Genomic DNA, 57,671 nt, shown 5'->3' on the forward strand with positions numbered 1-57,671 from the left:
GCCGCGGACAAGGCGTACTCCTCCAAGGCCAACCGGGCCTACCTGCGTCGTCGCCGGATCACCGCGGTGATCCCGGAGAAGACCGACCAGCAGGCCAACCGCAGGAACAAGGGCTCCGCCGGAGGGCGGCCCGTGTCCTTCGATCCCGTGCGCTACCGGCGGCGCAACACCGTCGAACGCTGCTTCCAGAAGATCAAGACATGGCGTGGCCTGGCCACCCGCTACGACAAGACACCACAAAGCTACAAAGCCGGACTGCACCTACGAGGGGCGGTCATGTGGCTGAAGACCCTGACCCCAACCACATGATCCGAACCCCCAACAGCTCCTAGTGCGATGGGCCAACAAGGCGTTCGGTCGGGTTGGCAGCAGTGGCTCTCGAAGGTGGAGTGCGAACAGGAGGAGCTTGCCCAAGGGCTGGGGCTTTAGACAGTTTCAGCCAGTTCTGCGGCGATCGCCTCCGTCACGTCCTCCGCCTCGCGGAACGCCGTTGCCGCCGCGTCGGCCGCCTTCGCCGCCACCTTCCCCGCCTCCCGCGCCTTCGCCGCCAGAGCGCGCAGGTGGACCGCCCGCTCCGGCACACCCGCCAGGTCTGCGGTTGTGGCTCGGGTCAGGGCCTCGGCTGCCGCGCGCGTCGCCGCCGAACCCGCGCAGTAGGCCTTGCCCGCCGTCTCGTCCGCCTCGTCCAGCGCCCTCATCTCCCCCAGCGCGTCCGCCAGGTCACCGCGCAGCGCCACCGCGTGCGCCTCGGTCAAAGCGATCTCGACCGACGGCCCGATCATCAGCCACAACCGCCCGTCCATCCCACCCCGCAGACGCACCTCCGCGTGCCCCTCCGGGTTCAGCACCATGCTCGTGACAACCCGCTCAACCGTCGCAGCCATGTCTTCTCCTCCTCGCGCTGGTGCGCGGCGGCCCGACCGGAGCGCGCCTCGGCCGGGTCGCCGCTGGTCTGTGGCATCCTGTGGCCTGCGCTACAGGTACCCGACGATTGAAACACGTACGTACGCGGCTCAGCGGTAGCCAAACGGGTGATTAAGCCCCTGTAGTGACGTACGTACGCCGTTCGGGTACGTACGCGCGCGTCGTGATCACTAGGAGTTCGGGTGCCCAAGCAGACCCAGGAGAACGCCAACAGCCAGCGCCGCCAGGTCGGGGCCGCCATGCGCAGTTACCGCAAGGAAGCGGGCATGGACCGGGAGAGCGCGGCGGCGCTGCTCGGCATCGCCGGGCCCTCGTTGACCCGCAAGGAGTCCGGGGAGCTGCACTTCAGCCGTCCGCAGATCGAGAAGTTGGCCGAGGCCTACGGAGTCACGGAGAAGGAGGTCGACATGCTCGTCGACCTCGCCAAGGAAGGGCGGGCGCGCACCCGAGGGCGCACCGGCGAGTTCCCGATGTTCGTCCCGCTCAAGGCCCGCATCTTCATGGAGATGGAGCGCAACGACGCCGACGAGATCCTGGCGGTGTCGGGGGACCTCATCCCCGCGTACTTCCAGACCGAGGCGTACATGCGGGAGGTCTGGCGGCGGAACGGGCAGCTGCTGACGCCGGAGCACGTGGAGGAGCTCGTCCGGGTGCGCAAGTCGCGGCAGCGGGTCGTCACCAGGAACAACCCGCCGACCATCCGGGCGATCCTGCACGAGTTCGCGCTGCTCCTGCCGGTGGGCGGGCCGGAGGTGATGCGCGAGCAGCTGCTGCACCTGGCCGAGATGTGCAAGCTCCCGAACGTGGAGATCCAGGTGCAACCGATCGCGTCCGGCGCGTACCCGGAGATGGAGGCGCACTTCTACGTGCTGCGACTCCCGGACAACGCAGCCGCCGAACTGGTCCAGGTGGTCAACGCGGAGACCTTCTACCGCGATGGAGCAGCGGTCAAGGCGTACCACGCGGCCTGGGACCGCCGGAGGATCGCCGCGTTGGACCTCCAGGGCTCGTTGGAGGCGATACTGAGGGCGGCGGACAGCTTCACGACCGCTACCGACCGGTAGGCACTCTGACAAGGCGAGAAACGATGAAAAGCACCCTGAACTGGCGCAAGTCTTCGTTCAGCACAGGCGAAGGGAGTGGTGGCTCCTGCGTCGAGGTCGCTCCACTGCCCGACGGGGGCGTCGCCATGCGCAACTCGACGCTGGGCGACGCAAGCCCCGTCGTGCACTACACCCAGGCCGAGCTCAAGGCGTTCATCCTCGGTGTGAAGGCAGGCGAGTTCGACGATCTGGTCTGATCCGGGCGTGGCTGGTCGCGCGCCGCGCGGCCAGCACCCCTAACCGACCCGGACGACGACCTTCCCCACCCGACCGTCCTCGATCTGGCGTTCGTACGCGCTCTCGGCGTCCTCCAGGTCGAACACGCCGTCCACGACGGGTTCCAGGCCGAGACGAGCCACTTCCGCCGCCACCGCTTCGAGTTCCAGGCGGTTCCCGACGGCGAGGGAGCGGACGGTCGCGCGGGTGCGGAAGAGGGTGGACGTGCGCACCTCCTCGCGTGACGGCGCCACCAGGGCCACCTCGCCGAACGGGCGCAGCGCGCCGAGCGACTTCGCCAGGCCCGCGCCGACCTCGATCACGCGGTGCGCGCCGCCGAAGCGCGTCCACACCTCGGATGGCCAGTCCGGAATCGCCACCCGGTCGATCGGTTCTGCGCCAAGGGTTCGCACCAGTTCAGCTTTGGCGTCGGTGGACGTGGTGGCCACGACCCGCGCGCCGCGCGCGACCGCCAGCTGCACGACGAACAGCGACACGCCGCCGGTGCCCTGGGTGAGCACGACGTCGCCCTCGCCGACGCCGCGCAGCGCGACCCAGGCGGTGGTCGCGGCGCACGGGAGGGTCGCGGCGGTCTCGTGGTCGACGCCGTCCGGGATCGCGGCCAGCGCTTCCTCGGGGATCGCGCGGTGCTCGGCGAGCCAGCCGTCGACGTCGATCGAGTACTGCTCGCCGCTGGTGGGGACGGGGTGGGTGGTCCAGCCGGGCAGGAACGCGCCCACCACCCGGTCCCCCACGGCGAACCGGGTGACGCCGTCACCGAGCGCGACCACCTCGCCTGCGCCATCCGACAGGGGGATCACGCCGTGGTTCGGCTGCACGCCGTAGCTGCCCGCCCGGATCAGGACGTCGCGGTGGTTCAGGGACGCGGCCTTGACCTTGACCAGCACCTGGCCCGGTCCCGGGGTGGGGGTCGGTTCGTCCACCGGGGTCCAGCGGTGGTCGGTCAGGCGGAACGCGCGCATTGAGGTCTCCACTCGTTCGGGTGGTTCAACGCTAGGAATGCGGCGCGGGACTGGTGATACCTTTTCGTCGCTTTTTCCTACCCGATCGTCCAGGGAGCTGGGTGTGGACCCCGTTGACGACGTCCTGACCACGATGGGGTTGGCCCACCGGTCCCACCACCGGGTGAGCGCGTCCGCGCCGTGGGGGGTGGCGTTCTCCGGGGTCGCGTCGATGCGGCTGGTCGTGGTGGCGCGGGGGCGGTGCGTGCTGCGCGAGGGCGGGAACGTCGTGGAGCTGGGCGTCGGGGACTGCCTGGTGGTGCGCGGGGGCGCGGAGTTCGTGCTGGCGGACGCGGCGGAGCGGGTTCCGGCGCCCGCGCGGGAGGTGCTGGTGGCGCGGGAGGTCGCGGTCGGGGGTGGGGGCGCGGGGTGCGAGGTGCTGGTGGCGGCGTTCTCGCTCGACGCGGTGGCCGCCGAGCCGCTGCTGCCGCGGTGGCCGGACGTGCTGCGGGTGTCGTTGCGGGGCGGGGACCTGCGGCGGGTGCTGGGGACGGTGGGGTTGATGGTGCTGGAGTCGGGGGGTGGGTTCAGCTCGGACCTGGTGCTGGGCAAGTTGGGGGACGTGCTGCTGGTGCAGGTGGTGCGTGCGTGGTGCTCGGGGTCGGGGGACGATCGGCCAGGGTGGTTGGCGGCGCTGCACGATCCCCGGCTCTCCCTCGCGGCGCGGGCGATGCACGCGGATCTGGGGCACCCGTGGACGGTGGCCTCGCTGGCGGGGCGGGCGGGGATGTCGCGGTCGGCGTTCGCTGCGGCGTTCCGGGAGCGGACCGGGGAGTCGCCGTTGGCGCACTTGACCTACTGGCGGATGCACCGGGCCAAGGCGTTGTTGCGGGAGGGGCGGACGTTGCAGGAGATCGCGGTTCGGGTGGGGTATGAGACTGATACGGCGTTGAGCAGGGCTTTTCGGCGGGCGGTGGGGGTGTCGCCTGGGCGGTGGCGGGGGATGGTGGGTGGGGGTTTGGGGGCGGGGGTGGAGGTGGATGCGGAGGTGGATGCGGGGTCGCGCTCGGTGGTGTAGCGGGCACCGGTGGGTGATGGGGGTTGCTGACCGGGTGATGGGTGGGAGAACCGGGCGGCTGGGTGGGGCGGGCTGCGAGCCTGGGTAGCGGGCGCGGACTCGCTCGGGGGTGAGCGGTGGGGTCGATCGGGGACGTCGCCGCTCGGGTGGAGGTGGTGATCGCCGAGGTCGAGCGGTGCGCGGCGGTGCTGGCGGGTGCGCGGGAGTTGGCGGAGGAAGCGTTCTCGCTGCTGGCGGTGGCCCTTGAGGGGGCGGTGGGGCTGGAGTGGGAGTCGGCGCTGGCGTTGTCGGCGATCTCGGACGTGGTGGACGGGATCGAGGGCGAGCTGTTGCCGGGGCTCGCCGGGGTCGTGGCTCGGTTGGAGGCGGTTCGGGAGCGGTTGGTCGGGGAGGGGGGAGCTGCTGGAGCGGACTTGCCGCTCTTGCCGTTCGGGGGCGAGCCGCTCGCGGTTCCGGCGGAGGAAGTTGAGCGGCTTCGGGGTGAGCTGCCGCCGCCTGTGGTGCGGGGTACGGGGCAGAAGACCCACGGTCGGTGGATCGGGCCGGATGGGCGGGTTCGGGCGATCGTGAGCGGGCGGGATGCGGACGCTGCGCTGGTTCACGCGCAGTTGGCGGCAAAGGGTATGCCCGACGAGTCGAGCCGGAACACCGACGTGGAGCAGAAGTTGGCCGCGCACATGGTGGCCAGTGGAATTCGGCACGTCACCGTGGTGATCAACCACCGGCCCTGTCGGGGTTTCGACGACTCGTGCGACACCCTCGTGCCGATCATCCTTCCCGAGGGCTGCACACTCACCGTGCACGGGCAGACCGACAAAGGAACGCGCACCCGCGTGCGCTACACGGGAGGGGCGCGGCCGTGGTGGAGCTAGAGGCCTGGTACGGCGAGGAGCAAGACGAACCGGTGCCCGTTCGGACGGCTGCCGAGCTGGACGCCGTGCTGGACGAGGTCGCCGGGATGCACGGACGGGTCATCGTGCACCTGAAGGTGGCCCGGCCGCCTAGCTTGGACGTTCGCCGGATGATCCTCAACGTCGGACTGAACGGTGATGCGGGGCTGGGGTCCTTGTTCTACCGGTCGCCGAGTGGCGCGTGGTTCAGCCGGGGTGCGACTCCTGAGCCGTCGGTGACGGAGCTGTTGTACTACTACATGAACTCGGACACCGAATACCCGCTCGACTGCGAGATCCCCATCGACGCGGTGCGACGGGCGGCTCACGAGTACTTGGGCGCGGTGGACAAACGGCCATCGGCTCCGGGGTGGCAGGTCTTCTAGGCGTTCACCGTGATGGCACGCGAACCCGCGTGCGCTACACAGGAGGAGCGCGGCCGTGGTGGAGCTAGAGGCCTGGTACGGCGAGGACCAGGACGAACCGGTGGCCGTTCGGACGGCTGCGGAGCTGGACGCCGTGCTGGACGAGGTCGCCGGGATGCGCGGGCGGATCATCGTGCACCTGAAGGTCGCCGACCCGCCGAGCCTGGACGTGCGGCTGATGGTCTTGGACGTCGGTCTGCACGGTGACGCGGGAACGGGAGCGCTGTTCTACCGGTCGCCGAGCGGCGCATGGTTCAGCCGGGGCGCGACTCCTGAGCCGTCGGTGACGGAGCTGTTGTACTACTACATGAACTCGGACACCGAATACCCGCTCGACTGCGAGATCCCCATCGACGCGGCGCGGCGCGCGGCTCACGAGTACCTGGATGCGGCGGACAAGCGGCCATCGGCTCCGGGATGGCAGGTCTTCTAGGCGTCACCGGAAACCGCGCCGTCCTCCGGCAGGACCCGAGGTCCTGCCGGAGGACTAAACCCGGCCTAGTCGGCGTGCCGCAGCACGCTCTCCACCTCGGCGCGGAACGCCGTCACGCCGTGGTCGCCCGCCGGGGCGCCGTGGGCCTGGAGGAGGTGGAGCAGGGCTGCGCCGCTCGCCGAGCGGCGGGCCTTGGCGCGGAAGCCGAACGCGGACTCGTAGACCGTCACGGACGTGGCGAGGGCCGCCGCGACCGTGGCCAGGAACGCCAGCAGGGGGCGGTGTTCCGGGGCCGCCACCGCCAGGGCGCCCAGGGCCGCCGCGCCGGTGAACAGGAGGACGGACGCCGTGGTCGTCCAGCGCCTCGCCCTGGTGTACGCGACTTTCGCCGCCTCCAGGCGGGCCAGGCGCTCGCCCACCCGGTGGCGGAGGTAGGCGCGCAGGAACTGCTCCCGGTGGTCCGCCGCCGAGACCGGGCCGGTGATCAGCGGGGTTCGCCTCGGGAGTGGGGTGAGCAGCGGGGGGTTCGTGGTCTTCGCGGCTCGGGGTTTCGCCGGTTTGCGCGGGGAGCGGGTGGGCTTCTGGGGTTCTGGGGGCGGTGCGGTCGGAGGTGCGGTCGGGGAAGTGGCAGGAGGAGCGGTCGGAGGAGTGGCCGAGGCGCCGGGGGCTGCCGTGCGGGCCGCGTGCCTGCCCCGTGCGGAGTCCAGCGGGACGGCCCTGGTCGCGTCGTCGGCCGGGGTGTCCGGGGCCAGCGGCACGCGGCTCGTCGGGTCCGGCACGTCCTCGTCGCGCAGCCTCCCGGTCGGGGCGCTGCGGAGCACCCTGCCCTTCTTCTTCGCCTGGTCGCCGCCGCCGAGGCGGCCGGTGATGTCGTCGCTCATGCCGCACCCACCGGCTCGTGGCGGTGCCGCGCGACGGCCGTCGCCAGCGCGCGCACCCGCTCCTCGCGCTCGGCCTCGTTCTTCGGCGGCGGGGTGGACAGGTGGTCGAAGTACAGCGCCCGCAGCAGTTCGGCGCGCGAGCGGAACTCGACGTCGTCCGCGCCGCGCGAGATCACGGCCAGCACGGCCGCCGCCGCGCCCGCCACGGCGACCAGCACGCCCGGCCACGGCACGTCCCGCAGCCACACCTGGAGCGCGGCGAACGAGGTGGTCGCGAAACCGGCGAGGATCGCCGCGGTGGCCAGGAGCCTGCCGCGCTCGCGCGCCCGCAGGGACTCCACCTCGCACTCGTGCAGCGCGGGCGCGATGATCTCGTTCGCCTCGTGGATCGCGTCGGCCAGCAGGGGGTAGTCGAGCACGAATCCGGGGTCGACGACGGGACGCGCGTCGGGCTCGCGGAAGCGCAGCCGGGGCCACAGGGCGAGCGTGGGCGCGTCCGCGCGCAGCGGGGTGCCCGCCTTGGAGCCGAGCACGCCGCGCAGCACCGCGAGCACCCGCTCAGGGCCCTCGTCCACGTGCACGACGGCGACCTGGCCCGCTCGGGCGAGCACGCCGATGTCCTCGTCGGCGAGCGCGCCGGAGACCAGCTCGTCGGCCAGACCGCCGGTGCCCGCGAGGAGCAGCAGGGGGCGGTCGTGGCCGAGGTGCTCGACCAGCGCCGCTCGGGCGCCGTCGTCGCCGCCCAGCAGGACCACCAGAGCGGGCCGCTTGCGGGCGACCGCGTCGACCACGCGCAGCAGCGCCGGGACCTCGTCGCCCCAGCGGGAGCCGGGGACCAGGACGGCCGTGTCGTGGCGCTGGTTGAGGGGCAGCTCGCCGGGGCGCGGTTCGGCGTCGTCGGCCGCGACCAGGCGGCCGGGGGCGATGCCCACGAGCCTCGGCGCGGCGTCGAGCGCCTCGGACGCGAGGCCGGTGAGGTGCGCCACGCCCAGGTCGGCGCCGGTGGTGAGGACCACCGCGTTCGCCCGGCGGGCTTCGGACAGGACGGTCCGCAGCACCGGCAGGACGGTGGCGGACAGATCGGGATCTAGGGGTTCGGGGCTGCCGAGCAGTGCGACGACCGGACGTCCCCGTGGGAGTCCGAGCGCTCGGGCCCTGATGTCGGCGTCCGGGTGGGCCAACCGCCGCACCCTGGGACCGCCAGCCGCAGGAGACATGCCGGGGACCCTAGCGGGGGAGACTCTGAAATTCACCCGTCAGTGGGCAATTTCTACCCAGGTAGAGTTCCACGGCGATGAGCACGTCCGAACAGGCGCAGGCCGGGGGCTCCCCTGCCGAAGTACCGCCGGTGGAACCAGCAGCAGTGCCCGGCATCGACCCGGCCGAGATGGAGATCGCGCTGCGGGTGTTGGCGCAGGTCGACGACCTGCCGCCCGAGCACCCGGACACGATCGCGCTCCGGCGCGCCACCTCCCGGATCTACAAGCAGGTGCGGAAGAACCGGAAGACGGCCCGGCGGCAGGAGGTGCTGGACGCCGACAACTCGGTGATCGCGGCCACCGCGACCGGGTCGCCGACGCGGATCGACGACGAGACCGCGGGCATCCTGCTGCGGGAGCCCGAGCCGGGTGAGTCGGCCGGGACCTTCCGGAAGGCGCGGCCCTGCTACATCTGCAAGCAGCGGTATACGCAGGTGGACGCGTTCTACCACCAGCTGTGCCCGAAGTGCGCGGCGCTGAACCGGTCGAAGCGGGACGCCAGGACGGACCTGACGGGGCGGCGGGCGCTGCTCACGGGCGGTCGGGCGAAGATCGGGATGTACATCGCGCTGCGGCTGCTGCGGGACGGTGCGCACACGACGATCACCACGCGGTTCCCGCACGACGCGGTCCGGCGGTTCGCGTCGATGCCGGACAGCGGGGACTGGTTGCACCGGCTGCGGGTGGTGGGGATCGATTTGCGGGACCCGGCGCAGGTGGTGGCGCTGGCGGATTCGGTGGCGGCTGCCGGGCCGTTGGACATTTTGATCAACAACGCGGCGCAGACGGTTCGGCGGTCGCCTGGGGCTTATGCGCCGCTGGTGGCGGCGGAGTCGGATCCGTTGCCTGCCGGGCCGTTGCCGGAACTGGTGAGCTTCGGGCACAGTTCCGCGGCGCACCCGCCCGCGTTGACGGGTGGGTTGCCGGGTGGGGCGGCTGGGGTTGATGTGACGGCGTTGGCGTTGGTGGCCGGGTCGGCGTTGATCGACGCTGGCGGGTTGGTGCCGGATGTTGCGGAGAGCAACAGCTGGGTGCAGACGGTGGGTGAGGTCGACCCGGTCGAGCTGCTTGAGGTGCAGCTGTGCAACAGCACGGCGCCGTTCATTTTGGTTTCGCGGTTGCGGGCGGCGATGGCGGCTTCGCCTGCGCGGCGCAAGTACGTGGTGAACGTGTCGGCCATGGAGGGGGTGTTCGGGCGCGGGTACAAGGGGGCCGGGCATCCGCACACGAACATGGCGAAGGCTGCGTTGAACATGTTGACGCGGACGAGCGCGGCGGACGTGTTCGAGGACGGGATCCTGATGACCTCGGTGGACACCGGGTGGATCACGGATGAACGGCCGCACTTCACGAAGCTGCGGATGGCGGAGGAGGGGTTCCACGCGCCGCTGGACCTGGTCGACGGGGCCGCTCGGGTGTACGACCCGGTGGTGCGCGGGGAGGCTGGGGAGGATCTTTACGGGTGCTTCTTGAAGGATTACGGGCCTTATTCGTGGTGACGCCGGTTTGGGTTGGCGGGCTTCGGTGGGGTGGGGGTAGGGCTGGGGGAAGGGCGAAGGGCAAGAGCTGAAGGGCTCGCCTCGCCGGCGGGGCAGGCCTCCAAAAAAGAGGGGGACGAGCTCTGCCGGCCGGTGACGGTTGGGTTGGTGGTGCGGTTTACCCCTGCGGTGGTCCGGGTCCCTCTTCTCCGTGTGGCCTCCTTTCAGGCAAGCACAGGCGTCAAGACGCCGTTTGACCAGGCAGTCTGCCGCGCGGTGCGGCGGCGTCTTGACACCTGCGCTCGGGCTTCGCCAGGCCACACGGAGAAGAGGGACGCGGGAGTGGGGCTGCTTGGGCTCGCTGCGCTCGCCCCGCAGCCCGCGAGTGCGGGGACGTAGGTGGGTGCGGGGATGTGGGCGTGTGCGGGGACTTGGGTGGGTGCGGTGAGGCCGCTGTGCGCTTGGTCTGCGGGTGCGGGTGGGGCGCGGGTGGTGGCTTGTGGTTGGGGGCTGCTGGGCAAAACGCCGTGCCCCCTCCACCGATCGGGTCAGCTGGGTGGAGATACTGCGGTGCATGTTCAGCGCCAACGGCAGGTACGTCCACTCACCGGGTGACTTGGTCGACCTGTTGGAGTGCGAGCACCGCTCCCGGCTGACGACCGCGTTGACCAAGGGGGTGCCCGGTGCGCCCCCTCCCGCCCCTCCGCAGGACCTGCTCGCCGCGCGGCACGGGCTCGCGCACGAGAAGGCCGTCCTGGAGCGGTTCCTCGCTGCGGGTGAGGTGTTCGAGGTGCCGCAGCCCGCGCCGGTGCACGAGGCGCTGGTCGAGGCCGCCGCGGTGACCTGGGACGCCATCGCGCGGCGGGTTCCCGTCATCTACCAAGGGGTCTTCTACGACGAGGACTTCCACGGGCGGGCCGACTTCCTGGTGTTGACCGAGCACGGGTACGAGCCGCACGACGCCAAGCTCGCCCGGCACCCCACGCCGGCCGCGGTCGTGCAGTTGACGGCTTACGCGGCTGCGCTGGGGGATGCGGCCGGGCCCAGGGCGCACCTGCTGCTCGGGGACGGGACCACCAAGTCGTTCCGGGTCTCCGACTTCCTGCCGATCGTGGCGGACCTGCGGGCGCGGTTGCGCGCCACCGTCGCCGCGCCGCCCGCGCTCCCGGCCCGGCTCTGGGACGACGAGCGGCCCGCGTGCGGGACCTGTCGGTTCTCCGCGCACTGCGCCGACGGGCGCGAGCGGTCGCGCGACCTGTCGCTGGTGGCGGGCATCCGCACCGACCAGCGGCGGAAGTTGGCGTCCGCCGGGTTGGACACCATCGACGCGCTCGCGGGGGCCACCAACACCGAGCGGCCTGCCAGCATGTCGCAGGGGACGTTCGCCGGGTTGCGGGCGCAGGCCGCGCTGCAGGTCATCCAGGACACCTCGCGCACGCGCGACAACCCCGTCGGCAAGGTCGCGTACGAGGTCGTGGTGCCGGACGCGCTGGCCTCGTTGCCGCAGCCCAGTCCCGGCGACCTGTTCTTCGACATGGAGGGCGACCCGTACGCGCTCGCGGGCGAGGGGCTGGAGTACCTGTTCGGGGTCGTCACGCACGACGAGGTGTTCACGCCGTTCTGGGCGCACACCCGGCCGCAGGAGAAGGCCGCGTTCGAGCGGCTCGTCGACCTCGCCACCTCGCGGCTCGCCGAGCACCCCGACGCGCACGTCTACCACTACGCGCCGTACGAGGTGAGCGCGCTCAAGCGGCTCGCGGCGCTGCACGGGACGCGCGAGGAGGAGGTCGACCACCTGCTGCGGTCGAACGCGCTGGTGGACCTGTACGCGGTGGTGCGCAAGGCGTTGCGGGTGTCGCAGCGGTCGTACTCGATCAAGTACCTGGAACCGCTCTACATGCCCGAGGCGCGTTCCGGGGACGTCAAGAACGCGGTGTCGAGCATCGAGGCGTACGAGGAGTACCTGATGCTCACCTCGATGGGCGACACCGGGCGCGCGGAGGAGGTGCTGGACGGGATCGCCGAGTACAACACCTACGACTGCGTGTCCACGCTGCGGCTCTACCGGTTCCTGCTCCAGGTGCGGGAGGAGGCGGGGATCGAGCCGCGCACGGCCGAGCAGTCGCTGTACGAGGAGATCGAGGACGAGATCGCCCAGCAGCGGCGGGCCGAGCGGGCGGAGCGGATCGCCGCCGTGGTGGACCCGCTGATCGAGGGGCTGCCGGACAACCCGGCCGACTTCACCGACGACGAGCGGGCGCGGGCGCTGCTGGCGGCGGCGGTCGGGTACCACCGGCGGGAGACGAACCCGGCGTGGTGGGACTTCTTCCGGCAGCTCGCGGCCCCGCTGTCGGAGCTGGAGTCGGACAGCTCGTGCGCGGTCGCGGTGTCGGTGCGGGCGGACGACTGGGTGCAGCCCGCCGGACGGGTGAAGAAGGCCAAGCGGGAGGTGCGGGTGCGCTGCGACCCGGACCGGCCGCACCCGTTCAGCAAGGGCGAGAAGGTGCGGCTGCTCTACCCCGGCACGCCGGACAGCGAGACCCGCGACGCCGAGGTGCTGTTCGAGTCGGCCGAGGAGGTGGTGCTGCTGGAGAGCGCCTCCCCGGACGAGGCGGGGGGCGGGAACCCGGTCGCGGTGCTGCCGGGGTCGCCGGTGCGGCCGGCGCCCAAGGACGAGGCGGTGTACGAGCTGGCCCGGCTGGTGGTGGACCACCTGCCCGAGCTGCCCGCGCATCCGGGGGTGGACCTGGCGCGGCGGCTCGCGCCCCGGTTGCGGGCGGGCTCGCTGCCGCGGTCGGGGGACGTGATCGCGGACGTGATCGGGGCGGTGGACGCGCTGGCCGGGTCGGTGCTGGCGGTGCAGGGGCCGCCGGGGGCCGGGAAGACGTACCTGGCGGGGCGGTTGATCGCGCACCTGATCGCGGGCGGGCGCAGCGTCGGGGTGACGTCCAACAGCCACAAGGCGGTGGAGAACGTGCTCACCGCCGCCATCAAGGCCGGGCGGGAGCTGGGGGTGCCGATCCCGGCCGCGAAGAACCCCAAGGGGCAGCCGGTGAAGGACTGCCTGTGGGAGCAGACCAAGAACAACCCGGCGCTGCTGCGCTGGCGCGAGGACCAGGGCGGCGGGCACCTGGTCGGCGGGACGGCGTGGACGTTCTCCAACGCGGCCATGCGGGAGCAGCCGTTCGACGTGCTGATCGTGGACGAGGCCGGGCAGTTCGCGCTCGCCGACGCGCTCGCGGTGTCCACGGCCGCGCGGAACCTGGTGCTGCTGGGCGACCCGCAGCAGCTGCCGCAGGTCGTGCAGGGCACGCACCCGGCGGGCGCGGACGCGTCGGCGCTCGGGCACGTCATCGGGGACGCGGACGTGATGCCGCCGGAGCTGGGGTACTTCCTGGCGCAGACGCGGCGGATGCACCCCTCGGTGTGCCTGCCGGTGTCGAACCTGTCGTACGCGGGGCTGCTGCACGCGCACGAGAGCGCGGGCGGGCGGCGGGTGGTCGGGATCGAGCCGGGGCTGTACGTGCGGGAGGTCGACCACCGGCACAACACGACCAAGTCGGACGAGGAGGCGGCGGTCGTCGGGGAGCTGGTGGCCGGGCTGGTCGGGCGGGAGTGGGTGGACGGGGGTGACAGGCGACCCCTGGAGTGCTCGGACGTGCTCGTGGTCGCCCCCTACAACCTGCAGGTGCGGTTGGTGAAGCGGGAGCTGGAGCGGCGCGGGCTCGGCGAGGTGCGGGTGGGGACGGTGGACCGGTTCCAGGGGCAGGAGGCGCCTGTGGTGATCAGCACCATGACGTCCTCGTCGGCGGTGGACCTGCCGCGCGGGCTGGACTTCCTGCTCTCGCGCAACCGGGTCAACGTGGCGCTGTCGCGGGCGCAGGCGCTCGCGGTGGTGGTGTGCTCGCCCCGGTTGGTGGAGGCGGACATCCGGGGCGTCGAACAGCTGCGGCTCGTTTCCGGGATGATCGGGCTGCTCGGCGAGGCGCGGAATTGGAACAATTCTCCGGTTGACGCGGGCGTGGCGGCGGGGTGAACCGCGAGGTGGCGCCGGTGGGTGTTCCCGGCGGTCGGTGAGGCTGTTTCCGCAGGTTCCCGAGGCCCTTGACCTGGAACGTCGGCACGGGCACCGGTACGGCCGCGTCCCGCTTTCGCGGGGCGCGGCCTTCTTCGCGGTTCCGGAAAGACACCCCCTATTTACGGAGGGTGATCAACAATGCGGTGGGGTCGTTCCTGATTTGCCCGGCGGCATCCGGATATCGGAAAGGCCGGAACGCGCTCGGCCGTCGGTTGCAACTTGGTTGCACACCGTTCCCGGTGGTCACGCACCGTGTCTGCCGGTTTTTTGGGGCATGGCAACGTACCAGAGTCGTTTTTCGGCCTGCTCCCACGGGGTCCCCGACGCGTTCGCGGAGGCCTGCTAATGCCATTTACGCACCGCCGCGTTACAGGTTCAGGTAACGAATTCCACACGACCGGACAACGGCTGACCCGCGCGTTCGGCCGAGCGGAGCAATCTGGGCCGGTTCTTTCCGGTAACCCGAACCCGAGGTTCCACACGAATGGATCAGCGCCTAATATGAACCGCGCTCCACCCCTACGCGTATAGGGTGATGCGTCTCCGCAAATCCCCATCAGGAGTCTTCATGCAGTTCGCACGAACCGCCGGCAAGTCCATCGGCGTTGCCGCGACCGTCGTTGCCGCCGGTTTGCTCATGGCGCTCCCCGCGTCCGCGCACAACCGCTCCCTGGACGTGAAGTGCGCTCCCACGGGTGAGGCGGTCTTCAACCTCAAGCTGACCCAGTACAGCACCCGGTACGACAACACCCTGAAGGTCACCGAGGGTGACACCGTCCTGGAGGACACCACCTTCCGGGGTGACTTCCGCAAGGAGTACAAGGTCCCCGGCGACGTGACGCGGACCTTCAAGGTCGAGCTGGTCGCGGGCGACGACAACAGCAAGAGCACCTACTCGTTCAAGGCCGAGAAGTCGCTCAAGGAGCTGTGCAAGCAGCCCGAGAAGCCCAGCACCACGCCGGAGACCCCCAAGTCCGAGGTGCCCCCGACCGAGGACAGCGTCCCGCCGTCGCCGACCTCCAGCAGCAGCCCGGCGCCGTCGGTCACCGAGTCGGCCCCGGTCCCCTCCTCGCAGGAGGTGCCGTTCCCGAGCGTGACCGAGTCCACCTCGCCCGCGCCGACCACGACCACCTCGGCTGAGGTCGTCCCGGTCACCGAGGACACCGAGGGCCTGGCCAACACCGGCGCCAGCGTCGCCGTGCCGCTGGGCATCGGCGCCGCGCTGCTCGCCGCCGGTGGTGGCGTGCTGTTCTTCATGCGCAAGCGCGGTGCGGCCAACAACGGCTGAGCACGGCTCTGAGCTCCACCCCGACGCCTGAGACGGCGCCGGAACGGCTGAAGGGCGGCCACCCCTCGGGGTGTCCGCCCTTCGTCGTCCCCGCCCCTGGGGGAGGCCCCGGTGCGGGCCTCCCCCTGGCGGGGTCATCGGCTCCGCGCCACCAGGGGGCGCGGGAGCCGGTGGGTCCTACGGCAGGACCTGGATCTTGCGGCCCTGGCCGTTCTTGAACATCTCCAGCGCCGACGCGTAGCTCGACAGCGGCTCGCGGTGGCTGATGAAGACCTCGGGGTCGAGCACACCGGTCGAGAACAGGTCGGCCGCGCGCTCGAACGAGTGCAGCACCGCCATCGAGCCGGTGATGGTGATCTCCTGGTTGTAGATGCGGTACGGGTCGATGGTCACCCGCGTCGCGTAGTCGGAGACGCCGAACTGGAGGAACGTGCCGCCCTTGGCGACCCGGCCGAGGCCGTCCTGGATGGCCTTGGCGTTGCCGGTGGCGTCGATGACGACGTCCCAGCCCTGCGGGCGGTCCAGCTCGTCGGCGGAGGCCGCGGTGGCGGTGACGCCGAGCTTGTGGGCGGTGGCGAGGCGCTCAGGGTTGAGGTCGACGACCTCGATGCTGGAGGCGCCGGTGAGCTTGCCCAGCTGGAGCATCATCAGGCCCATGGTGCCGGAGCCGTAGATGAGGACCCGGCTGGCCATCTGGGAGCGCAGCACGTCGTAGCCGCGCACCGCGCAGGACAGCGGCTCGATGAGCGCGGCGTCCTCGGTGCGGACGGAGTCGGGCAGCTTCACGCAGTTCGAGACCGGGGCGACCGCGAACTCGGCGGCGCCGCCGGGGCGGGTGACGCCGATGGCGTTCCAGCGCTCGCACAGGTTGTTCTTGCCCAGGCGGCACATGCGGCACTCGAAGCAGTACAGCGACGGGTCGACCGCGACCCGGTCGCCGATCTGGAGCTCGGTGACGTCGGAGCCGACCTCGACGATGACGCCGGAGAACTCGTGACCGGGCACGACCGGCAGGGTCGGCGCGAACTCGCCCTGCAGGATGTGCAGGTCGGTGCCGCACAGCCCGCACGCGGCGACGTCCACCACGACCTCGCGGGGTCCCGGTGTGGGGTCGGGGACCTCGGTGACCTCCACCGAGCCGACCCCGGTGATCACGGCTGCTTTCACTTGACCGCTCCCAACGAAAGGCCCTGGACGAGCTTGTCCTGGGCGGCGAACCCGGCGACGAGCACCGGCAGCGACACCACGACGGCGGCGGCGCAGACCTTGGCCAGGAAGTAGCCCTGGCTGGTGACGAACCCGGTCAGGTACACCGGCGCGGTGCCGGCGACGACGCCGGTCAGCACTCGCGCGAACAGCAGCTCGTTCCAGCTGAAGATGAAGCAGATCAGCGAGGTGGCGGCGATGCCGGGCATGGCGACCGGGGCGACGACGCGGCGGATGGTGACCGCGAGCCCGGCGCCGTCCAGCGCGGCGGCTTCCATGATCTCCTTGGGCACCTCGGCCAGGAAGGAGCGCATCAGCCAGACCGCGATCGGCAGGTTCATCGAGGTGTAGAGGACGACCAGGAACGAGATGTTGTCGAGCATCCCGGTGTACTGCGCGACCAGGTAGATCGGCAGCAGACCGGCGACGACCGGCAGCATCTTGGTGGTGAGGAAGAAGAACAGCACGTCCGACCACTTCTCGACCTTCTTGATCGAGAGGGCGTACGCGGCCGGGACGGCCAGCAGCAGCACCAGGAGCGTCGACCCCACCGAGGCGCTGAGCGAGTTCATCAGCGGCGGCCACGGGTTGGTGTCGAAGAAGGTGTTGTAGCCGTCCAGCGTCAGCGGGGCGAAGAACGACGGGGTGCTGGTCGCCGCGTCCGTCTCGCTGTGGAACGAGGTGAGCACCATCCAGGCGACGGGCGCCACGAAGATCAGGCCGCAGACCCAGGCGAGCAGGCCCAACATCATCTTCTTCACGAGCGAGCCTCCTCACGCAGCAGCGACGAGACGACGCGCAGCGCGAACGTCGCGATGATGATCGACCCGACCACGACGACCACGCCTGCGGCGGACGCCCGGCCGTAGTCGTGCGCCTGGAAGAAGGTCTGGTACACCGAGTACGGCAGGTTCGCCGTGCCCAGGCCGCCCGAGGTGATCGTGAACACCGCGTCGAAGTTCTGCACGATGTAGATCGACCCGAGCAGGCCGCCCAGCTCCAGGTACTGCCGCAGGTGCGGCAGGGTCAGGTAGCGGAAGACCTGGAACGAGCTGGCGCCGTCGATGTGCGCGGCCTCGACCGCGTCCTGCGGGCGGGACTGGAGGCCCGCGAGCAGGATCAGCATCATGAACGGGGTCCACTGCCAGATCAGCGCGGCCTCGACCGCGACCAGCGGCATGTCGCTGATCCACTCGACGTGCGGGCCGTCCTCGCCGAACACCATCTTCAGCAGGCCGTTGAACAGGCCGTAGTCCGGGTTGTAGAGCGCGTGCTTCCACAGCAGGGCCGCGGCGACGGGGACGACCAGGAACGGCGCGATGAGCATGGTGCGCACGGCGCCGCGGCCGAAGAACTTGCGGTCCAGCAGGAGCGCGAGTCCCAGTCCGAGGATCAGGCTGACGAGCACGACGGTGACCGTCAGGACGATCGTCGTCCACACCGAGGAGCGCAGGCCCGAGTCGGTGAACACGGCGACGTAGTTGTCCAGGCCCGCGAAGCCCCGGTTCTCGGGGTCGAGTGAGTTCCACTCCATCAGCGAGATGCCCAGCGTGGCGACGAACGGCAGCTGGGTCACCACGATGGTGAAGATGAGGGCGGGGAGGAGCGGCGCGCGTCGTGCCCAGCGCGCCGCCCCCTTCACGACACCCTCCCGGTGGGGACGGGGTTCGTCATGGTCACTTGCCCCGGTTCTTCTCGGCCACGGTCTCGGCCAGCGCCTGGCTCTCGGTCAGCGCCTGCTCGACGGTGGTGGAGCCTGCGATCGCGGCGCTGATCTTCTGGGAGACCTGGGTGCCCAGGTCGGTGAACTCCGGGATGCCGACGAACTGGATGCCGGGGGCCGGGCGGGGCTGCACGCCGGGGTCGTTCGGCTTGGTGCCGGAGATGGCCGCCTCGACCTGCTTGGCGAAGGTGCCGCTGGCCTCCAGGTACTCGGGGCGCTCGTAGGTGGAGGAGCGCTTGCCGTCCGGGACGCGCGACCAGCCGAGGTTCTTGCCCGCGAGCTCCTCGTAGCCCTTGCCGGAGGCCCAGGAGATGAACTTCCAGGCGTTGTCGGCCTTCTTGCTGGCCTTCTGGATGCCGAACGCCCAGGTGTAGAGCCAGCCGGAGCTGTCGGTCTTGACCACGGGGGCCTGGGCGAAGCCGAGCTTGCCCTTGACCGGGGAGTCGGCGCCTTCGAGGAGACCGGCGGCGGAGGTCGCGTCGTACCACATGGCGACCTTGCCCTGGGTCATGTTGTTCAGGCACTCGGCGAAGCCCGCCTGCGGCGCGCCGTTCTCACCGTGGTCGCGGACCAGGTTGACGTAGAAGTCGGTGGCCTCCTTGAACTCCGGGGAGTTCACCTGGGCCTGCCAGTCCTCGGTGAACCAGGTGCCGCCGAAGGTGTTGACGACCGTGGTGAGCGGCGCCATCAGCTGGCCCCAGCCGGGCTGGCCGCGCAGGCAGATGCCCTTCATGCCGGGCTCGGCGCCGTCGACCTGGGCGGCGATGTCGGCGACCTGCTGCCAGGTGGGCTTCTCCGGCATGGTGATGCCCTTGGCGTCCATGATGTCCTTGCGGTACATCAGGAACGAGGACTCGCCGTAGAACGGCTGGGCGTAGACCTTGCCGTCGGCGGCGGTGAGCGACTGGCGCACCGACTCCAGGACGTCGTCCTGGGCGAAGCCGGAGTCCTTGGCGACGTACTCGTCGAGCGGGGTCAGCCAGTTGTTCTTGGCGTAGATCGGCGTCTCGTAGTTGGAGATCGTGGCGACGTCGTACTGCCCGGCCTGGCTGGAGAAGTCCTGGCTGATCTTGTCGCGGACGTCGTTCTCGGGCAGGACGGTGAAGTTCACCGTGATGCCCGTGTCCTTGGTGAAGTTGTCCGCGGTGAGCTTCTGGAGGTCTTCCATCTGCGGGTTGTTGACCATGAGAACGTTGATCGAGTTCTCGTTCCCGCCACCGCCGCCGCCCGCGCCTGCACAGGCAGCGGTGGCCATGAGCACGGCTGCGGCGAGTCCGCCGTATCGGAGTGACTTCATCGTCTCTTGCCTTCCTTAGGGCGTGCTTGAACAGAGGCCCCCTGCGGGCGGGGCCTGGTTCGGTGGCGGTTTCGTGTTGCGTTGTTCGGCTAGGCCCGGACGACCTTGGGGCCCAGCAGGGCGTACCGGTGCGCCTCACCCGAGGGGAGCACCGAGTCGGTCACGATCGCCTCCAGGTCGGCCACTGCGCCGAACCTGTGGAAGCTCGCCACGCCGAACTTCGTGTGGACGCCCACGAAGATGCGACGGCGGGCGGCTGCCAGCGCCTGCGACTTCACCGCCCCGACCGCGGGGTCGGGGGTGGTGAGCCCGTGCTCGCGGGAGATGCCGTTGGCCCCGATGTAGGCGAGGTCGATGACCATCTCCGAGAGCATCCTGGTCGCCCAGTGGTCCACCGTGGCCATGGTGCGGCCACGCACCCGGCCGCCCAGGAGCAGCACGGTGATGGTGGGCGACTCGGACAGCGCCGCCGCCGTGGGCAGCGACGCCGTGATGACCGTGAGGGGCCTGCCGGTCGGCAGGGCCTCCGCGACGAGCTGGGGGGTGTAGCCCTCGTCGACGAACACGGTCTCCGCGTCCCCCAGCCGCTCGGCGGCGAGCTGGGCGATGCGGCGCTTCTCCGGGACCATGGAGGCGGAGCGGAACTTCAGGCCCGTCTCGTAGCCCGCGCTCTCGACCGGGAAGGCGCCGCCGTGGGTACGGCGGACCAGCCCGTGCTCGTCGAGCAGTCGCAGGTCCCGGCGCACGGTCTCCTGCGCGACCTCCAGCTCGGCCGCGATCTCCGCGACGTCGACCCGGCCGTCGGCGCGGGCGCGAGCCAGGATGCGCCTCTTGCGCTCGTCAGCGCGCACTGGACACCTCCCACGTTGGATTGCCCACTCGGACCATGCAGCTGCCCGTTCGGGCCGCCCTAAAGGTGTAACACCCTCCGTAGGGGGTGGCCACCGTCACAGGGAAGTGAAGTTCGCCCGAGTTGGGTCCGGTTGTCGTACCCGAACGCACAGAAAATCGATTAACCCTGCCCGTTCGGTGGGTTAAGGATGCCCGAAATGGGTCCGTTCGGGAACACCCACCCGTTCGGGCTGTGGACATGGGCCTTGGTCGCACCGGGAGCGGGCCGGAGGTCCCGGTCTTCCCGCAGGAGGGGTGCCCGCTCGGTCACGGATTGGTCTCGACGGGTCGACCGAGGGTGAGAACGGGGGTGCGGGGAGGCGTGGGGAGGGCGGTTTGGTCGGGCATCGGGCAAGTGGGATCGGCCTCGGCGGGCGGGGAAGCGGGCGGGGTGGGGTGGAGATCGGGCAGCGCGGGGTGCGGATGTGCCCGAATCGGTTCAGAAGGATTTCCGGGTTAGTGGGGGTGGTGGGGGTGGGTACTTCGGGTGGTTCGGGCGGGGTCGCGGTCACGCAGGGTGGCGCTCGGCGGGGGCGGGCGGGCAGGGCGGCACGACGGGGTGAGGGATGGGCGGGGCGCGGAGTTGGCGGGGTGAGGGCTCGGCGGGGTGCAGGCGCTCGGCAGGGCGCAGGCTCGGCGAGCGGGCACTCGGCTGGACAGGCGGGCGGCGGGACCGGGTGGGCGGCGAGCGCGGCCGGGTTGCGGTTGGCGGCTGCGGACGAGGCGCACGGGCGGGTGTCACACAAGCGAGTGGCGGGTGAGTAGCGATTGGGCGCGAGCGGCGGTCGCGGCCGGGGAACACGAGCGACGGCTGCGGGCGGGCAACTGCGATCGGGCAACAGTGGCGGCGACCGCGGCCGGGCGGGGGCTGCGGGCGGGGGCTGGCTGCGGGCGGGTTGCGGTAATCGGGCAACGCGAGTGGGTCGCGGCGGCCGGACAACACTGGCGGGGCTGCGGCCGGGTGATCGCGCCGGGCAACGCCAGCGGCGGTTGCGGGCAGGTGATCGAGCCGGGCAACGCCGGCGGCGGCTGCGGGCGGGTTGCGGTGATCTGGGGCGCGGTGGTGTCCGGGGCCAGCGGTCAGACGTTCGTGCGGCAGGCGCGGGGCTGGGGGCGGTGTTGGCGCTCGGCGGCCAGTTCGATCGCGTCCAGCACGACCCGCCAGGCGGGCGCCACCCGGTCGACCAGGCCGGTCCTGAGGGCGGCTCGCGCGTCGACCGCCCGGCCGGTCAGCACCCGGCCGCCGCTGACGCCGACGACCACCGCCTCCTCCGCCAGCACCCGCGAGCCGCAGGCCGAGGCGAGTTCCCAGCCGCTGCCGCCCGCGTGGCCGTCGACGGCTGCGATCAGCGGCACCCCGGACGCGGCCAGCGACGCGCACACCCTGACCAGCAGCGCGCGCTGCGCGGCGACCTGGCGGCGCGGGGCCAGCGCCACCTCGCGCGGGCCCGAGGCGGGCAGGAAGCAGCCGTGCAGCACGCCCGCCCCGCGCGAGGCCACCACCGGCAGCACTTCCAGGAGCGGGCCCAGTTCGCACTCCAGCGGTCGGTCGGCGCGGACGACCGCGACCCCGTCTAGCACGTGGAGGGTGAGCACCATGAGGTACCGATCGTGACCGAGGACCACCTGAGTTGTCATGTTCGTCCCCCCGATCGTGTGAGGTCGGGGTACAAAAGCCGGGTGAAGAAGTGCGTGCTCACCGCGTTGGCACTGCTGCTGACCGTCGGTTGCGCCTCGCGGGTCGACGGGAACGCCGTCTCCGCGACGCCCACGTCGACGGCCGCATCGAGCGCGAGCGGTCAGCCGCCCGCGTCCTCGACCGGGCGGATGCCGCTGGAGATGGTCAAGTGGGTGGACCGCTTCTGCGGGGTCGCCAAGTACCTGATCGCCTCGGGCAGCGTCGGGTCCACCGAGGCCCCGTCCGGGACGCCCGCGGAGATGAAGGCGAGCATCAGCGGGTCGCTGGGCAGGCTGGGCGGCGTGCTGGAGGTGGCGGTGCACGACTACGAGCAGCTGCTGCCCGCGCCGAACGCCGGGACGCAGCAGGCGGTGGAGGTCGTGCTCAAGCCGCTCAAGGAGGCCAGGGACGAGATCGTCGGGGCGAAGAAGCGGCTGGACGAGGCGCCCGAGCTGACCGCCGAGCTGATGACCGACGTGATCGGGACGATGTCCGGGGCGGTGTCGACGATGGTCCAGGCCGTCGAGAAGATCAACCTGACCTCGCTGCCCTCGGACTACCAGGAAGCCGCCGAGCAGGCCGAGAACTGCAAGTAGCGCCGCTCCCCCACCAGGGGTTTCCCGCAAAACTGCGGCTTGCTCACCCTCACGGGAGGAAAGTGGGGGCGCGGCCCCCATGTGGGGGACCACGACGGTGTGCGACGTTGACCGCGTGCCACCCTCAGCAATCCGCCGCTCCCCCACCACCGCCTGGTGGGCCGCCGGGGTGCGGGCCGTCCACCGGGACCAGCAGGTCTCGCACGGCAGGCCCGCGTGGGCCGCGTTCACCGAGCGGGCCTGCGCGCACGTGCCGCCCGGCCGGTTCCCCGGTGGCACCTGGGAGGAGGGTTTCGCGTTCGCGCTGCGCCCCCTGGTGCGCGCCGCGACCGCGCGGGACCGGCGGTTCCGCGACGACTTCGCCCGCGACCTCGGCCTGCGCCTGGCCCGCACCGCCGCCCGCACCCTCGTGGTGGAGCTGCACCGGTGGCGCGCCGACGGGCGGCTGCGGGGGCTGACCTCGCGGGACCGGTTCGCCTCGTTCGTGGAGGACCTGAGGCCCGCCCGGCTGTTCGCCGAGTACCCGGTGCTGGCCAGGCTGCTCGGCCAGACCTGCCTCCAGGCCGTGCGCGCCCACCGCGAGGTGCTCGACCACCTCGCCGACGACCGGGTCGCGCTCGTCGCGGCCCTCATGGACGGCCGCGACCCCGGACCGCTCGTCGGCGTGTCCACCAGCGGCGACCGGCACGGCGGCGGGCGCGCGGTGGCGGTGCTGACGTTCGCCGACGGGCGCAAGGTCGTGCACCGGCCCCGCCCCGTCGAGCAGCACGCGCTGTTCGCCGACCTGCTCGCCTGGTACGGCGGGCGCACCGGCCTGGACCTGCGCGTGCCGCCCGTGCTGGTGCGGCCCGGTTACGGCTGGGTCGCCTTCACCGAGGGCGCGCCGTGCGCCGACGTGACCGACCTCGACCGGTTCTACCACCGCCTCGGCGGGCTGCTGGCGCTGCTGCACGCCGTCGACGCGACGGACGCGCACTACGAGAACCTGATCGCGTGCGGGGACCAGCCGGTGCTCGTGGACGTGGAGACGCTGTTCCAGCCGACCACCGGCGTGCCCGCCGACCCGGCCGCGCAGGCGCTGGCCCGGTCGGTGCAGCGCACGGCGGTGCTGCCGAGCGTGCTGCTCGGCGAGCACGGGGTGCAGGACGTGGGCGGGGTCGGCGGGGACGCCGGGGACCACCCCGGCGACGGGGTGCGGTGGGTGGACGCCGGGACGGACCGGATGCGGCTGGCGCGCGGGCCGGTGCCGGTGGCGGTGGCGGGGAACCGGCCGGTGCTGGACGGGCGGCCCGCCGAACCCGCCGAGCACACCGCGGCGCTGCTGACCGGGTTCAGGCTGGGGTACGACGCGCTGTGCTCGTGGCGGGAGGAGCTGCTGGAGCGGGTGCGGGGGTTCGCGGGGGCTCCGGTGCGGTACGTGCCCCGGTCGACGCGGGTGTACGCGGAGCTGCTGGACGAGTCGACCCACCCGGACGCGCTGCGCCGGGCGCCCGAGCGGGACCTGGCGCTGGAGCTGCTGCGGGAGGAGTCCGGCGACGACCGGGCCCTGCGGGCGCTGGTGCCGCACGAGGTGGCCGACCTGTGGGCGGGCGACGTGCCGCTGTTCACCACCCGGCCGGAGTCGGTGGACGTGTGGACGTCGGTGGGCGAGCGGTTGGCCGGGGTGCTGGACGAGCCGGTGCTGGCGGCGGTGGAGCGGAAGATCGCCGGGCTGGACGAGGTGGACCGGCACGACCAGGAGTGGGTGATCGCGGCGGCGCTGGCCTGCCGACCGGCGGAGGTGGCGCACCGGACGGGCGGGGTGCTGCGGTCCCCGGTGGGGAGCGCGGTGCCGGACCCCCGGCGGTTGCTGGTGGCGGCGTGCGGGGTGGCGGACGAGGTGCTGGCGCGGAGCCGGGTGGGGGGCGCCGGGTTCGGCGGGGGCCGGGTCAACTGGATCGGGTTGGAGCTGGTCGAGGACCGGCACTGGGCGGTCGCGCCGATGGGGGCCGGGCTGTCGAACGGGTACACCGGGGTGGCGCTGTTCCTGGCGCAGGTCGGGGCGCTGACCGGGGCGTCCCGGTACACCGGGCCCGCGCGGGAGGCGCTGGCGCCGGTGCCGGGGTTGCTCGCCCGGTTCGAGGAGGACCCGGAGCTGGCGCTGGCGGTCGGGGTCGGCGGGTTCCACGGGATGGGCGGGATCTGCTACGCCCTGGCCCGCGTCGGCAGGCTGCTCGGGGACGACGTGGAGATCGCGGGGTGGCTCGCCTCGGCGGTGCGGGTGCTGGGGATCGCGGCCGGGGTCGAGCCCTGGGAGGTCGAGCGCGCGAACGGGCTCGGCAGGGGCGGTCGCGGGGCTCGCGGGGCTCGGGGCGGGGTGGCCGGTGGTCGGGGTTCGGCGGTGGGGCCGGGTGGTCTCGGCGGCCGGGTCACCGCCGGTGGTGGTCCCGTGGTCGGCGCTTCCGGGTTCGCGGGGGCCTCGGGTTTCGCCGGTGGTCCGGTGGCCGCGCGCGGGTCCTGGGGGTCGGTGGTCGTCGGCGGTGGGGACGCCGGGGTCGTCGAGGGGTGGGCCGGTGGGGTGGCGGCGCTGGTCGCGGTCGCCGAGGTGGCCGGTGGGGCGGTGGGCGCGGAGGCGTTGCGGTTGGCGCGGGTGCTGGCCGAGCGGTTGCTGGCGGTGGACGTGCGCGGGGACGGGTTCGCGCGGGGGCGGGCCGGGGTCGGGTGGGCGCTGCTGCGGTTCGCCCGCGCGACCGGGGACGAGCGGTGCGCGGTCGCGGGGCGGGCGTTCCTGCGGGCGGACCGGGCGCTGCGGCAGCGGTTGGTGGACGTGCGCGAGGCCGACCACAGCTGGTGCTCGGGGTTGGCCGGGGCGCTGCTCGCGCACACCGGGCAGGTCGGGCAGGCGGTGGACGCGCACACGCTGCACGTCGACCGGTGCCTGAACGCGCTGGCGGTGCACGAGCCGCTGCGCGACCTGAGCCTGTGCCACGGTGAGCTGGGCGCGGTGGAGGCGGTGGCGGTGCTGGCGGAACGCGGCCACGACCGCGCCGAGGCCACCCGCACCCGGCGGGCCGGGGTGCTGCTCGGGGCGCTGGAGCAGGGGGGCGCGCGGTGCGGGACGCCGGGCGGGGTGCCGTCGGCCGGGTTGCTGACCGGGCTGGCGGGGATCGGGTACGGGCTGCTGCGCTTGGGCTTCCCGACGAGCGTGCCGTCCGCGCTGCTGCTGGAGAACCGATGACGGACGGGTGTCCCGGCGGGGTGCCGGGGTGGACCAGGACTGAGGAGAGCCGATGAACGAGGCCAGGGCTGGAGTCAGGGCTGCGGGCCGTGCTGGGAGCTCGGCCGGGGTTGGGGGCGGGGGCGGGGGCGGGGGCAGGGCCACCGCAGGCGCCGGGAGCGCGACCGGGGCTGTCCGGGCTGCGGGCGCTGCCGGGAGCGCGGCTGGGGCTGGGGGCGCGGCTGGGGCTGGGGCTGGGGCTGGGCTCAGGCCCGCGAACGGCTCCGGGAGCGCGACCGGGTCAGGGCTCGGGGCTCGGGGCGGGTCGGCGGTGGACGAGGACCCGGCGGGCCGGATGCTGTTGCGCCGCAGGGCGGGTGCCGGTGCGCGGGCACGGGCGCTGGCGGGCCTGACCCTGGCCGTGGGCGGCGCGGCGGTGGTCGCGGCGGGCCTGCTCGACACGACGGTGAGCGCACCGGGAATGCAGTAACCCCGGCCCCCGGCCCACTGGCGGCGATCCCTTGCCGCACAAGGTGTTTCCGACGGCTTTCCGGTCGGGGAAACGCCCGGCGAGCGCCTGGGGAAAGCGCTTGCCCACCAGACCGCTCCGCCTCCGCCACCCCGACTGGCGAAGGCGGAGCCCCAACGCCCGGTGCCCCCGACAGGACCTGCCCAGCGAAGCGGGTCCAGCGGCACCACCACGGCGCGCACCCCGCCGGGTGAACCGGAGGCAGGCGACGCGCGGGACCGGTGTGGAGGCCACCGGTCCACCACCCGACCGGTGCCGGTCGGGCGGCGAGGTGGGGCCGCGTCGGGCGGCGGCGCCGGGACGTCCACGCGGGACGGGCACGGGACGCGGCCCGTTCCGCGGGACAGGCGTGACGCGCGGGGACGAGCCGACGGCCGTCCCCGCGCGGCGTTGAACCGGGTGGTCGCGCGGCACGGCGCTGGCCGCTCGGGTGGCAGGCGCGGGCGGTGGCGGGAACGGGCGCGGGCGGACGCGGGCGGACGCGGGATGGATAAAGAGCGGCGCGGGAGTTGGGGGACGAGCGCGGGCGGGAACGGAGGGTTGGGGCTGGGGCGGCCATGAGTGAACGGACCGTTCACTCTCCTTGTGCAGACACCCCCGCGCGGAGAACTAGGCAGGGAAGCGAGCTCGGAGCCGGGGCGGTACGGAGCGATGCTGTGCGCGAGTGAACGGACCGTTCACCGACTGGACGCAGACGCCCACCTGGAGCAAGGCAGGGAAACGAGCGCGGATTCGGGAGCAGTGCGTGAACGAACGGACCGTTCACCAGCCGCACGTAGGCACCCGCGTTGAGGTGGGACAGGAACATCCGTCCAGGGCCAGGTCGGGTCGGGGCCAGGTCGGATCGGGGCGGGTCGAGGCGGGTCGAGGCGGGGCGGGTCGAGGCCAGGTTGGGCCAGGCCAGCTCCAATCCCAAGTCGGGGTCGGGGCACGAGTGAACGGACCGTTCAACGGACCAGCAAAGCAAGGTGCGGCGAATGAAGCCGGATGAAGCGCCTTAAGGGCGACACAAAAGCCACGGGTGCAGCTCCCCCGACAACCAGCACCCGTCACCCCCCGCCACCACCCCCATCACCCCTCCCCCACCCAGCTCACCCCGTTCGCATCCCCCCGCCCCCCCAACCGGCCCAAGCCACCCCCCGCCTCCCCCCGCACCCCCTTTCACCCGACGCCGTTCCCCCTCCCACCTGGCTATGGTCACCTCATGCAGACCCGCGCGCCGGTGGTGATCGGGCGCGGTGAGGAGCTCTCCGCGTTGGAGCGGGCGTTGGGCGGCGCCCTGGCCGGGGACGGGGGTGCGCTGTTCCTCGTCGGCGAGGCTGGCATCGGGAAGAGCCGCCTGGCCAGGGTCGCCTCCGGCAGCGCGTTCGACCTCGGGATGCGGGTGCTGCGCGGGCGGGGCAGCACGATCGGGCCGCTGGTGCCCTTCCGGGCCTTGACCGAGGCGCTCATGTCGCTGCTGCGCGGCGGGGACGGGCCCGACCCCGCGCTGCTCGGGCCCTACCAGGGCGCGCTCGGGCGGTTGGTGCCCGAGTGGGCCGGGGAGTCCGACGAGGGGCGGTCGCTGGTCGTGCTGGCCGAGGCGGTGCTGCGGTTGCTCGCCGTCGCCGGGCGGAGCAGGGCCTGCCTGCTGGTGCTCGAGGACCTGCACGACGCGGACGCCGAGACGCTCGCCGTCGTCGACTACCTGGTCGACAACCTGGCCGGGTCGCCGGTGCTGCTGCTCGTCACCGCGCGGCCCGAGCCCAGTCCCGCACTGGACGTGCTGCGGCTCGCCGCGCAGCGCGGGGCCGGGGAGCTGCTCGAACCCCGCCGGTTGACCGAGCCGCAAGTTCGGGAGATGGCGGCCTCCTGCCTGGAGACCTCGCCCGACCGGCTGCCCGACGAGGTCGCCAAGCGGCTGTGGAACGACAGCGCGGGCATCCCGTTCGTGGTCGAGGAGATGCTGCACGGCATGGTCAGCGGTGGGCTGCTGGTGCCGGGCTCCGACGGGTGGCGGGTGGTCGGGGAGCTGCGGATCGGGGTGCCCACCGCCCTCGTCCGGGCTATCGCGCACCGCACCGACCGGCTCGGGCCGCGCGGGCGGGAGCTGCTGTCCGCAGCCGCCGTCCTCGGGCACCGGTTCTCGCTGACGGTCCTGCGCCGCATCACCGGACTCGACGACCGGGCGCTGCTCGGGCACCTGCACGCCGGGGTCGCCGCGCAGCTGGTCACGCCGGACGAGCCCGCGCCCGACTGGTACGCCTTCCGGCACCCGCTCACCGCCGAGGCCCTGCTCGCCCGGCTGGCCCCCGCCGAGCGGGCCGAGCTGTCGCGGCGGGCCGCCGACGCCGTCGAGGCGCTGCACCCCGGCCTGCCCGGCGAGTGGTGCCCGCTGGTGGCCTCGCTGCGCCTGGACGCCGGTGACCGGGCCCGCGCGGGCGCGCTGCTGGCCGAGGCGGGCAGGCGGGCGCTCGCGGACGGGGCGGTCGGGTCGGCGGTCCGGCTGCTGGACCACGCGCACCGGCTGCTGTCCGGGCCGCTGGACGCCGAGGTGCGCGCGGACGTGCTGGAGTCGCTGCTGCCCGCGCTCGGCGAGGCCGGGCAGTTCGAGCGGGCGTTCGCGCTGGTCGGGCCGCTGGCCGAGCTGGGGCCCCGGTTGGACCGGGTGCGCTGGGCGCGGCTGTGCACGCGGCTCGCGCGGGTGGCCTACCTGGCCGGGCGGTGGGAGCTGGGGAACGCGCAGGTCGACGAGGCGCGCGCGCTGCTCGGCGCGGACGGCCCGGTCGCCGAGGTGGCGCTGGTGGACTCGGTGGCGGCGTCGCTGGCGCTCCAGTCGCCGGGCCCGGACCGGGTGGAGCGGGCGCGGGAGCTGGCGCTGCGGGCCGCCGAGCGCAGCCCGGACCCGGTGGTGCGCTGCGAGGCCAGGCAGCTGCTGGGCATCCTGGCGCGCGAGCGGGACGTCGACGAGGCGACCGACCACTTCGTGACGGCCCAGCGCATCGCCGAGGAGCACCGGCTGCCGGTGCAGCGCAGCTACGCGGTGGTGCGGCGGGCGGGACTGGCCTGGCTCGCGGACGCCGCGACCGGCGGGCTGCTCAGGGCGCGGGCGGAGGCGCTCGGCGTCGGGGCGATCTTCGTGGCGTGCAACGTGGACGCGATCCTGGCGCTGGACGCGGTGCTGCGCGGCCGGTACGCCGAGGCGGACGAGCTGGTGGAGCGGTGCGCGGAGGACACCGCGCGGTTCCAGCTGCTGGGGATCTCGGGCTACGTGCTGATGACGCGGGCCACGGCCGCCGCGCACCGGGGGCGGCGGGCGGAGATGGTGGCGGCGCTGGAGCGGTTCGACGCGGTGGGCGGGGCGGGGGCGCAGGAGCGACCGCTGTGCTTCGGGCTGGCCAGGGCGTTCTGCGCGCTGCTGGAGGAGGACCGGGGGCTGGCGGCGCGGGAGCTGGCGGTGGCCGAGGAGCTGGAGCTGGCCAGCCCGTCCACGTTCCACCTGTCCGGCACGCACGGGCTGCGGCTGCTGCTGGGGGCGCTGGACGGGGGCGTGGACCTGGCCGGGTGCGCCGGGGTGGTCGGGGGCGCGGTCGGCGGGATGCGGTGGAACCGGGTGTTCGGCGGGTACGCGCTGGCGGTGCTGCTCGGGCGGGCCGGGCGCGGGGACGAGGCGCTGGCGGCGTTCGCGTCGGCCCGCGCGGCCGGGGAGGTGTTCCCGCTGGCGGACGGGCTGGGGCTGCGGCTGGCGGCGGAGGCGGCGGTGCGGGACGGCTGGGGTGCGCCGGTCGGGTGGTTGCGGGAGGCGGAGGAGCGGTTCCACGGGGCCGGGGCGTCGGCGGTGGCCAGCGCGTGCCGGGGGCTGCTGCGGGCGGCCGGTGCGCCGGTGCAGCAGCGGCGCAGCGGCAGCGACCTGGTGCCCGGCGAGCTGCGGGCGCTGGGGGTGACGGTGCGCGAGTTCGAGGTGTTCCGGCTGGTCGGGGTGCGGTTGGGGAACAAGGCGATCGCGCACCGGCTGCACATCTCGCCCCGGACGGTGGAGAAGCACGTGGCGAGCCTGCTCAGCAAGACCGGGCGGGGCGACCGGGAGGGGCTGAGCAGCTTCGCGGCCGGGCTGGGCGGCTGACCGGGCGCCGGACGGGCGGCTGTTCCGGCGGCCGGGCGACGGCCGGGCGGGCGACGGGGCGGACGACCGGGCGAACGGCCGCGGTGACCGTGGGTGACCAGCGTGTTCCGCGCCGGGGAACGGGGGCGCTGGGCGGCTCCGGGGTGGGTTACCTTCTGGCTCATGTCACGAGTGCTGTCGGTCAACACCGGGGTCAGGGTCCCGTTCGAGGGCGTGCGGATCGGGGAGTCCGCGATCGGCAAGCGGCCCGTCGACGGGGCCGTGGCGCTGGACGTGCCTGGCTCCGGGATGAGCGGCGTGTCCGGGGACGAGATCGCCGACAGGGCCAACCACGGCGGCCCCGACCAGGCCGTCTACGCCTACGCCCGCGAGGAGCTGGCGGTGTGGGAGGCGGAGCTGGGGCGCGAGCTGCCCGCCGGGCTGTTCGGGGAGAACCTGACCACCGAGGGCGTCGCGGTCTCGGACGCCGTGGTGGGCGAGCGGTGGCGGGTGGGGACGGCGCTGCTGGAGGTCACCGCGCCGCGCATCCCCTGCCGGACGTTCGCGCTGGTGCTGGACGAGCCGCAGTGGGTCAAGCGGTTCACCGCCCGCGCGCTGCCGGGGGCCTACTTCCGGGTGCTGGAGCCGGGTTCGGTGCGCGCCGGGGACGGCATCGAGGTGGTGGAGCGGCCGGGGCACGGGATCACGGCGGCGGTGGTGTTCCGGGCCTTGCAGCTGGAGCCCGAGCTGCTGCCCTCGCTGGTCGGCGTCGCCGGGCTGTCCGAGGAGGTCAGGGAGAAGGTCGCCAAGCGCACCGCGCGGGCGAGCCGCTGACGCGGGCGGCGGTCCGGGGACCGCCGCCCGCGTCGGAGCCGCTCAGGCGAGGGCGGTCAGCGCGTCGAACTCCGCGTCGGTGAGGCGGATGTCCGAAGCGGCGGTGTTCTCCTCCAGGTGCGCCACCGAGGACGTGCCGGGGATCGGCAGCACCACCGGGGAGCGGCGCAGCAGCCAGGCGAGCGCGAGCTGCGCGGGCGTCGCGCCGTGGTCCTTGGCGGCCTGGTCGAGCACGCCGCCGGGACGGGCCAGCTCGCCGGTCGCGACCGGGAACCACGGGATGAACGCGATGCCGTGCTCGGTGCAGTGGTCCAGCACGGCCTCGTGGTGCCGGGTGGCCAGGTTGTAGAGGTTCTGCACGCTCACGATCTCGGCCACCTGCTGCGCCTTCTGCAGCGTGGGGACGTCCACCTCGGACAGACCGATGTGCCGGATCTTGCCCTCCTGCTGCAACGCCCGCAGCTCGCCGACCTGGTCCTCCAGCGGCACCTCGGAGTCGACCCGGTGCAGCTGGTACAGGTCGATCCGCTCGACGCCGAGCCTGCGCAGGCTGCCCTCCAGGGCGTGCCGCAGGTAGGCGGGCTTGCCCAGCACCGGCCACACGTCCGGCCCGGTGCGCAGCAGGCCGCCCTTGGTGGCGACGACCAGGTCCTCGCGGTACGGGTGCAGCGCCTCGCGGATCAGCTCCTCGCTGACGTGCGGGCCGTACGAGTCCGCCGTGTCGATGAAGTTGATCCCCAGCTCGACCGCGCGCTTGAGCACCGCGATCGCGCCGTCGTGGTCGGCCGGTGGGCCCCAGATGCCCTTGCCGGTGATGCGCATCGCGCCGTAGCCGAGCCGCTTGACGGGCAGGTCTCCACCGAGCAGGAAAGTGTCGGACACGCTTTTCCTCGATCCTCCGTCGCTGTGCTGTACCTCCCCCGGACAACCCCGCGCGCGCCCGCCGTGTTCCCGCGAGCCCCGCGCCCCCGCGAACGGGGGTCCCGCAGTGCCGTCCGCGCGGACCCCCCGGAACCGGCCCCGGTGTTCCTAGGGTGGACGGGCCCTGCACAGTACCGATGAGGAGATCAACGGCGATGAAGCGCTTGATCACGGCGGTGGTGCTGCTCCTGCTGGTGGCCGTCCCCCTGCCCGCGTCCGCCGCCACGGCGACCGGTGCGACGGCCGTCGGCGTGCACAACTCCTACGAGAAGGGCACGGCCCCCTACCTGGTGGACGTGCTCGACAAGCGTCCCGGCCTGGTGGAGATCGACGTCTGGACGAACTTCCTGTTCACCGGCGACTTCAAGGTCAGCCACGACCCCGGCAGCAACAACAACTGCGCCAACGCCTCGACCTACGAGCAGCTGCGGACCGGCGCGCGCGACCAGAACCTCGCGATGTGCCTGCGCAACGTGCGGCTGTGGCACGACCGCAACCCGAACCACCCGCCGGTGGTGCTGAAGCTGGAGTTCAAGAACGGCTTCGACGGCCGGGGCGGTTTCGGCGCGCCCCAATTCGACCAGGTCGTCGCGAACAACCTGGGCCGGGACGTGGTGTTCGGGCCGTCCGACCTGAAGGGCTCGCACGCCACGCTGGACGCGGCGGCGCGGGCGGGCGCGTGGCCGTCGCGGTCGGCGCTGGCCGGGAAGTTCGTGCTGCTGGCCGAGACCGGCACGTTCGAGGCGGGCAACCCGTTCGACACCTACCACACCGACCTGGAGGTGGCGGACCACCTGATCTCGGCGAACGCGGCCGGGACGCTCGGCTCGACCACGGTGTTCCCGGCGATCAACGGCGCCTCGCAGGCGGATCCGCGCACGGGCGCGCGCGGTGGCGCCAGGGCCCCGTGGTTCGTGGCGTTCGACGGGAGCGCGAGCGCGTACGCGAGCTACCCCGGCGACTCGTACCTGGGCGGGCACTACCTGGTGGTCATGACGGACGCGCACTCGGTGGCCCCGGCGATCGACAGCCGGACGCCGTCGGTCGCGGACGCGCAGGCCAGGGTGCGGCTGCTGGCGGGCAAGGGCGCGACGATCGTGTCGAGCGACTGGGTCGACCCGGCGGTGGTCGGGTACTCGGTCTAGCGACGGGTGCTCGCGGCGCGGGGGACGTCCCCCACGCCGCGAGCGCGGCGTCAGGCCAGGTGCTCGGCGAGGAACGCGCCGATCCGCGCCACGGCCGGGGTGACGTGCTCGTCGCGGTCGTAGAGCGACATGTGCGTTGCCCCGTCGACGACGACCAGCTCGGCCGGTCCGGCGGCGCGCTCGACGGCCTCGCGGCTGTAGTGGCCGGTGACCGCCTCGGAGCCGATCACCATCAGCAGCGGCCGGGGCGCGAGCAGGTCGAGGCGGGCGAACGGGTCGAACTGGGCGAGCAGGTCGACGCCCCGCACCACCTGGAGGTTGTCCGCGCGGGGGTGCTGACCGCGCGGGGTCCGGTAGTACTCGTGCGTCTCGCCCTCGTGGCTGTCGCGGGGCGCGTCGGCCCAGGAATCCGGCACCCACGGCGCGCGCACGACCGGTTCGCCGCGCCCCTCGGCGGTGCGCAGCTCCCCCGCCAACTGCAGCGCCTCGCGCAGCACGGCCGGGTCCTGGGTCCGTCCGACGCCGCGCCGGACGGCGTCGCCCATGTCGGCGGCGCTGACGGTGGCGACGGCTCGCACGCGCAGGTCGGTCTGCGCGGCGTACGGGACGTACCCGCCGGACGCGCACAGCCCGAGCGCGCCGATCCGGTCCGGGTCGACCTCGACGCGGGTGCTCAGGAGGGTCACCGCGGCCTTCACGTCCTCGGCCCGCTGGAACGGGTCCTCCAGGCCGCGTGGCTCGCCGGTGCTCTCGCCCTGCCTCGCCGCGTCGAACACCAGCGCGGCGAAGCCTTGGCGGGCCAGTCGCTCGGCGTAGGTGCTCGCGGTCTGCTCCTTGACCCCGCCGCCGGGGTGCGAGACGACCACGCCGGGCAGGCGCTCGTCGGGGACGGGCCCGTTGGGGGTGAACAGGACGCCCGCGATGGTGAAGTCGTTGCTGGGGAAGGTGACTGTGGTCCGCACTGCCGCTCCTCGCTCGTCGTCACCTCCAGGTTCGCCGGGGTGCGCGCGACGGACCAGGGCCGGAACTGGCCCCCCTCCGCACCCCGCGCGCCCGTCCCGGCGCGGGGATACTCGGACGCGTGGGCGGCAAGGAGCTGGGTGACTTCCTGCGGGCGCGCCGGACGGGACTGCGCCCGGCCGAGGTCGGCCTGCCCGAGGGGCGCGGGCGGCGGGTGGCCGGGTTGCGGCGGGAGGAGGTCGCGCGGCTGGCCTGCGTCAGCACCGACTACTACACCCGCGTGGAGCAGGGCCGCCGCCGCGCGTCGGGGCCGGTGCTGGACGTGCTGGCGCGCGTGCTGCGGATGGACGACGACGCCCGCGCCTACCTGTTCGCGCTGGCGGGGCCGAGGCCCGCGCGGGGCGGGGACCGGCGCGAGGCGCACCCGTGGCTGCGCAGGCTGCTGGAGGACCTGGCGGGCACGCCCGCCGTGGTGCTGGGCAGGCGCTCGGACGTGCTGGCGTGGAACGGCCCCGCCGCCGCGCTGTTCACCGACTTCGGCCGGTTCCCGGTGCGGGAGCGCAACTTCGTGCGGCTGGTGTTCCTCGACCCGGAGCTGCGGGCGCAGTACGCGGACTGGCCGCACTGGGCGCGGCAGGGCGTGGCGCAGCTGCGGATGGAGGCGGTGCGGGACCCGGCGGATCCGGAGCTGGCCGCGCTGGTGGCCGAGCTGTCGGCGCGGGACGCGGACTTCCGGCGCTGGTGGGGAGCCCAGCACGTGGCGGCGCGCCAGTCGGGGACCAAGGTGATCAGGCACCCGCTCGTGGGTGAGCTGGCGCTGGACTGGGCGGCGCTGACCTGCGCGGCCGACCCGGACCAGCAGCTGATCACCTGGACCGCCGAGCCGGGCTCGCCCGCGCACGAGCGGCTGCGAGCGGTCGTGGGGCGCCCGCCGCTGTGACGGCGGGCGCCCCACCCGGTCAGCCCTCCTTGGCCACCAGCGTGAGCACGTCGTACTTCGCGACCGACTCGCCCTTCTGGTTCACCACGTCCGCGTCCCACCGGACCTCGCCGTACTCCTGGTCCTCGCGCGGGGTGATCTGCTTGGCCGTCAGCGTCACGGTCAGCTCGTCGCCGAAGAACACCGGGGTCAGGAACCTCAGGTTCTCCAGCCCGTAGTTGGCCAGCACCGGACCGGGCTCCGGGGAGACGAACAGCCCGGCCGCGAGCGAGACCACCAGGTAGCCGTGGGCCACCCGCGCGCCGAAGAACGGGTTGGCCCCGGCCGCCGCGTCGTCGGTGTGCGCGTAGAACGTGTCGCCGGTGAACTCGGCGAAGTGCTCCACGTCGGCCTGGCTCACGGCGCGCGGACCGGCGGTGATCGAGTCGCCGACCTTCAAGCGCGCCAACGACTTCCGGAACGGGTGCTCGTCGCCCGCCGTGCGCTTGGCCCCGGTGGTCCAGCGGCCGGTGACGGCGGTCAGCACGTCCGGGCTGCCCTGCACGGCGGTGCGCTGCAGGTGGTGCAGCACGCCGCGCACCCCGCCCAGCTCCTCGCCGCCGCCCGCCCGGCCGGGGCCGCCGTGCACGAGGGTCGGCAGCGGCGAGCCGTGGCCGGTGGACTCGCCCGCGTCGTCCCGGTCGAGCACGAGGAGCCTGCCGTGCCAGGGGGCGACGCCGAGCACGACCTCGCGCACGAAGTCGGGGTCGTGCGAGACGACCGACCCGACCAGGCTGCCCGCGCCGCGCGCCGCCAGCTCCACCGCGTGCGCGGCGTCCCGGTACGGCAGCAGCGTGGACACCGGCCCGAACGCCTCCACCTCGTGCGGCTGCGCGTGGTCGGGGTCGGCGGTCAGCAGCACCGGGGACAGGAACGCGCCGCGCTCCGGGTCGGCGTCGACCACGTCCACCCGGTCCGGGGAGCCGTGCACGATCCGCCCGGCCGACACCAGCGACTTGAGCGCCCTGCGGACCTCCTCGCGCTGCTCCAGGTTCGCCAGCGCGCCCATCCGCACGCCGCTGCTGGCCGGGTTGCCGACCACCACGCGCCCGAGCCTGGCGGACGCGGCCTCGGTAACGGCGTCGAGCAGCGGCTCGGGGACCAGGGCGCGCCGGATCGCGGTGCACTTCTGGCCCGCCTTGACGGTCATCTCGGACACGAGCTGCTTGACGAACAGGTCGAACTCGGGGGTGCCCGGCTCGGCGTCGGGGCCGAGGACGGAGCAGTTGAGCGAGTCCGCCTCGGCGGTGAACCGGACCGAGGAGCGCACCACGGCGGGGTGGGTGCGCAGCCTCGCGGCGGTGGCGGCGGACCCGGTGAAGCCCACCAGGTCCTGCTCGGTGAGGTGGTCCAGCAGGTCGCCCGCGCTGCCGCACACCAGCTGCAGCGAGCCCTCCGGGAGCAGCCCGGAACCGAGCACCAGCTCGACGAGGCGCTCGGTGAGGTAGGCGGTCGGCGAGGCGGGCTTGATCAGCGTGGGCACGCCCGCGACGAACGCGGGGGCGAACTTCTCCAGCGGACCCCACACCGGGAAGTTGAACGCGTTGATCTGCACGGCCACGCCCCGCAGCGGGGTGGCGATGTGCACGCCCGCGAACGTGCCGCCCTTGCCCAGCGGCTCCACCGCGCCGTCGACCAGCACCCGGTCGTTGGGCAGCTCGCGGCGTGCCTTGCTGGAGTAGGTGAACAGCACGCCGATGCCGCCGTCGACGTCGACCATCGAGTCGGTGCGGGTCGCGCCGGTGCGGGCGGACAGCTCGTAGAGCTCGTCGCGGTGCTCGCGCAGGTGCGAGGCCAGCGCCTTGAGCAGCGCCCCGCGCTGGTGGAAGGTCAGCTCGCGCAGCGCCGGTCCGCCGACCTCGCGCCCGTGGCGCAGCGCGGCCCCCATGTCCACGCCGTCGGAGCTGATGCGGGCGATCTCCTCGCCGGTGACCGCGTCGTGCAGTGGCGCCCCCTCGGTGGTGGGGGTGTGCCATCGACCGGAGACGTAGCTGCGCAGGACGGGCATGGGTGCGACCTCCTCGTCGGACCGGCCGGGGTGCCGACCGGCATGTCCAAGAACACTAGGGCTTTGGGAACTCCAACGCCGCTGTTAAAGACGCCTTAAGGAACCGCTCGGTAACTTCTGCCCGAACGCCGCCAAAGTGGAAGAGGAGTTTCATGCGGAAGCGAGTAGCGGTGGGCGCGCTGGCGCTCGCCCTGGGTCTGGCGGCTGCGCCGTTGACGGCCATCGGGGCGCAGCAGCCCGTGCAGTACCAGCAGGCCGCCCAGGCGGGCAAGGTCATCTGGGAGGACAACTTCGACGGCTCCGCCGGGCAGCGGGTCAACTCCTCGAAGTGGAACACCGAGACCGGTGACAACAACGGCAACAACCGCGAGCACCAGTACTACACCGATTCAGCGGGCAACGCGGCGCTGGACGGCTCGGGCAACCTGGTGATCACGGCCAAGAAGGAGAACCCCGCCAACTACAACTGCTGGTACGGCCGCTGCCAGTACACGTCGGCGCGGATCAACACCTCCGGCAAGTTCACGACCACGTACGGCAAGGTCGAGGCGCGGATGAAGCTGCCGCGCGGCAAGGGCATCTGGCCCGCGTTCTGGATGCTGGGCCAGGACATCGGCTCGAACCCGTGGCCGAACAGCGGCGAGATCGACATCATGGAGTTCCTGGGCCACGAGCAGAACAAGGTCTACGGCACCATCCACGGCCCCGGCTACTCGGGCAGCGGCGGCGTCAGCGGCAACTACACCGGCCCGAACTTCGCGGACGGCTTCCACACCTTCGCGGTGGAGTGGGCCCCGAACTCGATCAAGTGGCTGGTCGACGGCAACGTCTTCTTCCAGACCACCCCGGCGTCGGTCAACGGCAACCGGTGGGTCTTCGACAAGCCGTTCTTCGTGATCCTGAACCTCGCGGTCGGCGGTGAGTGGCCGGGCTACCCGGACGCCAGCACCCAGTTCCCGCAGCAGATGCTCGTGGACTACGTGCGGGTCACCGACACCAGCGGTGGCAACGGCGGCGGCAACAACCCCGGCGTGGTCAAGAGCGGCCGGGTCACCGGGCTCGGCGGCAAGTGCCTGGACGTGCCGTGGGCCAACAGCGCCAGCGGCACCCCGATCCAGATCGTCTCGTGCAACGGCAACGCGGCGCAGAACTGGACCTTCTACACCGACGGCTCGATCCGCGCGCTGGGCAAGTGCCTGGACGTGTCGAACAGCGGCAAGGCCGACGGCACCGTCATCCAGCTCTGGGACTGCAACGGCACCGGGGCGCAGAAGTGGGCGGTCAGCGGCGCGAACGACGTCGTGAACATCAACGCCGACAAGTGCCTGGACATCAAGGGCAACACCAGCGCCGACGGCACGCGGGTCCAGCTGTGGACCTGCACCGGCGCCGCGAACCAGAAGTGGAACGCCTTCGTCTGACGCTCGGCCTCGGCTGAGCGGGAGGTGTGGTCCTAGCCTGCGGGCCAGGGGGTGCAAGACCGGGGAGGGGCACGGGAAACCGTGCCCCTCCCCGGCTTTTCCGGCCCGTTCGCGCGCGGAGACCCCCCTGCTCCGCGCGCGAACGGCTACCTGGCCGGTGGGGGTGTGTCACCGGCCGGGTGGGGTATCGGGGTCAAGCGGAAGAGCAAAATCGCCGAGCCGCAGCAAGAGGGCGCCGCACACCGGCTGCTGGTCCCGCACTGCTGCGCAGCGCGGGCTCAGCGCACGAGGCGCGGGTGCCGCCTGGCGGTGTGCTCGCTGGTCAGCGCGGTGGCGCGGTGCACGGTCCCCGCGTCCGGGGCCAGCTCGAACACCCAGCACCGGGCCCGGTCGTCGTCCCACTCGTGGAACACGGCGACGCGCTCCCCGTCGACGAGCAGGTCCCCCGCCAGGAGGTCGGTCACGTCGGTGGGCAGGCCCAGCGCGGCCAACCCCGCCCCGTCGAGGCCGCCGTTGCGGTCGGGCGGCATCCCCGGCAGGCCCCACGCCATCGAGGCGTACCCGGAGTCGTCGGTGCGGTAGATGCCGTGCGAGTCCTGGTGGAACCTGGTGCGGCTGAACGGGACCGGCGGGTCCAGCCAGGCCTCGGCCCTGGTGACTATGCCGCCGCGCGTGGTCACGGGGACCGGTCCGCCCGCCGTGCGCGGAGTTCGTGCGGTGGTCATCTGGCGCGTGCCCTCGTTCCCCTGTCGTCGTTCGCGCTGACGACGGGGAGTCTGGTCCACCGGCCTGCAGATCGGCTTGAGGCCGGTGGTGGCGCGGTCTGGAGGTTTTCTCCAGGTCGGTGTGCCGATCCAGGGGTCAGTGGACGACGGCGGCGCGCCAGTCCTGCGGGGTGGTCTCGGCGAGCTCGCGCTCCTCGCGGGCCCCGGTTCCGCGCAGGAGTTCTTCCGCCAGCGCCCAGTGCTCGTCCTGGTGGTCCGGGTCGGCGGCGGCGAGGTCGCGCAGGGTGCGGGCGCGCCAGGTGTCCAGGCCCAGCTCGGTCCAGCCCGCCAGCGCGGTGGTGAGGTGCGCGCGGGCCGCCGCCAGCTCGCCCCTGGACAGGTGCAGCTCGCCGGTGGTGCGGGTGACCAGGGCGACGCCGAACCGGTCGTTGCCGCGCTCGCACACCTCCAGGCAGCGGGCCAGGCAGGCAGTCAGGTCGGCGGTCGGGACGTCGGGCAGCCGCAGCGCGGCCTTGGCCCACGCCTGGCGGGCGTAGGCCGCACCGAGCGCGTCGCCGACCTCGTCCAGGGCTTCGGCCGCCCGCACGCACAGCTCCGCCGACACCCGGTGCTCACCGCGCGCCCGGTGGCACAGCGCCACCCCGCGCAGGGCCAGCGCCTCGCCGCGCCGGTCGCCCGCCGCGGCGTAGCGGCGGACGGCCCGGTCGAAGCGGTCGGCGGCGGCCCCCAGGTCGCCCAGGTCGCGGTGCAGGGCGCCAAGGCCGTACTCGGCGGCGGCCACGACGGCGTCGTCGGCCAGCGCCGCGCCCAGCTCGGCGGCGGCGGTCAGGGCGGTGCGGGCGAGCTCGGGGTTTCCGCGCTCGCGGTGCGCGGTGCCGATGCCCGCCAGGCACACCGCGCGCACCGCGTCGTCCCCGGCCGCGTCGGCGCGCTCCAGCGCCCGCTCGAAGTGCGCGAGGGCGTCGTCGTACTCGTCCAGCTCGGCGTGCAGCTGGCCCAGCCCGGCCAGGACCACGGCCCCGGCGCGCGGGTCGCCGCTCTCCTCGGCCAGCGCGAGCGCGACCCGCAGGGTGCGCTGCCAGGCCTCGAACTCGTTGCGGGCGGCGAACGCCGAGGACAGCAGCACCGCGACCCGCAGCGTGGTCACCGCGTCGGCGCGCAGCTCGTGGGCGCGGTGGACGGCGCGCACGGCGGCGGCGGTCTCGGCGTCCAGCCAGCCCGCCGGGTCGGCCTCGACCTCGGCGACCAGCTCGGGGTCGGTGCTCGGGCTCCCGGTGGGGGCGGCGGGCAGGCGCGGGCTGAGCGTGACGCGGGGCAGGCCCTTCACGCCGGTCTCGGCCAGGTCGGCCCACGCGGCCAGGCAGGCGGCGACGGCGTCGGTCGCGGCGCCGGGCGGTTCGTGCTGGGCGGCCAGTTCGGCGCCGAAGAGCTGGACCAGGTCGTGGAAGCGGTAGCGGACCCGGCCGATCGGGTCGATGCCCGCCACGTCCAGCAGGCGCAGGTCGACCAGGTTCTCCACCAGGTCCTCGGCGGTGGCGGTGTCCACGCCCAGCAGCGGCGCGGCCACCCACCAGCCGAAGTCGGGCAGGTCCAGCAGGCACAGCAGGTGGAACGCGTGCTTGCCGCGCTCGTCCAGCTCGGCGTAGTTCAGGCCGAGGCAGGAGCGGATCGCCAGGTCGCCCACGGTCAGCTCGTCCAGCCTGCGGCGCTCGTCGGACAGCCGCGTCGCCAGGGACTTCAGCGGCCAGTGCGGGCGGGCGAGCAGCTTCGCCCCGGCCGCGCGGATCGCCAGCGGGACCCCCGCGCACAGGGTCGCGATGCGACGGGCGGCGTCGGGGTCGGAGGCGGTGCGGTCCGCGCCGATGATCCGGCCCAGCATCTCCACGGCCGAACCCGCGTCGAACACCTCCAGGTCGACGGCGGAGCCGAGTCCCGCGAGGCGGGCGCGGCTGGTGACCAGGACCAGGCAGCCGGGTTCGGTGGGCAGCAGCGGGCGGACCTGCTGCTCGGTGCGGGCGTTGTCGAGCACGACCACCAGGCGGCGGCCGGTCAGGTGCCGCCGGTACAGGGCGATGCGGTCGTCCAGGCCGGGCGGCAGGTCCTCGACGGGCACGCCGAGCGCGCCGAGGAAGCGGGCCAGCACGGTGGAGGCGCTGGGCGGGGCGCCGTGGCCGCGCAGGTCGGTGAACAGCTGGCCGTCCGGGTAGTGCTCGGCCAGCAGGTGCGCGGCGTGCACGGCCAGCGCGGACTTGCCGGTGCCGCCCGCGCCGGAGACCACCACGACCGGCGCGGCGGGGCGCTCGGGGCCGGTCGCGCCGAGGGCGAGGATCGCGGCCAGCTCGTCGGCGCGGCCGGTGAAGTCGTTGATGTCGGGCGGCAGGGTGCGGGTGAGCGGGCGGACCGCGGTCGTGGTGGCGGCCGTGGTGGCCGTGGCGCCCGCCGCGGCGGGGCGCGGCACGGCGGCGGCCGGGGTGGTCAGCGAGCCGTCCAGGATCGCGGTGTGCAGCTCGCGCAGGCCCCGGCCGGGTTCGATGCCCAGCTCGTCCAGCAGGTGCCGCCTGCCGTCCCGGTAGACCTCCAGCGCGGCGGCCTGCCTGCCCGACTCGGCCAGCGCGCGCATGAGCAGCGCCCGGCTCTCCTCGCGCAGCGGGTGCTCGGCCACCAGGCCGCGCAGCTCGTCCGCCGCGCTCAGCGGGCGGCCCAGCGCCAGCGCCGTCCTGGCCAGGCCGTCGCGGGCGGCCAGCCGGTGCTCGGCCAGCTCCCGCGCCCACGCCAGCGCGAAGTCCGCGTCCACGCCGTCGAGCGCGGGACCGCGCCACAGCGCCAGCGCGCGGCCGTACGCGGCGTGCGCGGCGGCGTGGCCGCCCGCGCGCTCGGCCTCGCGGGCGGCGGTGTGCTCGGCGGTGAACACGTCCACGTCGCAGTCGCCCGGCTCGGCGACGAAGCGGTAGCCGGGCGAGCTGGTGCGCAGGGCGTCGGGCAGGCCGACCTTGGCCAGCGCGCGGCGCAGCTGCGAGACGTAGGTGTGCACCAGCGCCGTCCCGGATGCCGGTGGCGCCTCGCCCCACAGCAGGTCGACCAGCCGCTCGATGCCGACCACGTGCCCGCCCTGGCGCGCGAGCGCCACCAGCAGGGCCTTCGGCTTGGGTCCCCCGAGCGCGGCCTGGACGGCGTCCGTCCCGACCGCGACCGGCCCCAGCAGCCGGATGCGCATGTGTGCCCCTCCCCCAGTTCCCGAGCCGATCCTCCCACCGGCCCCTTCGCCGGGTTCGGTTTCTCGCTCGGCCGCTTCGGGCCGCGTGCAACCCGTTGCGGGACAACGGGCCTGACCTCCCGTCCAAGATCACCGCGATTGTCGCACGCGCGCCCGACAGTGGTGCAGACGCGCGAAGGGGGGCCTGGTTGCCCAAGCCCCCCGGTGGTTCGCGATCGCGCGGGTTACTCCTCGTTCCAGCCGAGCGCGCCGAGCACCGCCGGTTCGACGATCGGGTTCATGGTGAGCATGTAGCTCGACGTCAGGTGGTTGTCGTCGAAGTACAGCAGCACGTTCCCGATGGCGGGCGGGCAGATGTCGGCGGTGCAGTAGTAGTCGGTGAAGTCGAGGAAGCTGACGTTGGCCGGGATGTCGTCGCGCCGCTCGTACGGCGGGCCGATGGTCAGCGCCACCAGGTCGGAGCGCTTCATCACGCACCGCTCGTCCTCGGCGCCGTAGCGGGCCGCGCACTCGGACGGCGAGTAGTCGTAGCGCGGGCTGTCCCGGATCGCGACGACGGGGATGCCCGCCGCCTCCAGGTTCTTCCACTGCGCGACGAAGCCGTCCGGGGTCTCCTCGTCGTGGTCCAGGCGGATGGTCCTGGTGGCCATGGTGACGACGGCGTCCGGCTTGAGGTCGACGATCCGCTCGGCCGCCGCCGCGTTCCAGTCCTCGCAGTCGCGGTCGCCCCGGACCGTCTCCGACTCGGTGGAGAACGGGCAGGCGCCCTTGATCATGGTGATGAGCTGCCAGTTGAGCCGCTCGGCGGTGGGCAGGAACGCCTCGGTGTACTGCTGGGCGTGCGAGTCCCCGACGATCACGATCTTCCTGGTGGGCTCGCCGTCGGCCGGACCGGTGCACACCTCCAGCTGCTGGGCGGCCGGGTCGGGGCGCTCGCAGCTGGCGTTCGGGATGAGCGACCACTGGTCGGTCATGGCCACCATCGGCGGGACCAGGCGGGCGTTGTCGTCGCCCGCGTAGGCGTAGCCCTCGGTGCGGGCGATCGCGCCGGGGTGGCTGTCGTCGGAGACCTCGGCGACGTAACCGGTCAGCCGCCGGTCGCTGGTCAGCTGCCACACGGCGGTGGCCGCGATCACCGGCACCATCGCGGCGGCGACCAGGCGGAACCGGCCCTTGCGGGTGGGGCGCTCGACGTAGCGGTGCGTGAAGGCGGCCAGCAGCAGGGACAGCGTGATGATGCCGAGGCCGCCCAGCAGGCCCACCTCGGTGCGGTCGCGGGCCACCAGGTACAGCACCAGGATCGGCCAGTGCCACAGGTAGAGGCTGTACGAGATGTCGCCGAGGTAGCGCAGCGGGCGGGTGCTCAGCAGCCGGTCCGCGCCGATCGGGCTGCCGGTGTGGCCCGCCAGCAGCACCAGCGAGGTGGCGACGGTCGGCCACAGCGCGGCCCAGCCGGGGAACATCGTGCCGACCTGGAGCAGCATCCCGCAGGAGGCGAGCATGAGCACGCCCAGCCAGCCCAGCGCGAGGCGGAGCCTGGCGGGCAGCTCGACCTTGTCGATCGCCAGCGCCAGCAGGCCGCCGAGGGCGAACTCCCACAGGCGGGTCGTGGTGGCGAAGTAGGCCAGCGGCTGGTTCGCGTTGGTCAGCTCCACCGAGTGCGCCAGGGACAGCGCGAGCACCAGGGTGAGCACGACGGCGACCGCGCGGGTGGCGTTGATGCGCAGGTGCCGCGCGGCGAGCGCGGCGGCCCCGACCAGCAGCGGCCAGGTCAGGTAGATCTGGCCCTGCACGGACAGGGACCAGAAGTGCTGCACCGGGCTGGCTTCGACGTGCGAGTTGAAGTAGTCCGTCGTCGTCGCGGTGAGCTGCCAGTTCTCCAGCAGCAGCAGCGAGGCGAAGACCTCCTCGACGGTGACCGGCCAGCGGTGCTCCGGCAGGAACATGACGCTGCCGATGACCGTGACCAGCAGGACCGCCGATGCGGCGGGGAACAGCCGCTTGGCCGTGTTGAGCCAGTAGGTGCGGTACTGGACCCCGCCCCGCTCGGCCATCCTCGTGAGCTGGCCGGTGACGAGGAAGCCGGAGATGAGGAAGAACGCGTCCACGCCACCGGAGACGCGACCGAGCCACACGTGGTACACGACGACGAGCAGGGCGGCGATGGCGCGCAGGCCCTGCAGTTCCGTGCGGTAGCGGCGCTTGCCCTCGACGGGGCGGGGTGGCGCTTGGGCGAGCACGTCAGAGGTCAACTGAGGGGTCCTTCAGGGGAGCCTTCGAGAGGTGGGGGTTCTCGCAGGCTCCCACGCGTTTTCCCACGCCCCTCGGGGCGGACGCGCTATCTTCAGGGTTTTGTCAGCTTTTCCAGACGCCCCGTGAGCAGCCTCGTCACGTTAAGGTGATGGGCTTTCACCCGCCCCAGGTCAGGGGTCCGCCAGGGACAGCACAAGATCAACCGGAGCATTCGGGCGAACTGGTCACGGTCTTCAGGTTCGCCCGCGCGGCGGTCTCACACCTGGAACGCGCGGGGGACCCCGCGGGGTTGCACGTCGCGGGAAAATCGTCGCGGGCGCTCGTCCGGGCGCCGCTCAGCGGGGCGCTCACCGGGGGCCGGTCGTCACCGGCCTGCCATCGCCGGGCGGTCGTCCGGGCGCGCTCACCGGGAGCAGCCGTCGCGGGCGGTCGTCGCCGGGGCACGCGGGGGCCGTGCGACGCGGGTCCTCGCCCCGCGCCGCCCGGTCCCGGTCAGTCGCGCTGCTGCTCGGCCAGGAAGCGCTCGAACTCCGCGCCCAGCTCGTCCGCGCTCGGCAGCGGCTCGTCCTCGCCGACGAGCAGGTTCTCCGAGGCCTGGGTGAACGCGTCGTACTGGCGTTCGAGGGCCTCCACGACCTGGGCCACCTCGCTGGACTCGGCGACCTGCCTGGCGATCTCGGCGTCGGTGCGGCGGGCGCTCTCGACCAGCGCGTCGCTGGACAGCGCGAGCCCGGTGGCCTTCACCACGGACCGCAGCAGGTTCAGCGCGGCGGCCGGGTAGCTGCCCTGCGCGAGGTAGTGCGGCACGTAGGCGGCGAAGCCCATCGCGTCCAGCCCGGCCTCGCCCATCCGCAGTTCGAGCAGCGCGCCCAGGTTGCCGGGCACCTGCACCCGGTTGAACGGGGAGCGCTCGATGACCAGCTCGGGGCGGGTGGCGTGCGAGATGACCGTGAGGTCGCGGGTGTGCGGCACGCCCATCGGCAGGCCGTGGACCCCGATCGCGAGCCGCACGCCCCAGCGCTCGACCAGCGCGATGACGGCCTTCGTCACGGCCTCCCAGCGGCGGTCCGGCTCGGGGCCGGTGAGCAGCAGGAACGGCGAGCCGACCGCGTCGTGCAGCAGGTGCACGACCAGCTCGGGGGCGTCGTAGTGCTCCCAGCGGTCGGTGGCGTAGGTCATGCTGGGCCTGCGGGCCCGGTAGTCCATGAGGTCGTCGACGTCGAAGCGCGCCACCACGCGGTGCTCGTGCGCCTCCAGCAGGTGCTCGGCCAGCGTCCCGCCCGCCGACCCCGCGTCCATGAAACCGTCGAAGTGGTGCAGCAGCACCGCTCCGGTCAGGTCCGGGACGTCGGAGTCGACCTCGAACAGCTCCTCCGGGTCCTGCGCCACGACGTCCTCCAAGTGTGCTTTCCGTGCCCCTTGTCCAGGTGGCAACGCCGATGGTCCCGGTTCCATTCCCGGCCGACTGGGGCGGTGTGGCGACCGTCGCGGTGACGAAGCGCACCCGCCCCGGCACGCCCCGAAGTCGGCAACGCGGCCGTCACCCGCTCGACCCGCGCGCGTCACACCAGCACCACCGGGGTCCGACGCACCCGCCACGTCCGGGTGACAGGACTTCGGCGGTCGGGTCATCGCGTTGACTTCGACAATGGTCGAGGTTCTAGCTTTCGTCACATGGACATGGAGACCACGGCCTGGCACTCGCTGCACCACGTCGCCAACGCGCGCCGGTCGAGCAAGCCGCTGTCGGTGGCGGCGCTGAAGCGGATCTGGCGGTTCGCCGACGTGTCCCGACCGAGGTTCGCGCAGTACCTGGTGGTCAGCGTGCTGGCCGCCGCGCTGGCGGTGCTCACGCCGGTGCTGGCCGGGCGGGTGGTGGAGGCGATCGTGTCCGGCGGCACGACCGGGTTCGTCGCCGGGCTGGCCGGGCTGATCGCGGTGATCGCGCTGGTGGAGGCCGGGCTGGGGCTGCTCGCGCGGTGGCTGTCGGCGAGCCTGGGCGAGAACCTGATCCTGCGGCTGCGCACCGTCGTCTACGACCACGTGCAGCGGCTGCCGGTGGCGTTCTTCACCCGCACCCGCACCGGGGCGCTGGTCAGCAGGCTCAACAACGACGTGATCGGGGCGCAGCGGGCGTTCAGCGACACGCTGTCCGGGGTCGTGGGCAACGTCGTCACGCTGGTGCTCACGCTCGCCGTGATGATCGGCTTCTCCTGGCGGATCACGCTGCTGGCGCTGGTGCTGCTGCCGGTGTTCGTGGTCCCGGCCCGCCGCATGGGGGCGCGGTTGGCGTCGCTGGAGCTGGAGGCGGCCGGGCACAACGCGGCGATGGGCGACCGGATGACCGAGCGGTTCTCGGCGCCGGGCGCGACGCTGGTGAAGCTGTTCGGCAGGCCCGAGCGCGAGTCGGCGGAGTTCGCGGAGCGGGCGCGGCGGGTGCGCGACATCGGGGTGCGCAAGGCGATGGCCACCACGGTGTTCATGACCGCGCTGACGCTGGTGTCCGCGCTGGCCACGGCGCTGGTGTACGGGCTCGGCGGGTACTCGGCGCTGCGCGGCGAGCTGGACGCCGGGTCGGTGGTGTCGCTGGCGCTGCTGCTGACCAGGCTGTACGCGCCGCTGACCGCGCTGGCCAACGCGCGGGTCGAGGTGATGAGCGCGCTGGTGTCGTTCGAGCGGGTCTTCGAGGTGCTGGACCTGGCGCCGCTGGTGGCGGAGAAGCCGGGCGCGGTGGCGGTCCCGGACGGTCCGGCGGCGGTGGAGTTCCGGGACGTGCGGTTCGCCTACCCTGCGGCGGACAAGGTGTCGCTGGCCTCGCTGGAGGAGGTCGCGGTGCTGGACTCGCGCGGCGGCGAGGAGGTGGTGCGCGGGGTGTCGTTCACGGCCGAGCCGGGGCAGCTGGTGGCGCTGGTGGGGTCGTCCGGGGCGGGGAAGTCGACCATCGCGTCGCTGCTGGCGCGGCTGCACGACGTGGACTCGGGCGCGGTGCTGGTGGCGGGCGCGGACGTGCGCGACGTGACGGCGGCCTCGCTGCGGGAGAGCCTGGGCGTGGTGACGCAGGACGGGCACCTGTTCCACGAGTCGGTGCGCGACAACCTGCTGCTGGCCGCGCCGGGGGCGAGCGACGCCGAGCTGTGGGACGCGCTGCGGCGGGCCAGGCTGGACGGCCTGGTGGCGTCGCTGCCGGAGGGGTTGGACACGGTGGTGGGCGAGCGCGGCTACCGGCTGTCCGGGGGCGAGCGGCAGCGGCTGACGATCGCGCGCGTGCTCCTGGCCAAGCCGCGCGTGGTGGTGCTGGACGAGGCGACCGCGCACCTGGACTCGACGTCGGAGGCTCAGGTCCAGGAGGCCCTCGGCGAGGCGCTGGCGGGCCGGACCGCGCTGGTGATCGCGCACCGGCTGTCGACGATCCGGTCGGCGGACCTGATCCTGGTGCTGGAGGGCGGGCAGGTCGTGGAGCGGGGCACGCACGCGGAGCTGCTGGCGGCGGGCGGGCGGTACGAGCAGCTGCACCGGACGCAGTTCGCGGAGGAGTCCGCGAAGGCGGGTGGCGGGGCGGTGGCGGCGCCGTGACCCGGCCGTCCCCCCGGTGATCCGCGACAGGTGATCCGCGACGTCGGTTCCGCCGGTGCGGCAGACTGGACCGGTGGAACTGACGCCGCGTGCCCTGTTCGGACTCGCCCGCTCGACCGTGGAAACCGCGGTCTCCGTGCCCGGTCGGGTGCTCGGGCTGCTCACCTCGGCCGAGGCCGTCGTGCGCGGGGCGGAGGAGCTGCTCGCGCGCACCCGCGCCGTGCTCGACGAGACCGAGGCGCTGGTCGCGCGGGCAGGCGCGGTGACCGCCAAGGCCGAGCTCGTCACGACCACCGCGCAGGACCTCACCACCACCGCGACCGCCATCACCACCGACGCCGGGTCCGCCGCGCGGACCGCGCGCGAGCTGCTGGAGTCCTACGCCCCGCTGGCCGAGCAGGCCCAGCCGCTGGCCAAGCGGTTCGTGGACGACCTCACCGAGCAGGAGATCGACGCCGCCATCGAGCTGGTCGACCAGCTCCCGGTGCTCACCAAGCACCTGCTGGAGGACGTGCTGCCGATGCTCGCCACCCTGGACCGGGTCGGCCCGGACATCCACCAGCTCATGGAGATCGCCGACGACGTGCGCCAGGCCGTGCTCGGCATCCCCGGTTTCACGTTCCTGCGCAAGCGCGGCGAGGACCGCGAGGACCGCGAAGAGCGCGAGGAGAGGGGCTGATCGCCCCGCCGCACGCCCCCTCGGGACGCCGCTGAGCACTCCGAATGGTCGTTTGACTCCCCGACCCGGTGTTTTATGGTCAGTCGGGCGGGGTCCCAACGGCGGTGCTCCGCCCGACGGAGGCGACGCGCATGGCGATGCCAGTGAGCGGCCGGGGCGCCCGGTCGCGCGGGTCCGCGCCGTGGTCGTCGGTGCCCCCCGACCTGGCGCGCAGGCTCCAACCGCTCGCGGGCGTGCTGGTGCGCGACGCCGTGCAGGAGATCCGGCGCTCCGTCCCCGCCTACGCCCAGCCCCTGGAGGGCAAGTTCCGCGAGGTGCTGGTCGGCTCGGTGGAGACCGCGATCGTCCAGTGCTTCGAGACGATCGTCGACCCGGACGCGCCGACCGGCGACTGGCAGGCGGTGCTGCGCTACAGCGGCCGGGTCGAGTTCCTCGAAGGGCGCACGATGGACGCGCTGCAGAACGCGGTGCGGGTCGGGGCGCGCGTGGTGTGGCGGCACCTGAGCGAGCACGGGCGCGAGCTGGGGCTGCCCAGCGACGCGCTGTTCGCCGTGGCCGACGCGATCTTCGCCTGGGTGGACGAGCTGTGCCGGGTCGCCGTCGAGGGCTACACCGAGGCGCAGGCCGGGGCGAGCGGCGCGCTGGAGCGCAGGCGCAGGCAGCTGCTCAAGGTGCTGCTGGGCGAGTCCCCGGCGTCGGCCCGGTCGCTGGCGGACCTGGCCGCGTCCACGGACTGGCGGCTGCCGGAGCGGGTCGCGGTGGTGGCGCTGGAGTACCGGGAGGACCAGCACCAGCTGCCGTCGCCCGCGTTCGGCCGGGACGTGCTGCTCGACCTGGAGAGCTCCGAGCCCTGCCTGGTGCTGGGCGGTCCCGTCGACCGGCGCGGGCTGGAGGCCGAGCTGCGCGGGCGCAGGGCGGCCGTGGGTCCGGTGGTGCCGCTGGCCGACGCGCGCCGGTCGCTGGGCTGCGCGCGGCGGGCGCTCGGGCTGGTGCGGCGCGGGTTGCTGCCGCAGGCGCGGGTCACCTGGTGCGAGGAGCACCTGGCGGTGCTGGCGCTGCTGGCCGACGAGTTCCTGGTGGAGACCCTGGTGGGGCGGGCGCTGGAGGTGTTCGCGCACCTGACCGCCAAGCAGCGGCACCGCCTGGAGACGACGCTGCTGGCGTGGCTGGGCACCAGGGGCGGGGTGGTGGAGGTGGCGGCCAGGCTGGGCGTGCACCCGCAGACCGTCCGCTACCGGATGCACCAGGTGGAGCGGCTGCTCGGCGACCGGTTGGACGACCCGGACGAGCGGTTGGCGCTGGAGATGGCGCTGCGCGCGCGGCTGCTGCTGCACGACGCCAAACCGGTCCCGCGCGCCGAGGTGACGGCCCTGCCGTCCCGCGCGACCGGCACTCCCCCGCAGGCGCAGGCGATCCGGCCCCCGCGCGCGCAGGCCCCGCGTCCGCGCCACCCGGCCCGCTCCCCCGCCAAGCCCCGCTGACGCCGCTGCGGGACGGGCGGGTTCCCCCTCCCTGCCTGGGGGAACCCGCCCCTCGCGGCGCGACCCCGAAGCCACGTCCCGAAGCGACCGCACCCCGGTCGGTTGCGCGCGCCCGCGATCGGGTACACCCGGCGCATGAAGAGGCGCATCGGCGTGCTCGCCGGGGTCGTGGTCCTGCTGGCCGCTTCCGTGCTCGGCGCGCTCACGCTGACGAAGGCGTGGGACCCGTTCGGCACCGACGTCGTCGACCGGTCGCAGCCGGCCGTGCTGAAGTCGTTGCGGGACCTGAGCCAGTTCCACGCGGCGGCGGGCGACTACCAGGTGGTGCTCGACATCGAGCAGGACGTCAAGTTCGTGCCGAGCGCGCTGGCCGGGCAGCGGACCCTGTTCGTCGCGGCGGGAACGGTCAACGCGTTCGTGGACTTCGGCGGCATGGACGAGCGGGCCATGACCGTGTCGCAGGAGAACAGGACGGTCGAGATCGACCTGCCGTCGCCGCAGCTGGACAAGCCGAACCTCCAGCAGGACAAGTGCTACGTGTTCGCGCAGGAGCGCGGGCTGTTCGACCGGCTGGCCTCGCTGGTGGAGACCCAGGACCAGCAGGCGTTCTACGTGGCGGCCGAGCAGAAGCTGGCCGAGGCCGCGCAGACCTCGGAGCTGCGCAAGCGCGCGGTGGACAGCACGAAGAAGATGCTGACCGGGATGCTCGGGGCGCTCGGCTACCAGGTGAGCTTCCGGGGGTCGGACGACTGACCGGAGCGGGCTGACCGGGGCGAACCGGCGGGCGCAGGTCGACCAGCTGTCGCGGGACGGGTCCTCAAGGGCCCGTCCCGCTCTCGTTCCCCTTGCCGCGCAATGGTTCCGCGCACCGGTCCCGCGCACCGGTCCTGGGCAACGGTCCCGAGCAACGGCCCGGCGCGCCGCCCCCGCGCTCAGCCGAGCGAGGCCGCCGCCTCCCGCACCGCCGCGAGCTCCCGCCGCGCCACCTCCGGGAAGCCCAGCCCGTTGTCCGGGGCGATCCACCCGGCGAACGCGGCCCGGAACGCCAGCCCGCCCAGCTCCGCCGCGACCCCGGCGGCCGTCGCGTCCAGGCCGCGCGCCCGCAGCGAGGTGGCGAACGCCTCGGTGAGCGAGGCGATCTTGAGCAGCTCGCGCTCGCGCAGCTCGCTGTGCGCCTGCACGACGGCCTGCCGCTGCCTCGCCCACTCCAGCCGCTCCGGCCCGAAGAACGCGCCCATCGCGTCCAGCGCCAGGCCGATCACCTCGTACGGACCGGCCTCGGCGGGCGCGGCGGCGATCGCGGCGACCAGGGCCTCGTTCAGCGACTCCTGCCCGTCGAAGAGCACCTCGCGCTTGTCCGCGAAGTGCCGGAAGAACGTGCTCTTGCCCAGCCCCGCGCCCTCGGCGATCCCGGCGGCGGTGGTGCTGTCGTACCCGCGCTCGGCGAACAGCGCGAGCGCCGACCGCTGCAGCCGCTCGCGGGCGTTCGGCTCCCATCTGCCCATGCCCCCATCCTATGCGACAGGACTCGGTCCCATCACTGTGCTACGGTCATGAGACCAAGTCCCATCACTGGCGGTGGGGCGGCACGCGGAGGAGTGGGACATGCGGGTTCTCGTCACGGGCGCGTCCGGCTGGGTCGGCCGGGCGGTCGTCCCCGAGCTGATCGCGGCGGGCCACGAGGTCACCGGCCTCGCCAGGTCGGACGCGTCGGCGGCGGCCGTGGAGGCGGCGGGCGCGCGGGTGCTGCGCGGCGACCTGACCGACCTGGCGGTGCTGCGCGCGGGCGCCGAGGCGGCGGACGGGGTGGTCCACCTGGCGTTCGTGCACGACTTCACCCGGTTCGCCGAGGCCGTCGAGATCGACGCGGCGGCCATCGCGGCGTTCGGCGACGTGCTGGCGGGCACCGGGAAGCCCCTGGTGGTCACGGCGGGCACGCCGTTCGTCGCGGGTCGGGCGTCCACCGAGCACGACGGCCTGGCGCCCACCGGCGCGCCCGGCGACCGGGGTGGGAACGTCGCGCTGGCGCTGGGGCTGGCCGAGCGGGGCGTGCGGGTGTCCGTGCTGCGCCTGCCCAGGTCCGTGCACGGCGAGGGCGACCACGGGTTCGTGGCGATGCTGGTCGAGGCGGCCAGGGGGACCGGCAGGTCGGTGCACGCGGGCGACGGGTCCCAGCGCTGGCCCGCCGTGCACGTGCGCGACGCGGCCCGGCTGTACCGGGTGGCGCTGGAGCGGGCCGAGGCGGGCGCGGTGCTGCACGCGGTCGGCGACGAGGGCGTGCCGCTGCGCGCGGTGGCGGAGGTCATCGGACGCCGCCTCGGCGTGCCCTCGGGCAGCGGCGACCTCTCGGGGCTGGGGTTCGTCGGCGCGCTGATGGGCGTGGACCAGCCGTCGTCGGCCGCGCTGACCGCCGAGTCCTTCGACTGGCGCCCGACCGGTCCCGGCCTGCTGGCGGACCTGGAGGCCGGGCACTACTTCGCCTGAGCCGGATCGTCGCGCCCCCGCCCCACCGCGTCACGGGCGTCCCGCGTCACCGTCCCGCCGCGTCACGGGCGTCCCGGACCGCGCTCCCGATCAGCGACAATGTCCGGGTGAGGCGCAAGCAGAGACCGGCCGGGCTGTCCCAGCGGCACGGGTTGGACCCGGCCAGGGTGCGGATGCCGGAGGACGGGCCGTGGGCGACGCTGCGCGACCACCTGGTCGACCGGCTCCCCGTCCCCGCCGAGCGGGTCGACCTGATGCTCGCCGAGGGCCGGGTGCACGACCTGGCCGGACCGGTCGCGCCGGACGCACCGTTCACACCCGGCGGCGCGGTGTGGTTCCACCGGGACCTGCCGGTCGAGGTCCCGGTCCCCTTCGAGATCTCCGTGGTGCACCGCGACGACGCGATCCTGGTCGTGGACAAGCCGCACTTCCTGGCCACGATCCCGCGCGGCAAGCACGTCGTGGAGACCGCGCTGGTGCGCCTGCGCCGCGACCTCGGCCTGCCCGCGCTCAGCCCGGCGCACCGGCTGGACCGGGTCACGGCCGGGCTGGTGATGTTCGTGGTCGACCCGGCGCTGCGCGGGCGGTACCAGACGATGTTCGCCGATCGCCTGGTGCGCAAGGAGTACGAGGCGATCGCCCCGGTGCGCGACGACCTGGAGCTGCCGCGCGTGGTGCGCAGCCGGATCGTGAAGGAGAAGGGCGTGATCACCGCCCAGGAGGTGCCGGGGCCGGTAAACGCGGAGACGCGCGTGGAGCTGGTGGAGCGCGAGGGGGACCTGGGCCGCTACCGGTTGCTGCCGACGACCGGGCGCACGCACCAGCTGCGGGTGCACCTGAGCGGGCTCGGCGTGCCGATCGTGGGCGACGACTTCTACCCGGTGCTGCGGGAGAAGCCGCTGGACGACTTCACCGACCCGCTGCAGCTGCTGGCGAAGGTGCTGGAGTTCACCGACCCGGTGACCGGCGAGCACCGCCGGTTCACCAGCTCGCTGGCGCTCCAGGCCTGGGGGTGAGCCCGGCGCGGGCGGGTGGTGCCACACCCGCCCGCGCCGCGCGGTCGTCCAGGGGGACCCCGGTCAGCTCAGGTACTTGAGCATCTGGGTGATCTGCGCGGTCCGGGACTGGAACACGCGCTCGGCCAGCTCCTTGGTCTGCTGGTTCACGCCGTTCTCCCGCACGACCTTGGTCAGGTCGACCGCGTTGTGCTGGTGCGCGATGAGCAGGTTCAGGAAGGCCGTCTCGAACTCGGCGCCGCTCTTGCCCGCGACCTCGGCGATCAGCTCGGGGCTGGTGGAGTGGTCGCCGCCGTGGTCGGCGTGGACCTGCGGGTCGGTGCCGGAGGACTCGGGCTCGCCCCACTCCTTGAGCCAGGACACCATGCTGTCCACTTCGGACTTCTGGGTGACCTGGATGGCCGAGGCGAGGGTCTTGATCTCGTCGCGGGTGGCGCGGGTCTCGGCCAGCTCCACCAGGTCCTGGCCCTGGCGGTGGTGCTCGATCGCCATCTGGAGGTACATGACGTCGCTGGCGTTGTGGTCGCCCGCGCTCTGCCCGGACGCGGCCTGGCCCGCCGAACCGGTCGCGGCGGCAGGGGTGGGCCCGGCGTCGCCGCCCGACCCGCAGGCGGACAGCAGCAGCGCGCCCGCGAGCAGCGCGACGACGCCGGTGGCGCGCCTGTTCTTGTTCTGTGCCATGGGCTTCGTGCTCCTCAAGGGCAGGGGGACGCGCCCCCGGCGCTGGCCGGGGGCGCGATCAGCCGGTGGTCAGAGCCGCTGCCACAGGGCGGGCGTGGCGGAGGGCTCCCAGCCGGGGAGGGTGGTGTGCCCCTGGATGCACTTGTAGGTGGCGCCGCTGTAGGTCACCTGGTCGCCGGTCTTGTAGGGCGTGTTGGGCGCCCACTCGCCACCGCCCGACGGCGGCTTCTGCGTGGTGGTGGTCGGCTTCGGCGCGCTGGGGGAGCTGCTCGGCGGCGTGGTGCCGGGAGGCTGGGTGGTGGTCGGCGGCTGCGGCTTGCTGCTGGTGGGCGGCTCGGGATTGGTGCCGCCGCCACCGACCTGCAGGTCGATGCAGCTGTAGAACGCCATGGGCGTGTCGCCGATGTTCCACACGGCGAGCACCTTCTGCTTGCCGGTGCGCCCACCGAGGTCGACCGAGTGGCTCACGGTCGCGCCGGGGATCTTGTTGCCGTCGTTGAACTCGGCGATCTTCTGGCCGCCGATGAAGTACTGCCAGGTCGCGGTGGCGTGCCGCGCGGTCAGGGTCCAGTTGAAGGTGGCCTTGCCGCTGACGTTGGTGGTCGGCCAGTCGCGGCTGTCGTCGTTCAGCTCGGAGAACTGGCTCAGGCCGGCGTCGCAGCTGGTGAGGCCCTTGGGGCCCTCGACGCTCTGGGGCTCGTACTTGATGTTGCCGCAGGGGACCGCGCCCTGGGCGCAGAACGCCTGCCTGCTCGGCGGCGACGAGACGTAGCCGTGCGCGCTGGCGCTGCCCGCGGCCAGCACGACGAGGAACGGGGTGACGCCCACGCCGGCGAGGACCGCCGCGAGCTTTCGCTTGAATTCCATCAGGTGTCCAGCTCCTCACGAGGGCGCGCTCCGAGAGCGCGCCCTTGGCAGGGTTTCGTGCGCGAGAGAGGACGTCCAGGTGTGCCGGACCCGCAGGGTTTGGGTATCGGCGCGCCTTCAGGAGGGAGACGTCGACCATCGCGTGGTCTAGACCATAAAGCGATATTGTCAAGCGGGTCAAGGTAGTGAACCAACTGGCGTGACGTCACGTAGACCACCACGTGAGGGCCATGCGGCGCAAGGGCGGCACGCCGATCGCGAGCCGCGTCACCAGGGGTGGGACGCGGCGGGCCGGGGTGCCGACCACGCGCTGCGACGGCGGCGGGACCGGCCGTGGCCGAATCGATCAGGGCGTGCGGTGGAAATCCGGGCGGTGTTCGACCGGGGCGTCGAGGTGGTGCTTCCCGGATAGAGCGGAGACCTTTCCAGAAGGCGTGGAACTCGGGTGCGCGCCGCTCGTCGGAGCGCGTTTTCGGTGCGACGCCGAATTCCGAGGCCGGACCGCCCGGTTTCCCGCACCCCTGGTCGCGCCGGGCGCTTTCCCCGCGCCCGGCGACCCCTCGGGCCGGTCGCGGCGGCACGTCGGCCGCCGCCGCGACCGGCCCGCCTCCACCCCCGGCGCGTCGGCGCGGGGAGAACGGGTAATCACGTGGACGTGGAGCACTCGGAACCGCGGTGGCGCGCGGCCGTCCCGCACTCGGTGACGGCGCACGACGGCACGGCGCTGCCCGCCGCCGAGGCGGGCGCGGGCGACGCGCTCCTGCTGTGCGGCGAGCACCCCGAGGACCTGACCGGTTTGGCCGAGCTGCTCGCGCCGAGACTGCGGGTGATCCGCTGCGCGGTGCGGCCGGAGCACGCCGAGCGGGACGCGGAGGCGGCGCGGGAGCACTTCGCGCTGGACACGATGTCGTTGCTGGGGCACGGTTCCGGCGCGGCGGTGGCGCTGCGCTACGCGCTCGCGCGGCCGGAGCGGGTGGAGGCGCTGGTGTGCGTGCCGGACGGCGAGCCGGAGTTCCCGCCCGGCTGCGCGGGCCTGGCCCCGCCGACGCTGCTGGTGGAGGGCGGCGAGCCGACGGAGTGGGCGGAGCTGCTGTCCGACGAGGCGCCGTCGGTGCGCAGGGTGGTGCTGCCGGACGCCGGGAGCCCGCCGTGGACCGGGTCGCCGGGCGCCTTCGGCTGGGCGGTGCTGGCGCACCTGGGCGTGGGCTAGCCGCTCTCCTTCGCCCGCAAGGACTTCCTCACCCCGTCAGTGGTTGATCGCTCTGCCGGTGGTCGACCGCTCTGCCAGGGATCGACCGCCCCGCCAGGGGTTGATCGCCCTAACTGTGGTCGACCGCCCGCCGGTGGTCGACCGCCCCGCTGCTAACGCCGAGGGCCCCTCCCCACACCGGTCGTCCCGGTGCGGGAAGGGGCCCTTCAGCGCTGCTCGTCAGCGGAGGTCCGCCGGTGGTGGGGTCGAGAGCGGCCCACCACCGTCCGGGCCGACGATCAGCAGTACAGGTTGCCGCCCGGCGTGGCGCCCAGCACCCCGACGAAGCGGTTGTAGGCGTCGACCCGGCTCTGGACCTGACCGGGGTTGCCGCCGTTGCACTCGATCGACCCGTTGATGCTGCGGATCGTCTCGCCGAAGCCGCGCCCGTTGACCATCGCGTTGTGCGGGGTCATGGTGCCGGGACCGGTCTGGGTGTTCCAGTACCAGAGCGCGGTCTTCCAGGCCACGGCCGAGTCGTTCTGCACCAGCCACGGGTTGGTCAGCAGCGGCAGGCCCAGCGCGTCGCCCGCGGCCTTGTAGTTGAAGTTCCAGCTGAGCTGGATCGGGCCGCGGCCGTAGTACGCGGCGTTGCCCGCCGGGCACCCGTACGGCTGGCCGGTGTCGCAGTAGTGCGGGTAGTTCGCGGTGTTCTGCTCCACGATGTGGACCAGCCCGCCGGTCTCGTGGTTGACGTTGGCCAGGAAGGCCGCCGCCTCCTGCTTCTTCACCGTGTCGCTGCCCGTGTTGGCGAAGCCGGGGTACGCGCTGAGCGCCGCCACGAGACCGCTGTAGGAGTAGAAGGAGTTCCGGCCGGGGAACATCGAGTTGAACTGCGACTCGCTGACCACGAACGAACCGGGGTTCGGCGGCTGGTCGCCACCGCCGCCGCAGGTGTGCGGCTTCCAGTACCAAGTGCTGATCACCGGGTCGTAACCGGGGTTCTCGTGCTCGGCGATGTAGTACTTG

At 73.3% G+C, this 57,671-nt stretch carries 46 protein-coding genes (1 of these 46 running past the window's edge); 25 read left to right on the plus strand and 21 right to left on the minus strand.

The annotated features are described in order from the left end of the window. Positions 1 to 309 (plus strand): transposase (locus LV78_RS31565; RefSeq protein ID WP_253846952.1); only part of this gene is annotated, 309 nt, incomplete at its 5' end. 116 nt (positions 310 to 425) lie between these two features. Here LV78_RS31565 and LV78_RS31570 read toward each other — a convergent pair. After that, positions 426 to 884 carry a hypothetical protein gene (locus LV78_RS31570; RefSeq protein WP_253849679.1) on the minus strand — a complete coding sequence of 153 codons (459 nt, stop codon included), beginning with the start codon at positions 882 to 884 and terminating at the stop codon, positions 426 to 428. 222 nt (positions 885 to 1,106) lie between these two features. Here LV78_RS31570 and LV78_RS31575 point away from each other — a divergent pair, with 222 nt between their 5' ends. After that, complete coding sequence (locus LV78_RS31575; RefSeq protein ID WP_253849680.1) at positions 1,107 to 1,988, plus strand: helix-turn-helix domain-containing protein; 882 nt, start codon at positions 1,107 to 1,109, stop codon at positions 1,986 to 1,988. Positions 1,989 to 2,011: 23 nt separating this feature from the next. Then, positions 2,012 to 2,224 carry a DUF397 domain-containing protein gene (locus LV78_RS31580; RefSeq protein ID WP_253849681.1) on the plus strand — a complete coding sequence of 71 codons (213 nt, stop codon included), beginning with the start codon at positions 2,012 to 2,014 and terminating at the stop codon, positions 2,222 to 2,224. 39 nt (positions 2,225 to 2,263) lie between these two features. Here LV78_RS31580 and LV78_RS31585 read toward each other — a convergent pair whose 3' ends face one another. Continuing rightward, entirely contained in the window at positions 2,264 to 3,226 is a 963-nt protein-coding gene (locus tag LV78_RS31585; RefSeq protein WP_253849682.1) for a zinc-dependent alcohol dehydrogenase family protein, read from the minus strand. A gap of 103 nt (positions 3,227 to 3,329) precedes the next feature. Between LV78_RS31585 and LV78_RS31590 the strand changes: the two genes are divergently transcribed. From LV78_RS31590 to LV78_RS31605, 4 genes are all read left to right on the plus strand, one after another. Then, positions 3,330 to 4,283: an AraC family transcriptional regulator gene (locus tag LV78_RS31590; RefSeq protein WP_253849683.1), complete on the plus strand. Its 954-nt coding sequence runs from the start codon at positions 3,330 to 3,332 to the stop codon at positions 4,281 to 4,283. A gap of 155 nt (positions 4,284 to 4,438) precedes the next feature. Next, entirely contained in the window at positions 4,439 to 5,155 is a 717-nt protein-coding gene (locus tag LV78_RS31595) for a DddA-like double-stranded DNA deaminase toxin (RefSeq protein WP_253849684.1), read from the plus strand. Beyond that, positions 5,143 to 5,559 carry an Imm1 family immunity protein gene (locus tag LV78_RS31600; protein ID WP_253849685.1) on the plus strand — a complete coding sequence of 139 codons (417 nt, stop codon included), beginning with the start codon at positions 5,143 to 5,145 and terminating at the stop codon, positions 5,557 to 5,559. The genes LV78_RS31595 and LV78_RS31600 overlap by 13 nt, the downstream gene beginning before the upstream one ends. 55 nt (positions 5,560 to 5,614) lie before the next feature. Next, positions 5,615 to 6,031 carry an Imm1 family immunity protein gene (locus LV78_RS31605; protein WP_253849686.1) on the plus strand — a complete coding sequence of 139 codons (417 nt, stop codon included), beginning with the start codon at positions 5,615 to 5,617 and terminating at the stop codon, positions 6,029 to 6,031. 65 nt (positions 6,032 to 6,096) lie between these two features. On the opposite strand, the gene LV78_RS31610 is transcribed toward LV78_RS31605, so the two are convergent. Then, positions 6,097 to 6,912 (minus strand): hypothetical protein, encoded by an 816-nt coding sequence (locus LV78_RS31610; protein ID WP_253849687.1) that lies wholly within the window; start codon positions 6,910 to 6,912, stop codon positions 6,097 to 6,099. After that, positions 6,909 to 8,129, minus strand: coding sequence for a hypothetical protein (locus tag LV78_RS31615; RefSeq protein WP_301307725.1), 1,221 nt, complete (start codon positions 8,127 to 8,129; stop codon positions 6,909 to 6,911). Before LV78_RS31615 ends, LV78_RS31610 begins: the two co-directional genes overlap by 4 nt. 170 nt (positions 8,130 to 8,299) lie before the next feature. Between LV78_RS31615 and LV78_RS31625 the strand changes: the two genes are divergently transcribed. The 3 genes from LV78_RS31625 to LV78_RS31635 all read left to right on the plus strand — a co-directional run bounded on the left by LV78_RS31625 (position 8,300) and on the right by LV78_RS31635 (position 15,015). Further along, the gene (locus tag LV78_RS31625; protein ID WP_253849816.1) at positions 8,300 to 9,670 is read left to right on the plus strand and encodes an SDR family NAD(P)-dependent oxidoreductase; all 1,371 of its coding nucleotides are present in this window, start codon (positions 8,300 to 8,302) and stop codon (positions 9,668 to 9,670) included. Between the two features lie 553 nt (positions 9,671 to 10,223). Then, positions 10,224 to 13,685: a TM0106 family RecB-like putative nuclease gene (locus LV78_RS31630; protein ID WP_253849689.1), complete on the plus strand. Its 3,462-nt coding sequence runs from the start codon at positions 10,224 to 10,226 to the stop codon at positions 13,683 to 13,685. A 610-nt stretch (positions 13,686 to 14,295) separates the two neighbouring features. Then, a complete protein-coding gene (locus LV78_RS31635; protein WP_253849690.1) occupies positions 14,296 to 15,015 on the plus strand; it encodes an LAVTG motif-containing sortase-dependent surface protein in 720 nt (239 codons plus the stop codon). 177 nt (positions 15,016 to 15,192) lie between these two features. Here the strand turns inward: LV78_RS31635 and LV78_RS31640 are convergent, their stop codons facing one another. The 6 genes from LV78_RS31640 to LV78_RS31665 form a co-directional block, all read right to left on the minus strand. Further along, positions 15,193 to 16,182 (minus strand): zinc-dependent alcohol dehydrogenase family protein, encoded by a 990-nt coding sequence (locus LV78_RS31640; RefSeq protein ID WP_253849691.1) that lies wholly within the window; start codon positions 16,180 to 16,182, stop codon positions 15,193 to 15,195. Continuing rightward, complete coding sequence (locus LV78_RS31645; protein ID WP_084799269.1) at positions 16,179 to 16,973, minus strand: carbohydrate ABC transporter permease; 795 nt, start codon at positions 16,971 to 16,973, stop codon at positions 16,179 to 16,181. Before LV78_RS31645 ends, LV78_RS31640 begins: the two co-directional genes overlap by 4 nt. Positions 16,974 to 16,978: 5 nt before the next feature. Beyond that, positions 16,979 to 17,863: a carbohydrate ABC transporter permease gene (locus tag LV78_RS31650; protein ID WP_253849692.1), complete on the minus strand. Its 885-nt coding sequence runs from the start codon at positions 17,861 to 17,863 to the stop codon at positions 16,979 to 16,981. Between the two features lie 34 nt (positions 17,864 to 17,897). After that, positions 17,898 to 19,241: an ABC transporter substrate-binding protein gene (locus LV78_RS31655; RefSeq protein WP_253849693.1), complete on the minus strand. Its 1,344-nt coding sequence runs from the start codon at positions 19,239 to 19,241 to the stop codon at positions 17,898 to 17,900. Positions 19,242 to 19,330: 89 nt separating this feature from the next. Next, positions 19,331 to 20,092 carry a DeoR/GlpR family DNA-binding transcription regulator gene (locus LV78_RS31660; protein WP_015804016.1) on the minus strand — a complete coding sequence of 254 codons (762 nt, stop codon included), beginning with the start codon at positions 20,090 to 20,092 and terminating at the stop codon, positions 19,331 to 19,333. A 1,120-nt stretch (positions 20,093 to 21,212) separates the two neighbouring features. Beyond that, a complete protein-coding gene (locus tag LV78_RS31665; RefSeq protein WP_253849694.1) occupies positions 21,213 to 21,770 on the minus strand; it encodes a Clp protease/crotonase-like domain-containing protein in 558 nt (185 codons plus the stop codon). A gap of 42 nt (positions 21,771 to 21,812) precedes the next feature. Here LV78_RS31665 and LV78_RS31670 point away from each other — a divergent pair, with 42 nt between their 5' ends. From LV78_RS31670 to LV78_RS31695, 5 genes are all read left to right on the plus strand, one after another. Continuing rightward, positions 21,813 to 22,406 carry a hypothetical protein gene (locus tag LV78_RS31670; RefSeq protein WP_253849695.1) on the plus strand — a complete coding sequence of 198 codons (594 nt, stop codon included), beginning with the start codon at positions 21,813 to 21,815 and terminating at the stop codon, positions 22,404 to 22,406. Between the two features lie 115 nt (positions 22,407 to 22,521). Then, entirely contained in the window at positions 22,522 to 25,623 is a 3,102-nt protein-coding gene (locus LV78_RS31675) for a type 2 lanthipeptide synthetase LanM family protein (protein ID WP_308208779.1), read from the plus strand. Between the two features lie 310 nt (positions 25,624 to 25,933). Beyond that, positions 25,934 to 26,092 (plus strand): hypothetical protein, encoded by a 159-nt coding sequence (locus LV78_RS31685; RefSeq protein ID WP_253849697.1) that lies wholly within the window; start codon positions 25,934 to 25,936, stop codon positions 26,090 to 26,092. 1,243 nt (positions 26,093 to 27,335) lie between these two features. Further along, the gene (locus tag LV78_RS31690; RefSeq protein ID WP_301307728.1) at positions 27,336 to 30,233 is read left to right on the plus strand and encodes an ATP-binding protein; all 2,898 of its coding nucleotides are present in this window, start codon (positions 27,336 to 27,338) and stop codon (positions 30,231 to 30,233) included. A 162-nt stretch (positions 30,234 to 30,395) separates the two neighbouring features. Then, on the plus strand, positions 30,396 to 31,046 hold the full coding sequence (locus LV78_RS31695) for an MOSC domain-containing protein (protein WP_253849698.1): 651 nt from the start codon (positions 30,396 to 30,398) through the stop codon (positions 31,044 to 31,046). Positions 31,047 to 31,088: 42 nt separating this feature from the next. Here LV78_RS31695 and LV78_RS31700 read toward each other — a convergent pair whose 3' ends face one another. Next, positions 31,089 to 31,928, minus strand: a complete 840-nt coding sequence (locus LV78_RS31700) for an aldo/keto reductase (protein ID WP_253849699.1) — start codon at positions 31,926 to 31,928, stop codon at positions 31,089 to 31,091. Positions 31,929 to 32,122: 194 nt separating this feature from the next. On the opposite strand from LV78_RS31700, the gene LV78_RS31705 reads away from it, so the two are divergent. Beyond that, on the plus strand, positions 32,123 to 33,112 hold the full coding sequence (locus LV78_RS31705; protein WP_253849700.1) for a phosphatidylinositol-specific phospholipase C domain-containing protein: 990 nt from the start codon (positions 32,123 to 32,125) through the stop codon (positions 33,110 to 33,112). A gap of 50 nt (positions 33,113 to 33,162) precedes the next feature. On the opposite strand, the gene LV78_RS31710 is transcribed toward LV78_RS31705, so the two are convergent. Next, the gene (locus LV78_RS31710) at positions 33,163 to 34,074 is read right to left on the minus strand and encodes an alpha/beta hydrolase (protein ID WP_253849701.1); all 912 of its coding nucleotides are present in this window, start codon (positions 34,072 to 34,074) and stop codon (positions 33,163 to 33,165) included. Between the two features lie 119 nt (positions 34,075 to 34,193). Here LV78_RS31710 and LV78_RS31715 point away from each other — a divergent pair, with 119 nt between their 5' ends. Beyond that, positions 34,194 to 35,012 (plus strand): helix-turn-helix domain-containing protein, encoded by an 819-nt coding sequence (locus LV78_RS31715; RefSeq protein WP_253849702.1) that lies wholly within the window; start codon positions 34,194 to 34,196, stop codon positions 35,010 to 35,012. 19 nt (positions 35,013 to 35,031) lie between these two features. On the opposite strand, the gene paaZ is transcribed toward LV78_RS31715, so the two are convergent. Then, positions 35,032 to 37,059 (minus strand): phenylacetic acid degradation bifunctional protein PaaZ, encoded by a 2,028-nt coding sequence (gene paaZ / locus LV78_RS31720; RefSeq protein WP_253849703.1) that lies wholly within the window; start codon positions 37,057 to 37,059, stop codon positions 35,032 to 35,034. 152 nt (positions 37,060 to 37,211) lie between these two features. Here paaZ and LV78_RS31725 point away from each other — a divergent pair, with 152 nt between their 5' ends. After that, positions 37,212 to 38,480 carry a family 16 glycosylhydrolase gene (locus LV78_RS31725; protein ID WP_253849704.1) on the plus strand — a complete coding sequence of 423 codons (1,269 nt, stop codon included), beginning with the start codon at positions 37,212 to 37,214 and terminating at the stop codon, positions 38,478 to 38,480. A 278-nt stretch (positions 38,481 to 38,758) separates the two neighbouring features. Here LV78_RS31725 and LV78_RS31730 read toward each other — a convergent pair whose 3' ends face one another. From LV78_RS31730 to LV78_RS31745, 4 genes are all read right to left on the minus strand, one after another. Next, entirely contained in the window at positions 38,759 to 39,205 is a 447-nt protein-coding gene (locus tag LV78_RS31730) for a hypothetical protein (RefSeq protein WP_253849705.1), read from the minus strand. Between the two features lie 136 nt (positions 39,206 to 39,341). Further along, entirely contained in the window at positions 39,342 to 42,419 is a 3,078-nt protein-coding gene (locus LV78_RS31735) for an AfsR/SARP family transcriptional regulator (protein WP_253849706.1), read from the minus strand. Between the two features lie 224 nt (positions 42,420 to 42,643). After that, the gene (locus LV78_RS31740) at positions 42,644 to 44,671 is read right to left on the minus strand and encodes an acyltransferase family protein (protein WP_253849707.1); all 2,028 of its coding nucleotides are present in this window, start codon (positions 44,669 to 44,671) and stop codon (positions 42,644 to 42,646) included. Positions 44,672 to 45,164: 493 nt separating this feature from the next. Continuing rightward, positions 45,165 to 46,061, minus strand: a complete 897-nt coding sequence (locus LV78_RS31745) for a proteasome assembly chaperone family protein (RefSeq protein ID WP_253849708.1) — start codon at positions 46,059 to 46,061, stop codon at positions 45,165 to 45,167. A gap of 291 nt (positions 46,062 to 46,352) precedes the next feature. Here LV78_RS31745 and LV78_RS31750 point away from each other — a divergent pair, with 291 nt between their 5' ends. The 4 genes from LV78_RS31750 to LV78_RS31765 all read left to right on the plus strand — a co-directional run bounded on the left by LV78_RS31750 (position 46,353) and on the right by LV78_RS31765 (position 51,158). After that, on the plus strand, positions 46,353 to 48,245 hold the full coding sequence (locus LV78_RS31750) for an ABC transporter ATP-binding protein (RefSeq protein ID WP_372495011.1): 1,893 nt from the start codon (positions 46,353 to 46,355) through the stop codon (positions 48,243 to 48,245). A 73-nt stretch (positions 48,246 to 48,318) separates the two neighbouring features. Further along, positions 48,319 to 48,924: a hypothetical protein gene (locus LV78_RS31755; protein WP_253849710.1), complete on the plus strand. Its 606-nt coding sequence runs from the start codon at positions 48,319 to 48,321 to the stop codon at positions 48,922 to 48,924. A gap of 131 nt (positions 48,925 to 49,055) precedes the next feature. Then, positions 49,056 to 50,405 (plus strand): PucR family transcriptional regulator, encoded by a 1,350-nt coding sequence (locus LV78_RS31760; RefSeq protein ID WP_253849711.1) that lies wholly within the window; start codon positions 49,056 to 49,058, stop codon positions 50,403 to 50,405. A 135-nt stretch (positions 50,406 to 50,540) separates the two neighbouring features. Beyond that, on the plus strand, positions 50,541 to 51,158 hold the full coding sequence (locus tag LV78_RS31765) for a DUF4230 domain-containing protein (RefSeq protein WP_253849712.1): 618 nt from the start codon (positions 50,541 to 50,543) through the stop codon (positions 51,156 to 51,158). A 179-nt stretch (positions 51,159 to 51,337) separates the two neighbouring features. Here LV78_RS31765 and LV78_RS31770 read toward each other — a convergent pair whose 3' ends face one another. Continuing rightward, complete coding sequence (locus LV78_RS31770) at positions 51,338 to 51,910, minus strand: TetR/AcrR family transcriptional regulator (protein ID WP_253849713.1); 573 nt, start codon at positions 51,908 to 51,910, stop codon at positions 51,338 to 51,340. Between the two features lie 100 nt (positions 51,911 to 52,010). Here LV78_RS31770 and LV78_RS31775 point away from each other — a divergent pair, with 100 nt between their 5' ends. Beyond that, positions 52,011 to 52,889, plus strand: a complete 879-nt coding sequence (locus LV78_RS31775; RefSeq protein WP_253849714.1) for an SDR family oxidoreductase — start codon at positions 52,011 to 52,013, stop codon at positions 52,887 to 52,889. 107 nt (positions 52,890 to 52,996) lie between these two features. Next, positions 52,997 to 53,905, plus strand: coding sequence for an RluA family pseudouridine synthase (locus LV78_RS31780; protein WP_253849715.1), 909 nt, complete (start codon positions 52,997 to 52,999; stop codon positions 53,903 to 53,905). Positions 53,906 to 53,968: 63 nt separating this feature from the next. Here the strand turns inward: LV78_RS31780 and LV78_RS31785 are convergent, their stop codons facing one another. Beyond that, positions 53,969 to 54,586 (minus strand): DUF305 domain-containing protein, encoded by a 618-nt coding sequence (locus LV78_RS31785; RefSeq protein WP_253849716.1) that lies wholly within the window; start codon positions 54,584 to 54,586, stop codon positions 53,969 to 53,971. 69 nt (positions 54,587 to 54,655) lie between these two features. Continuing rightward, positions 54,656 to 55,453 carry a lytic polysaccharide monooxygenase gene (locus LV78_RS31790; RefSeq protein WP_253849717.1) on the minus strand — a complete coding sequence of 266 codons (798 nt, stop codon included), beginning with the start codon at positions 55,451 to 55,453 and terminating at the stop codon, positions 54,656 to 54,658. A gap of 655 nt (positions 55,454 to 56,108) precedes the next feature. Between LV78_RS31790 and LV78_RS31795 the strand changes: the two genes are divergently transcribed. After that, positions 56,109 to 56,663 carry an alpha/beta fold hydrolase gene (locus LV78_RS31795; RefSeq protein WP_253849718.1) on the plus strand — a complete coding sequence of 185 codons (555 nt, stop codon included), beginning with the start codon at positions 56,109 to 56,111 and terminating at the stop codon, positions 56,661 to 56,663. Positions 56,664 to 56,941: 278 nt separating this feature from the next. Here the strand turns inward: LV78_RS31795 and LV78_RS41845 are convergent, their stop codons facing one another. Continuing rightward, on the minus strand, positions 56,942 to 57,671 hold the 3' portion of the coding sequence (locus LV78_RS41845; RefSeq protein WP_253849719.1) for a glycoside hydrolase family 19 protein. It continues 377 nt past the right edge of the window; only the last 730 of its 1,107 coding nucleotides appear in the window; its start codon lies off the right edge, out of view — the gene reads right to left on this strand; its stop codon occupies positions 56,942 to 56,944.

Origin of the sequence: Actinosynnema pretiosum, from assembly GCF_024171695.1 — a bacterium.
Taxonomy (GTDB): Bacteria; Actinomycetota; Actinomycetes; order Mycobacteriales; family Pseudonocardiaceae; genus Actinosynnema; species Actinosynnema pretiosum.

Coding starts and splice junctions, on each gene's coding strand:
- LV78_RS31655 (WP_253849693.1), bottom strand. CDS start 19,241: ATGAAGTCACTCCGATACGGCGGACTCGCCGCAGCCGTGCTCATGGCC.
- LV78_RS31610 (WP_253849687.1), bottom strand. CDS start 6,912: ATGAGCGACGACATCACCGGCCGCCTCGGCGGCGGCGACCAGGCGAAG.
- LV78_RS31645 (WP_084799269.1), bottom strand. CDS start 16,973: ATGATGTTGGGCCTGCTCGCCTGGGTCTGCGGCCTGATCTTCGTGGCG.
- paaZ (WP_253849703.1), bottom strand. CDS start 37,059: ATGCCCGTCCTGCGCAGCTACGTCTCCGGTCGATGGCACACCCCCACC.
- LV78_RS31630 (WP_253849689.1), top strand. CDS start 10,224: ATGTTCAGCGCCAACGGCAGGTACGTCCACTCACCGGGTGACTTGGTC.
- LV78_RS31625 (WP_253849816.1), top strand. CDS start 8,300: ATGGAGATCGCGCTGCGGGTGTTGGCGCAGGTCGACGACCTGCCGCCC.
- LV78_RS31665 (WP_253849694.1), bottom strand. CDS start 21,770: ATGACAACTCAGGTGGTCCTCGGTCACGATCGGTACCTCATGGTGCTC.
- LV78_RS31580 (WP_253849681.1), top strand. CDS start 2,012: ATGAAAAGCACCCTGAACTGGCGCAAGTCTTCGTTCAGCACAGGCGAA.
- LV78_RS31690 (WP_301307728.1), top strand. CDS start 27,336: ATGCAGACCCGCGCGCCGGTGGTGATCGGGCGCGGTGAGGAGCTCTCC.
- LV78_RS31750 (WP_372495011.1), top strand. CDS start 46,353: ATGGAGACCACGGCCTGGCACTCGCTGCACCACGTCGCCAACGCGCGC.
- LV78_RS31585 (WP_253849682.1), bottom strand. CDS start 3,226: ATGCGCGCGTTCCGCCTGACCGACCACCGCTGGACCCCGGTGGACGAA.
- LV78_RS31785 (WP_253849716.1), bottom strand. CDS start 54,586: ATGGCACAGAACAAGAACAGGCGCGCCACCGGCGTCGTCGCGCTGCTC.
- LV78_RS31570 (WP_253849679.1), bottom strand. CDS start 884: ATGGCTGCGACGGTTGAGCGGGTTGTCACGAGCATGGTGCTGAACCCG.
- LV78_RS31760 (WP_253849711.1), top strand. CDS start 49,056: ATGGCGATGCCAGTGAGCGGCCGGGGCGCCCGGTCGCGCGGGTCCGCG.
- LV78_RS31775 (WP_253849714.1), top strand. CDS start 52,011: ATGCGGGTTCTCGTCACGGGCGCGTCCGGCTGGGTCGGCCGGGCGGTC.
- LV78_RS31635 (WP_253849690.1), top strand. CDS start 14,296: ATGCAGTTCGCACGAACCGCCGGCAAGTCCATCGGCGTTGCCGCGACC.
- LV78_RS31765 (WP_253849712.1), top strand. CDS start 50,541: ATGAAGAGGCGCATCGGCGTGCTCGCCGGGGTCGTGGTCCTGCTGGCC.
- LV78_RS31790 (WP_253849717.1), bottom strand. CDS start 55,453: ATGGAATTCAAGCGAAAGCTCGCGGCGGTCCTCGCCGGCGTGGGCGTC.
- LV78_RS31695 (WP_253849698.1), top strand. CDS start 30,396: ATGTCACGAGTGCTGTCGGTCAACACCGGGGTCAGGGTCCCGTTCGAG.
- LV78_RS31770 (WP_253849713.1), bottom strand. CDS start 51,910: ATGGGCAGATGGGAGCCGAACGCCCGCGAGCGGCTGCAGCGGTCGGCG.
- LV78_RS31725 (WP_253849704.1), top strand. CDS start 37,212: ATGCGGAAGCGAGTAGCGGTGGGCGCGCTGGCGCTCGCCCTGGGTCTG.
- LV78_RS31705 (WP_253849700.1), top strand. CDS start 32,123: ATGAAGCGCTTGATCACGGCGGTGGTGCTGCTCCTGCTGGTGGCCGTC.
- LV78_RS31615 (WP_301307725.1), bottom strand. CDS start 8,129: ATGTCTCCTGCGGCTGGCGGTCCCAGGGTGCGGCGGTTGGCCCACCCG.
- LV78_RS31735 (WP_253849706.1), bottom strand. CDS start 42,419: ATGCGCATCCGGCTGCTGGGGCCGGTCGCGGTCGGGACGGACGCCGTC.
- LV78_RS31730 (WP_253849705.1), bottom strand. CDS start 39,205: ATGACCACCGCACGAACTCCGCGCACGGCGGGCGGACCGGTCCCCGTG.